Genomic DNA, 56,265 nt, shown 5'->3' with positions numbered 1-56,265 from the left:
CTCGGTCTTGCCGGGGGCGCTTTCGCATTTGGCCCCCTCATGCTTTAGTCGTGGATGGCAATATGTGATCCGGGGGCGCGGCCCTGCATGCTAGGATCATGCAGGGCGGGCTACTCTACGCGGGCGATTGTCGGCAGAGGTCCGGCCAGTTCTGACAGCGTTAGAGGAGGGTCTTATGTCAAGCCAATGTAGTGGTGGATGTGACCACATTCACACCAAGGCGGCGCATGCGCCGATTGATAATCACACCTGTCATTGTTCGGTCTGCAAGGCCGTGACAGGTCAGGACACCACCCATGTGGTGTTCTTCAGGCATGGCGATCTTGAGGTCGATAATGAGGCCGGTCTGAAACGCCAGCCGTTCAATGCCAAAAATCCCGATGGCCCACTGGAGCTTTGCACCTGCGGGGAATGCGGCGCGCCGATCATGCTGGATGACAGGCAAAGCCGCATCCGGGTGATCGTGCCAAACCTGATGGGCTATGGCGACCAGATCGAGCCGGCACCCTATCACGCCTTTTACGATCCGGCGAGCGGTGAGGCCAAACCATCCGATGGCCGCCCGGTCTATGAGGCTCTGCGCCCGGATTTCGTCTGGCCCGAGCCGTCGTAAGGCGTGGTGCGGCGCGTGGGTTGCACCCACCCTACGTGCAAAGTTTAGCCTTTGGGTCTGGCTGGGGTCAAAGCCGTGCCCCAGCCGATCAGCGGACAGCCAAGCGTTTCGCGCAAAGCGGCTGCAAGCTCGTCCACTGTTTCGGTCGAGACATACATGCCGCCGGTGGAATCGGCGAGGCATTTGGCGACAGTGTTGCCTTGGGTATAGCTGCCCGCCTCGGGGCTGTCCCAGCTGAAGAAATCGACCACCACGCGAAACCCGATCACATGCACGGTCAGGTCGCGCGCCTCTGCCGCCAATGCGCGGCCAAGCGCGCAGGGCCGCCCGCCGCAGGTTTCATTGCCATCGGTGACAAGCACCACAAGCCCCGGATGCTCGCGGTACTCAAGCACCTCTGCCGCCGCCCGGACCGAGGCCGCAAGCGGGGTAAGCCCGCCGGGGCGCAGCGCCTCTACCTCGGCCACGAGGGCGGCGGCGGCATCGGGCATTGGCGCAAAGCGCAGTTCGATATTGTCACAGGCATTGCCCGGCCCCGGCCCATAGGCGATCAGGCCAATGCGCCGATAGGGCGCGATCTGGGGCATGGCGCGGCGCATGGCATCGCGAGCCTCGGTGATGCGCGTTGCCGCCTGGGTGTCAAAGCCGATTTCGGACATCGAGGCAGAGCCGTCAAACACCAGCATCGCATCGGTGGCGCAGCCGGTCGCGGCATAGGGCACCGGAGCCATCGGCAAAAGGCCAAGGCAAGCGGCCCAAAAGGGCAGGGGGATCAGACGCGCAAACATGTCCGCAGTCTGACACCAGCAGGCGTTTGCGATCAATGCCCGTGTTGCGGCGGCGGTCGCGGCCAGTCACTCGATGCTTGATACCGGGCGCAATCCCGTCTATACGCCCGCGGGTGGCCCTGTTTTGCCACGACTCAACATTCAATATACGCCGCGTTTGGCCCAACCGTCGCTGGGGGTCACATCCGGCATAGGAGAAGCGACATGAAACTGCATGAACTGCAAGACAACCCCGGTGCAACCAAGCGCCGCAAACGCATTGGCCGTGGCCCGGGTTCGGGCATGGGCAAGACCGGTGGCCGTGGTATCAAAGGTCAGAAATCCCGTTCGGGTGTGGCGATCAAGGGCTTTGAGGGCGGCCAGATGCCGCTCTATCAACGTCTGCCCAAGCGTGGCTTTACCAAGCCGAACCGCAAATCCTATGCGGTGGTCAACCTGGGCCTGATCCAGAAATTCATCGACGAGAAGAAAATCGACGCCTCGGCCGCGATCACCGAAGACGTGCTTGTCGCTTCGGGTCTGGTGCGCCGCAAGCTGGACGGTATCCGCGTTCTGGCCAAGGGTGATATCTCGGCCAAAGTGACACTTGAGGTCACTGGCGCATCGCGTTCGGCGATCGAAACCGTCGAAAAAGCCGGTGGCTCACTGACGGTCACAACCGCGCAGGCCGCTGAATAAGAGGTTGTGAGTGGCGTTCGCGCCGCTTACATATGCCCCAAGTTTTCCTTTGACGCCGCCTGAGCTGGAAAACAGCTTTTGGCGGCGTTGTCATATGAAAGAGACCCGCGAATGGTATCTGCAGCAGAGCAAATGGCGGCCAACACAAGCTGGTCCGCGCTTGGTAAGGCCTCCGATCTTCGCAAACGCATCCTGTTCACGCTGGGGCTTTTGATCGTCTATCGTCTTGGCACCTATATCCCGGTGCCGGGCATTGACGGCGCGGCCCTGCGTGAATTCATGCAAGGCGCCCAGGCCAGCATTGGCGGCATGTTGTCGATGTTTACCGGCGGTGCGCTTGGCCGGATGGGGATTTTCGCCCTCGGGATCATGCCCTATATCTCGGCCTCGATCATCGTTCAGCTTCTGACCGCGATGGTGCCGCAGCTTGAACAGTTGAAGAAAGAGGGCGAACAGGGCCGCAAGAAGATCAACCAGTACACCCGCTATGGCACGGTTGGTCTTGCGACGCTGCAATCCTACGGTCTGGCCGTCAGCCTGCAATCGGGCGACATGGTCACCAATCCAGGTGGCTTTTTTATTGTCTCCTGCATGATCACGCTGATCGGGGGCACGATGTTCCTGATGTGGCTTGGCGAGCAGATCACCGCGCGCGGTATCGGTAATGGCATTTCGCTGATCATCTTTGTCGGCATCATCGCCGAAGTCCCCGCCGCCCTTGCACAGTTCTTCAGTCAGGGCCGCTCTGGTGCGATCAGCCCGGCGGTGATCATTGGCGTGATGTTGATGGTCGTGGTCGTGATCGGCTTTGTGGTCTTCATGGAGCGCTCGCTTCGCAAGATTCATATTCAATACCCGCGCCGTCAGGTCGGCATGAAGGTCTATGACGGGGGCTCTTCGCATCTTCCGATCAAGGTGAACCCGGCCGGCGTTATCCCGGCGATCTTTGCCAGTTCCCTGTTGCTTCTGCCCGCCACGATCACCACGTTTTCGGGCACCCAGACCAGCCCGGTGATGTCGACGATCATGGCCTATTTCGGCCCCGGCCAGCCGCTTTACCTGCTGTTCTTCACGCTGATGATCGTGTTTTTCACCTATTTCTATACCTTCAACGTGTCGTTCAAGACCGATGATGTGGCCGATAACCTCAAGAACCAGAACGGCTTTGTTCCCGGTATCCGTCCCGGCAAGAAAACCGCCGAATACCTGGATTACGTGGTCAACCGCGTGCTGGTCCTTGGGTCGGGTTATCTCGTGGCGGTGATGCTGCTGCCGGAAGTCCTGCGCAGTCAGTTCGCCATTCCGTTCTATTTCGGCGGCACCTCGGTTCTTATTGTGGTTTCGGTGACGATGGACACGATCCAGCAGGTGCAAAGCCATTTGCTTGCGCATCAATACGAAGGTCTGATTGAGAAATCACAGCTGAGCGGCAAAGGTAAGAAACGCTCGCGCAGGAAAGGGGCATCACGCCGATGAACATCATTCTTCTCGGGCCCCCGGGGGCAGGCAAGGGCACTCAGGCGCATCATCTTGTTGCCAGCCGCAACATGATCCAGCTATCGACCGGCGACATGCTGCGCGAGGCTAAGGATAGCGGCTCTGAGATGGGCAAGATCGTGGCCGATGTAATGGCCCGTGGCGACCTTGTGACCGATGAGATCGTGATCGGCCTGATCCGCGAAAAACTTGAGGGTGACAAACAGGGCGGTTTTATCTTTGACGGTTTCCCGCGCACCCTGGCCCAGGCCGACGCGCTTGGCGATCTGCTGGCGGAACAGGGGGAGGCGCTTGACTCCGTGATCGAGCTTCGGGTCGACGATGAGGCGCTTGTGCAGCGGATTACCGCACGCTCGACCTGTGGCGGCTGTGGAGAGGTCTATAACGACATCACCAAACCCTGGCCCGCCGACGGCAAATGCGCCAAATGCGGATCTTCGGATGTCAAACGCCGGGCGGATGACAATGAGGACAGCCTGCGCAACCGGTTGATGGAATACTACAAGAAAACCTCGCCGCTGCTTGGCTATTACTATGCCAAGGGCCTGCTGTCTTCGGTCGACGGTCTGGGGGAAATCGCGCAGGTTCAAGCGGCAATTTCATCTCAGCTTGACAAATAAGGGGGCAGGGCTTGACGCCCCCTTAATTTCCCCATAACCAGCCCTATCTCGCGAGAGAATTGATTCTGACCGGGTCGCCCCCGGCAGGGATCGTATCACCTGAATTCAGCTGCGGCCCGGAGCGAAAACGCCTCGGGCTTACGTTGTGAAAAAAGGTTCTGGAGCTACGGAACCGCAACGATAAAGGAACTTACATTTGGCACGTATCGCCGGCGTAAATATCCCGACCCACAAGCGGGTCCCGATCGCCCTTACATATATCACTGGTATTGGTCACACCTCGGCCAAGGCCATCTGTGAAGCCGTGAACATCGACGCATCGCGTCGCGTGAACGAACTTTCGGATGCCGAAGCTCTGGCCCTGCGCGAACATATCGACGCCAACTATACCGTCGAAGGTGATCTGCGTCGTGACACGCAGATGAACATCAAGCGTCTGATGGACCTTGGCTGCTACCGTGGCCTGCGTCACCGTCGCAACCTGCCGGTTCGTGGTCAGCGCACCCATACCAACGCACGCACCCGCAAAGGCCCCGCAAAGGCCATTGCCGGCAAGAAGAAATAAGGGAGGGCTGATCAATGGCACGCGATACCAAACGCACCAAAAAGAAGGTCTCCAAGAACATCGCCACCGGCGTTGCTCATGTGAACTCGTCTTTCAACAACACCAAGATCCTGATCTCGGACGTGCAAGGCAATGCTATCGCCTGGTCGTCGGCTGGCACCATGGGCTTCAAAGGCTCGCGGAAATCGACACCCTATGCCGCCCAGATGGCCGCAGAAGATGCCGGTAAAAAGGCCCAGGATCACGGCATGCGCACCCTTGAGGTCGAAGTTCAAGGCCCCGGTTCGGGCCGTGAATCGGCGCTGCGCGCTCTGGCCGCTGTTGGGTTCAACATCACCTCGATCCGTGATGTGACGCCGATGGCGCACAATGGCTGCCGCCCGCCGAAACGTCGTCGGGTCTGATCCAAGATACACCAGGCGGGGCCGCGCAAAATTGCGCGGTCCCCTTTTCGTCATTTTAATACCTCGGGCGTTCTGAACCTTTGGACATGGGAACGGAACTGGAATGGAGGGACGCATGATCCACAAAAATTGGGCTGAATTGATCAAGCCGACACAGCTTGACGTCAAGCCGGGCAATGACCCGCTTCGTCAGGCCGTTCTGATCGCTGAACCGCTTGAGCGCGGCTTTGGTCTTACACTCGGCAACGCACTGCGCCGGGTGCTGTTGTCGTCGCTGCAAGGGGCGGCCATCACCGCCGTGCAGATCGACAACGTCCTGCATGAGTTTTCAAGTGTTGCCGGTGTGCGCGAAGACGTCACCGACATCGTGCTGAACCTCAAGGGCGTGTCGCTTCGCATGGAAGTTGAAGGGCCCAAGCGTCTTTCGGTCAATGCCAAGGGTCCGGGTGTCGTGACCGCTGGCGACATTTCGGACAGTGCCGGCATCGAGATCCTGAACAAGGAACACGTGATTTGCCACCTCGACGAGGGCGCCGATCTGTTCATGGAATTGACCGTGAACCAGGGCAAAGGCTATGTCGCGGCCGACAAGAACAAACCCGAGGATGCGCCCATCGGCCTTATCCCGATCGACGCGATCTATTCGCCGATTTCCAAAGTCAGCTATGACGTTCAGCCCACCCGCGAGGGCCAGGTGCTGGATTATGACAAGCTGACCATGAAAATCGAAACCGACGGGTCGATCACGCCGGATGATGCCGTGGCCTACGCCGCACGCATCCTTCAGGATCAGCTTTCGATCTTCGTCAACTTTGACGAGCCAGAAGCCGCCGGTCGCCAGGACGAAGACGATGGCCTTGAGTTCAACCCGCTCCTGCTCAAGAAAGTGGACGAGTTGGAACTGTCGGTACGTTCGGCAAATTGCCTCAAGAACGACAACATCGTTTATATCGGCGATCTGATCCAGAAGACCGAAGCAGAGATGCTGCGCACGCCGAACTTTGGCCGCAAGTCGCTTAACGAGATCAAGGAAGTTCTCAGCGGCATGGGCCTGCACCTTGGCATGGACGTTGAGGATTGGCCGCCCGATAATATCGAGGATCTGGCCAAGAAATTCGAAGACGCGTTTTAAGATACGCGTGGGTTACACCCACCCTACGGGTTATCTCGTAGGGTGGGATCAATGCCCGGATCGCCGGGGAAAACATGGGCCACTGCCCCAAGGAGAGCGGCTGACACGCATCAGACCGCCGGACAAAGCAAAACACGCTAAGGAGACCAGAAAATGCGTCACGCAAGAGGCTACCGCCGCCTGAACCGGACCCATGAGCACCGCAAGGCGCTTTGGGCCAACATGGCCGGATCGCTCATCGAACATGAGCAAATCAAAACCACTCTGCCCAAGGCCAAAGAACTGCGCCGGATCATCGAAAAAATGATCACCCTGGGAAAACGCGGTGATCTGCACGCGCGCCGTCAGGCCGCAGCGCAGCTCAAGCAGGATCAGTATGTCGCGAAACTGTTCGACGTGCTTGGGCCCCGCTACAAGGACCGTCAGGGCGGCTATGTCCGTGTTCTCAAGGCGGGCTTTCGCTATGGCGACATGGCACCCATGGCCATCATCGAGTTCGTCGATCGCGATGTGAACGCCAAGGGCGCAGGCGACAAGGCCCGTGTTGCAGCGGCCGAAGCCGAGGCAGACGAGGCCTGATACCCGGCTTTTGAGACCAGAATTTGAACGCCGCTGACGGTTGGTCGGCGGCGTTTTCCGTTTGAGGGGCTGCGGCTGCGGCTTGCAATCCGGGCGCGGCCTTTGCATATCTGTGTGCGCCGCGTCACAGGGCGCGATAGGATGCACGCATGGCTGATCTCTTTCAAACACCGCCCGACACGCCGCCCGGCACCGCGCCGCGCCCTTTGGCCGACCGGCTGCGCCCGCGCAGGATCGCCGAGGTCATTGGACAGGATCAGGTGCTTGGCCCCGAGGCGCCGCTTGGGGTGATGCTGGCCTCTGGCAGCCTGACGTCGCTGGTCTTCTGGGGGCCGCCGGGTGTGGGCAAAACCACCATCGCGCGGCTTTTGGCGGATGAAACCGACCTTCATTTCGTTCAGATCAGCGCGATTTTCACCGGTGTGCCGGACCTGCGCAAGGTCTTTGAAGAGGCCAAGCACCGCCGCGCCAACGGCCAGGGCACCCTGTTGTTCGTGGACGAGATCCACCGCTTCAACAAGGCCCAGCAGGACGGATTTTTGCCGCATATGGAGGATGGCACGATCCTGTTGGTCGGCGCCACCACCGAAAACCCCAGTTTCGAGCTGCACGCCGCCCTGTTAAGTCGCGCGCAGGTTCTGGTTCTCGAACGGCTCGCGCTGTCTGATTTGGAACGGCTCGCGCAGCGCGCCGAGGCCGATATTGGTCGAGCCCTGCCGCTTGATGGCCCGGCGCGTGAGGCCCTTTTGGAAATGGCCGATGGTGATGGGCGCGCCCTGCTCAACCTGATCGAACAGGTGGCGGCGTGGAAGACCGAGACCAAGCTTGATAAAGCCGCGCTTGCCAGCCGCCTGATGAAGCGTGCGGCCAAATACGACAAGGGCGGCGACGAGCATTACAACCTGATCTCGGCGCTGCATAAATCGGTGCGCGGGTCCGACCCCGACGCGGCGCTTTACTGGTTCGCGCGCATGCTGACCGGGGGGGAGGACCCGCGTTACCTTGCGCGGCGCATCATCCGCATGGCAGTTGAGGATATCGGTCTTGCCGATCCGCAGGCGCAAACTGTTTGTCTTCACGCATGGGAAACCTATGAGCGTTTGGGCAGCCCCGAGGGCGAATTGGCGCTTGCGCAGGCGGTCACTTATCTCGCACTCGCGCCGAAATCGAATGCCGGTTATGTCGCCTATAAGGCGGCGATGCGCGAGGCCAAAAAAACCGGAAGCGAGCCACCGCCCAAGCACATCCTGAACGCGCCAACCAAGCTTATGGCGGAGCAGGGCTATGGCGCGGGCTATGCCTATGACCATGACGCGGAAGACGGGTTTTCAGGCCAGAATTACTTTCCCGAGACCATGAAACGCCCGGTCCTTTATCAGCCGGTCGAACGCGGATTTGAACGCGAGCTCAAAAAACGACTCGATTATTTTTCCAAGTTGCGCGCGCGACGCAGCTAGGCGCTTACGGCGAGAGGTGCGTGAAATCCATGACGTCTTTCAGATCAAAACTACGGCGGCTCGAAGATTAAAGGCTGGAAACGCGGCCAATTTCGTGTTTTGCTTGAGAAATGTCGTATTTAAGCATCCTTCAGCATCTTCGTAACAGGAAGCTTTTGGTGAGGGTCAGCAAAATGACCCCTCCAATGACAGCTCACACAGCAAACAGGGAAATCTTATGAAAAAGAACAAGGACCAGGTCCTTTTGGACAAGCTCGCCGATGCGGCCCGTACGGGAACTATCTCGCGCCGCTCGTTTATGAATTATGCGGCCGCAGCGGGCCTAACCGCGTCGGCGGCAACCGGTCTTTGGGGCACATCGGCCGCTGCCAACCCGACCAGCGGCGGTACGTTCCGTTGGGGGGTGCATGACGGCAATACCTCGGACACACATGATCCGGGCACCTATGTGACACGTCAGATGATCTTTCTGGCGCACACCCACCGCAGCTATCTGACGATGATCGAGGCGGACAACTCGCTTGGGCCGGACCTTGCGACCGGTTGGGAGGCCACGCCTGATGCCAAGCAATGGACATTCAAACTCAATCCCGATGCGTCTTTCCATAGTGGCAAGAAGGTGACATCACAGGATGTGATCGACAGCCTCAACCACCACCGTGGGGATGCGTCCACATCGGCGGCCAAGGCGCTTTTGACAGATGTGACCGACGTCACCGCAGATGGCGACAATGCGGTTGTGATCAGCCTCGCACGCGGCAATGCCGATCTGCCCTGGCTGATGACTGATTACCACTTTGCGATTTGTCCCTCTAATGGGGATGGCACGATTGATTGGAAATCCGGCGATGGCTCTGGCCCCTATAAAATCGACTCGGGTGAGTTTGGTATTCGCTGGGAACTGACACGTCATGACGGCTGGCATCTGGATGGCGCGTATTTCGACAAGGTAACCATGCTGGTCCTCAATGACCCCAACGCCCGCCAGACGGCGTTGGTAACGGGCGATGTGGATTGTATTTCGCTGATCGAACTCAAGACGCTGGCGCTGTTGGAGCGCAATCCCAATGTGTCAATCGACAACATTCCCTCGGGTGGCGCGATCACCATGCCAATGCATTGCGACACGGCACCGTTCGATGATGTGAACGTGCGCAACGCGCTGAAACTGGCGATGAACCGCGACGAGATCATCGAGAAGATCTCGTTCGGGGCGGCAACCAAGGGCAACGATTTCCATCTGTCGCCGGTGCAGCCCTATTGGCCGGACGATATCCCGCAACGCGACTACGACCCGGATCAGGCGAAATCGCTGCTCAAGAAGGCCGGGCAAGAGGGGCTTACGGTCAACCTGTCGGTGGCCGACAGTGTCTATACCGGGGCGGTCGACATGTGCGTGCTTTATGCCGAACAGGCCAAGGCGGCGGGCATCAACATCAAGGTCGTGCGCGAGCCAAATGATGGCTATTACTCCGACGTTTGGCTGAAAAAGCCGTTCTCGGCCGTGTCTTGGGGCGCGCGCCCGACGCCGGACGTGATGTTCACGCTGGCCTACAAGGACGACGCCGCCTGGAACGAGAGCCGCTGGCAGAACGAGCGTTTCAACGAGCTTCTGCTTCAGGCCAAGGGCGAACTTGACGACAGCCTGCGCGCTGAGATGTATCGCGAGATGTGCTTGCTGATGCGTGATGACGGCGGCACGATCATCCCGTTCTTCAACAACTGGGTCTATGCCCGCGGAAAGGGTGTGAAGCGTCATGAGAATGTCGCGGCCAGTTGGAGCTGTGACGGCGCCCGCGCCGCCAGCCGCTGGTGGTTCGAAGCGTAAGTTGAAAACAGAAACCCGGCGTCACTGGCGCCGGGTTTTCACTGCTGCGGCGCATCCGATTGATTTCCCAAACCGCGTCGGAGCCACAAGCCAGAGCCGGATCACATTAACACCCGGTCAGAGCAAAAAACGAATCTGCCAAAACGGCAACCTGTGTTCCTATGAACTAACGGATGCCAGAGCAGACAGCAGGAGGGACTGATGGGAGATATTCTAGGGCTCGTTGGAAAACGGCTTGGACTTGGATTGGGGATTTTGCTGATTATTTCGGCAATTATCTTCTTCATGGTCGAATTGCTGCCGGGTGACATTGCCGAGGCGGTTCTTGGACAGGGTGCAACACCGGAAAACCTTGCCGCTTTGCGCAAGGAAATGGGGTTGGATCAACCGGCACTTGTGCGATATTTTGGGTGGCTGGCCAACGCGGTCACGCTGGATTTTGGCAATTCCATCGTCACCGGCGAAAGCGTTGTCGATACGATCAGCTCGCGCCTTGCCAACACGCTTTTCCTGGCTACATATGCCGCCGTTATCGCGGTGCCGATCTCTATTGTTCTTGGTGTGTTGGTGGCGCTTTTGCGCAACTCGATCTTTGACCGGGTTGTCAATGTTCTCACCCTCACGTCGATTTCAAGCCCCGAATTCTTTCTCGGCTATATCCTTATCCTTTATCTGGCGGTCAAAACCGGCATGTTCCCGGCGATTGCCAGCCTGAGCAATGATATGACCTTTGGCGAGCTTTTGCACCGGACCTTCCTGCCGGCGCTGACGCTGGTGCTTGTGGTGACGGCGCATATGATGCGCATGACCCGAGCGGCGATCATCAATCTTCTGGCCTCGCCCTATATCGAGATGGCGCGCCTCAAGGGCACACCGCCCTGGAAGGTCATCGTGAAACACGCGCTGCCCAATGCCTGGGCGCCGATCATCAACGTTGTTGCCTTGAACCTTGCCTATCTCATTACCGGTGTGGTGCTTGTCGAGGTGGTCTTTGTCTATCCCGGTATCGGGCAGGCGCTTGTCGATGCGGTGTCAAAACGTGACTTCCCGGTGGTGCAGGCTTGCTGTCTGATCTTTGCGGCGACCTTTATCCTTCTTAACCTTGCGGCGGATGTGGGGGCTATCTTGACCAACCCGCGCCTGCGTCATCCGAAATAAGGGGGCAGAGACATGAATGTTTTCGTCATTATCTACTACACTCTGCTTCTAGGTGGCTCTTGCCTGGCGGCGTTTTACAACAAGCGCTCTGCGTTTCTTCTGCTGTTTTCGCTGACTTTGGTCTCGTTCATTCTGGGCATTGTCGGCGGGGTTGGCGCCTTGCGTCTGGTTGCGATCTGCGCCGGGCTTTTGGCGCTCTCGGCGATGGTGGCCTATGCCTTCCGCGAGTTTCTGGTGGCCATCGCGCCAACCAACCTTGCCAAGGAATTGCGCACCGCGCCGCTGACGGCTGGGTTTGGCATGTTCATCATCTTCACCTATGCCATTGCCGGTATCTTCGCGCCCTGGATCGCGCCATTCGGCGAGGCACAGATCATTTCATCGGCCTTTGCTCCGCCAGATGAAACCATGCTTCTGGGGGCGGATCAACTTGGCCGCGATATGTTCAGCCGGGTCATTTTTGGCGCGCGTAACACGGTTGCCCTTGCGCTGGCAGGGACGGTCATGGCCTTTCTTCTGGGCGCGCTTGCCGGGCTATTGGCGGCGACCACAGGGGGCTGGTTTGACCAGATCTTGGCGCGGACATCGGATGTGATCATGTCGATCCCCTCGCTGATCTTCGCGCTTTTGATGCTGTCGATCTTTGGCGGAGAGCTGGCCAACAACACCACGGCCTTTTATCTGCTGACCATCTTTGCCGGGGTCACCGGCCTGTTGGTGGTCACGGCTGTGTCTGAGCGAAGCGTCATGGGCTGGATCATTGGCCTTGCCGTTCTGGGCGGGGTTTCGGCGGCCTTTGCGCTTGGAATGCTGGTGATCTTCAACCCCTCCGAGATCATCCTGATCCTTGTGGTTGCGGTGATCTATAGCCCTCGGGTATTTCGCCTGACGCGGGCGGTTGCGGGCAACGTGGTGGTCATGGATTATATCGAGGCCGCCAAACTTCGCGGGGAACGCACCTGGTATCTTATCCGGCGTGAAATCCTGCCTAACTCTACCGCGCCTCTGGTGGCTGAATTCGGGTTGGAATTCTGTTTCGTGTTCCTTCTCATTGCCGGCCTAAGCTTCCTTGGACTTGGCATTCAGCCACCGACGGCGGATTGGGGATCAATGGTGCGCGAGAACGCGACGCTGATCTCGTTTGGTGATGTCACCCCGCTTATTCCTGCGGGCGCCATCGCCCTGTTGACGGTCGCAATCAACTTTGTGGTTGACTGGATGCTGCATCGTTCCTCTGGCCTGAAAGGGTAATCGGATATGGTAAAGAAAAAAGACGTTCTTCTGAAAATCAGGGACCTGAAAATTCAGGGCTATTCCGATGAAAGCTGGGTCGACATCATCAAGGGTGTCGATCTGACCCTCCACCGAGGTGAGGTCATGGGCCTGATTGGTGAATCCGGTGCCGGTAAATCCACGATCGGCGCGGCCTGTATGGGCTATGCGCGCGATGGCACGCGGATCTCGAATGGCTCGATCGAGTTTGACGGGATGGAGCTGACAACCGCCACCGAAAGCGAGCGGCGCGCGTTGCGTGGCTCGCGCATTGCCTATGTGGCGCAATCGGCGGCGGCCTCGTTCAACCCGGCCCATAAGATCATCGACCAGCACACCGAAGCGCCTCTGCAATACCGCCTGAAAAAGCGGCTTGAGGCGCAAGAGGATGCAATGGATCTTTATGAGCGATTGCGCCTGCCGAATCCGTCCGAGATCGGGTTTCGCTATCCTCACCAGGTCTCTGGTGGGCAGTTGCAGCGCGCGATGACGGCTATGGCGATGTCATGTCGCCCGGATCTGATCATCTTTGACGAGCCGACCACCGCGCTTGACGTGACCACCCAGATCGAGGTTCTGGCCGCGATCCGTGACATCGTCGAACAGTTCAATACCGCCGCAATCTATATTACCCACGATCTGGCGGTGGTGGCGCAAATGGCCGATACCATCAAGGTTCTGCTCAAGGGCGAAGAGGTCGAAGAGGCCTCGACCAAAGAGATGCTCGACAATCCGCAAGAGGAATACACCAAGTCCCTCTGGGCGGTGCGCAGCTTTGAAAGCCCGCAGAAATATCGGCCCAAGGATAGCGTGCCGCTGATCTCGGTCAAGAATGTCGATGCCTCTTATACCGGCGGCGACAAGGTTCTGGATGATGTCAGCTTTGACATTTACGAGGGCATGACCGTCGCCGTCGTGGGCGAATCCGGGTCGGGTAAATCGACCACGGCGCGCTGTATCACCGGGCTTTTGCCGCCCTCAAAGGGCGAGATACTGTTCAAGGGCGAGCCATTCCCACCCGACTATCGGGATCGCACCAAAGACCAGCTACGCCAGTGTCAGATGATCTATCAGATGGCCGATACGGCGCTGAATCCCAAGGTACGGATTTCGGAAATTATCGGTCGGCCAGCGGCGTTCTATTCGGGGCTCAAGGGCGCCAAGCTCAAGAACCGGGTGGATGAATTGCTCGATCTGATCGAGCTTGAGCCGTCGCAGTATTATAACCGTTATCCGCCTGAACTTTCCGGTGGCCAGAAACAACGGATCGGCATCGCCCGCGCGCTCGCGGCTGAGCCAAGCTTTATCGTCTGCGACGAGGTCACCTCGGCTCTCGATCAACTAGTGGCCGAAGGGATCCTGCGCCTTCTGGACCGGCTTCAGGGGGAATTGAACCTGGCCTATATGTTCATCACGCACGATCTTGCCACGGTCCGCTCTATCGCGGATGAGGTGGTGGTGATGCAGCATGGCAAGGTCGTGGAACAGGGGCCCAAGGATGACATGTTCACGCCACCGCATCACCCCTATACCGACCTGCTGCTAAGCTCGGTGCCCGAAATGGACCCCGAGTGGCTTACCACGCTTTTGGAAGAACGCGGGATCGACAATGTCGGTGATGCGGCGGCTGCGCGGATTGATCCGAAAGACAAAAAGGTCAGCGGCACCAACGTCTAAGAGCACGATGCGATGAAAACATGAAAGTGGCGGATGGGAAACCCACCGCCACTTTGCAGTTCAACAGTTTTAAAATAGCGCGCGGGTCGCGATCAGAGGATCGCCATTGCCGACAGGGCCATCGTGCCAACGATCATCCCATAGACGATCAGCACGGCAGGCCAACTTGCACTATGCATACGCAATTCGCGGTTAAGTTCGTCGCGGGTCATGGCTGGCCTCCATCCTGAGAAGTAAAACAAACGATATATCGTCTGTTTCAAGCACATATGCGAAATTTCACAACACGCAATAGGTAAATTGGATAAAATCAATGCAGTTGTCGCAACGCAGCTAGGCGCCCAAAGCATAGCGCCTGAATTCGCCGTTACGGTGTCAAAAACCGACCACTCTAGGGGTGACGCGCATCAAACGCGATGCGCGTCGGGGTGTTAACTGTTGCTGCCTTGCAGCGGCATCACCTTCAGTTCGCCTTCTTCGCGCGCCTTGATCGCCAAGGCAGCGGCATGCGATCCGGCGGCGGTCGTGAAATAGGGGATCTTGTCATAAAGCGCGACGGAGCGGATTTCGCGGCTGTCCTCAACCGCTTGAGTGCCTTCGGTGGTGTTCATCACAAGCGCGATCTGCCCGTCTTTCAGCATATCCACGATATTGGGGCGCCCCTCATAGACCTTGTTGATCACCTCGCAAGCGATGTCATGTCCTTTGAGGAAATCCGCCGTGCCGCGCGTGGCGACGACGGCAAAGCCAAGATCGACCAGCACCCTCGCAGCCTCAATCAACTGCGGCGTCTTGTCCGCGTCCTTGATCGAGATAAAGACATTGCCGCTATCCGGCAGGTCAACGCCTGCGCCCATTTGCGCCTTGAGGAAGGCACGCGGAAAGGACACATCCCAGCCCATTACCTCGCCGGTCGAACGCATCTCCGGGCCAAGGATCGTATCCACACCAGGAAAGCGCGCGAAGGGCAGAACCGCCTCTTTGACCGAAAACCACGGCATGTTGGGATCGGCCAACGTCATCTGATCGGCCATCGGCAGGGTGCCGGGCTTGGTGTCTTTGGGATAGGGGCCACGGAACGGGAATGCGGCCATTTTCTCGCCTGCCATCAACCGCGCGGCAATTGCGGCAATCGCCGAATCCGTCGCCTTGGCCACGAAGGGCACGGTGCGGCTGGCGCGCGGATTTACCTCGATCAGGTAGATTTCATCGTCTTTAACCGCGAATTGCACGTTCATCAGGCCAACCACGTTCAGCGCAATCGCCAGCGCCTCGGTCTGCGCCTTGATGCGCGCGATCATCTCGTCGCTGAGCGAATAGGGCGGCAGCGAACAGGCACTATCGCCCGAATGCACGCCGGCCTCTTCGATGTGCTGCATGATGCCCGCGACATGCACGGTTTCGCCATCGCAAAGCGCGTCGACATCGCATTCGATCGCGCCCGACAGATAGCTGTCAAGCAAGACCGGGCTATCGCCAGAGACCACAACCGCCTCGGCGATATAGCGTTCCAGATGGGCCATATCGCGCACGATCTCCATCGCCCGCCCGCCCAGAACGTAAGAGGGGCGAATGACCAGCGGAAAGCCGATATCCTCGGCGATGGCAAGCGCCTGTTCGTCGGTGCTGGCGATGCCGTTATGCGGCTGTTTAAGGTCAAGTTTGTTGACAAGCTCTTGAAAACGCTCGCGATCTTCGGCGAGGTCAATCGCGTCTGGCGTGGTGCCGAGGATCGGAATACCCTCGGCCTCCAGCGCGCGCGCAAGCTTGAGCGGGGTTTGACCGCCGAACTGAACAATGACGCCGTGCAGGCTACCGTTTTGTTGCTCGGTGGTCAGGATTTCCATCACATGCTCGAATGTCAGCGGCTCAAAATACAACCGGTCCGAGGTGTCGTAATCGGTCGAAACCGTCTCGGGGTTACAGTTGATCATGATCGTTTCATATCCCGCGCCGGTCAGCGCATAGCAAGCGTGACAGCAGCAGTAATCAAACTCGATCCCCTGACCGATCCGGTTGGGACCGCCGCCCAGAATGACCACTTTCTTGCGATCAGAGGGGCGCGATTCACACTCGACTTCGCCCATCATCGGCGACTCGTAGGTGGAATACATATAGGGGGTCTGGGCCTCGAATTCGGCGGCGCAGGTGTCGATCCGCTTGAACACGGCCCGCACCCCAAGATTGCGGCGCGCCCGGCGAACCTGACCTTCGTCACGCCCGGTCAGCTTGGCCAGCCGTGCATCGGTAAAGCCAAGCATCTTGAGCGCGCGCAGCCCGTGTTCGGTGAGCGGAAGACCATCGCGACGGATTTCCTCTTCGGTTTCGACGATTTCGCGGATGCGGGCAAGAAACCACGGGTCAAAGGCGGTCGCGGCGTTGATTTCATCATCCGAAAGTCCGTGGCGCATCGCCTGTGCGATGGTGCGCATCCGGTCTGGCGTGGCCTGGCTGATCGCCTTGATCACGGCAGCCTTGCCCGAGGTGGGATCAGTGGCGCCTTCGATCACCACCTCGTCAAACCCGCTAAGCCCGGTTTCCATGCTCGCCAGTGCCTTTTGAAGGCTTTCATGGATCGTGCGGCCAATCGCCATCGCCTCGCCGACCGATTTCATCGCGGTGGTCAGATGCGGCTTGGCGCCGGCGAATTTTTCAAAAGCAAAGCGCGGGATCTTGGTGACGACATAGTCGATCGTCGGCTCAAAACTCGCGGGGGTGACGCGGGTGATGTCGTTGTCCAGTTCATCAAGCGTATAGCCGACGGCCAGCTTTGCGGCGATCTTGGCAATCGGAAACCCGGTCGCCTTTGATGCCAGGGCGGATGAGCGCGACACCCGCGGGTTCATCTCGATCACGACCATGCGGCCATCGGCGGGGTTCACCGCCCATTGCACGTTCGAGCCACCGGTTTCGACGCCGATCTCGCGCAGCACGGCAATGCTCTGATTGCGCATGATCTGGTATTCCTTGTCGGTCAGCGTCAGGGCCGGGGCCACGGTGATGCTGTCGCCGGTATGCACGCCCATCGGATCGACGTTTTCGATGGCACAGACGATGATGGCATTGTCAGCCTTGTCGCGCACGACCTCCATCTCGAATTCTTTCCAGCCCAAGAGCGATTCGTCGATCAGGATCTGGTTCACGGGCGAGGCATCAAGCCCGGATTTGCAGTAATGTTCGTAATCGTCGCGGTTATAGGCCACGCCGCCGCCGGTGCCACCAAGGGTAAAGGCCGGACGGATGATCGCGGGCAGGCCGACGTAATCAATCGCCGCCATGCATTCCTCGATAGTGTTGGCAATCGTCGCCTTGGGGTTCTCGATGCCAAGCCGGTCCATCGCCTCGCGGAAAAGCTTGCGATCCTCGGCCATCTCGATTGCGGCGCGATTGGCGCCGATCAACTCGACACCGAATTTCTCAAGCACGCCCATATCGGCGACGGCCAGGGCGGTGTTCAATCCGGTTTGCCCGCCCATCGTCGGCAGCAAGGCATCGGGGCGCTCTTTCTCGATGATCCTGGCGATGATCTCGGGGGTGATCGGCTCGATATAGGTGGCATCGGCCAATTCCGGGTCGGTCATGATCGTGGCCGGGTTCGAGTTGACCAGAATGACGCGATAGCCTTCCTCGCGCAGCGCCTTGCAGGCCTGTGCGCCGGAATAGTCGAACTCGCAGGCTTGACCGATGATGATAGGCCCCGCTCCGATGATCATGATGGATGAAATATCGGTTCTTTTTGGCATGGGGCCCCCGGGCAGCTAAATGGGCGCAGGCAGAGGCCTGCACACGCAAATTGGAGCGGGTTATATCCATGATCCGGCGGGGTGCAAGGGCTGATCCGCGATCTGTCCGCCGATCCCTGCCAGTGGTCTAGCTTTTAAACGCGGATATCGGCGCCGCATCAGAGGTGTCTATCGCCTCGGGTGCGTCGTCAAGCACAACCTTGTCAAGCGCGCCCATGCCAAGCCTGTTGCGCTGTGGGTAAAGCACAAGCTGATCAAGCGCCACCCCGGCAAGCGCATTGGCGCGGAAGGTGACAAAACCGCCCTCTGCGGCACTTTGCGGCAGGGTGAATTTCTCGGTCCCGATCAGGACGTCACCGAAATATCCCTCGACCACGACACTTGGCTCGCCCTTTTCGGATTGCCAGTCGAGCGAGATGAATTGAAATGGCGCACCGGGGCGTTGAATCATCACGCCGCCGCGCATGTTCATCACGCTTTCGATCTCGTTCGCGCCATCGGTGCCATCGCCCGATTTGGCCGCCGAGGAGATCATCATGTTGCGCGTCGCGACCAAAAAACCATCCTCGGGCATCTCGGCCGGGGCAGGGCCGTCGCCCGGACCCTCGAACCCGATTGAGGCCCGTTCGGCCAATGCGGGCGTGGCCAGCACCCAAGAGGCGAGAATGGCGGCGGTCAATCCATGCGTCATCTGATACACTCCTGAAAATGGCTATGGGGTCAGCGTTCCTTGCAAAGGGGGGCCTGTCAAGCGCGTCGATAATCGCAAAACTCGCGTAAACAGACGCTTTTGAGGGTGTGTTTTGCGCCTTTGCGGCCTAAATACGCCAGCACCAGCCAAGGGATGCGCAGAGTGCAGATTCGTTTCGATCATGGGCCAAGCGGCACCGCCTGTCAGTTTGCACAGGCGCAGCGCCGGATTGTGGCCAATGATCCGGGCGAGGTGCCCGCCGCCCTTGCCGCCCTTGACCGGGCGCGCGCCGACGGGTTCTGGCTTGCGGGCTATGCCAGCTATGAACTTGGGTTTGCTCTTGAGCCGCGCCTTTTGCCGCTTTTGCCGCGTGAGCGCCGTTTGCCGCTTTTGCAGTTCGGGGTTTACGGCGCGCCGCAGGCGGTCGGAGAGTTGCCCCAGGGCCCGGCGGGGCTTGGCGATTTGCGCCCGCTCTGGGACCCTGCGCGCTATGCCCGCGCCTTTCAGAGGGTGCATAATTATATCTGCGCCGGCGATATCTATCAGGCCAACCTGACCTTTCCTATCCACATGACCGCGACCGGCGAGGCGCGCGCGCTTTACGCGGCCCTGCAAGGGGTACAGCCGGTGCGCTATGGCGCCTTGATCGAGGATGAGACCGGCCCCGCGATCCTGTGTCGCTCGCCAGAGCTTTTCTTTCGCACCCACGGCGATGGGCGGATTGAAACCCGCCCGATGAAAGGCACGCAACCCCGGAGCACGGATCCGGCCGAGGACACCCGCCGCCGGTTTTTCCTGCAAAGCGATGCCAAGAATCGCGCCGAGAACCTGATGATCGTGGATCTGTTGCGCAACGATATCTCACGGGTGAGTGTGCCCGGCACGGTATCTGTGCCCGAACTTTTCGCGGTCGAAAGCTTTGAGACCGTGCATCAGATGACATCGCTCATCACCGCGCAGATGATGCCCGACACCGGCCTGTCGGATATTTTCACGGCGCTGTTCCCCTGCGGGTCGATCACCGGCGCCCCGAAACTGCGCGCGATGCAGATTCTGGCCGATCTGGAGCAGGCCCCGCGCGAGATTTATTGTGGCTCTCTTGGCTGGGCCGCGCCGGATGGCCGGGCCGAATTCAACGTCGCGATTCGCACCCTGATGGTCGAGGACGGGCAGGCGGTTCTGAACGTCGGCGGCGGGGTGGTCTATGACAGTACGGCGACGGGCGAATATGAAGAAGCGCTCTGGAAAGCGCGCTTTGCCCGCGCCCTGACACCGGCCTTTGCCTGAGCGTCGCTATTCTGCGGCCTGTTGCGCGCCGTCCTTATCCTCTTGGTAAAGATAGTCGCGCGTGAGCGGAACCGACTCTTTCTCGGGCGATAGTTGAAACTGGAACACCACATGCTTGTTGGCGCGAAAGGTCAGCTCGCTTGTGATCAGATAATACCGCCACATCCGACAGAACCGTTCATCGTAAAGATCGCGCGCCTTGTCGATATTGGCCTCGAACCGTTTGGTCCAATGGCGCAGCGTATAGGCATAATGCAGGCGCCAGACCTCGACATCGGTGGTGATCAGGCGGCTTTTCTCGATTGCGGTCATGGCCTCTGACATGGCCGGGCAATAGCCGCCGGGAAAGATGTATTTGGTGATCCACGCGCTTGTGGCGCCGGGCATTCCGGCGCGCCCGATGGTATGCACAAGCGCCACGCCATCCGGGGTCAGCAGGCGCTTGAGCGTATTGAAATATTCGTCGTAATGGGGCACGCCGACATGTTCGAACATGCCCACAGACACGATGCGGTCAAATTTTCCGGTCACATGGCGGTAATCCATCAGCTTGAACTGTGCTTGCTCGGCAAGCCCGGCCTCTTTGGCGCGTGCATTGGCGATGCCGTGCTGTTCGCGCGACAGCGTGACGCCGGTTACCTCAGCGCCATAGTCGCGCGCCAGCGTCAGCCCCATCCCGCCCCAGCCACAGCCGATATCAAGCACACGCATGCCCGGTTTGATCAGCAGTTTGCGGGCGATATGGTGTTTTTTGGCCTCTTGCGCGGCCTCAAGCGTCATCTCCGGATCGCTGAAATAGGCGCAGGAATATTGCCTGTCCTCGTCAAGAAACAGATCATAAAGCTCGCCCGAGAGGTCATAATGATGCGCGACATTCTTCTGCGCGCGCTTGACCGGGTTGAACTGTTTAAAGCGCCGCATCATCCAGCGCCCGATCACCAGCGGGCGGCGAAACCACGGTTGACCCTGCGACGCCATGTTGCTCATCGCCAGCGACATGAAGCCATAGAGATCATCATTCGCGATCGTCAGCCGACCATCCATATAGGCCTCGCCTACGGCAAGGTCGGGCGACAGCACGATCTTGCGCGGCAGGTCCGGGTCATGAAACGTCAGCTCGGCCATCGGCGCATCCTCGCTGCCATAATGGCGCGTGGTGCCGTCGGCGAACGTCACAACCAGCCGACCGCGCCGTATCAGATGCGTCAGCAATCGGTCGAAAGCTTTGGTCCACATGTTTCACCTCATCTTTTGTCGCCAATCGTGGCGCAACAATACGGTGTAGCCAAATCTGTCCCTGAAACCGGCTTTCGCGGTTCACCCGCCTGTCGAATGCGTATTTTTATCCAAAAACCCTTTTATGTAAACGGTTTTGCAAGGCATGAGCGGGTCGCAGCCCTTGACTTTACCGCCCCGCCAAGGTGTATCGGCCCGGACCATGACAGATGCCCCCGCGGGGCCGAAAGAGGACGCCATGCACGCATATCGCAGCCATACTTGCGCCGACCTGACCAAATCCAACGTGGGCGACGCCGTTCGCCTCTCTGGTTGGGTGCATCGCATCCGTGATCATGGCGGCGTTTTGTTCATTGATTTGCGCGATCACTATGGCGTGACACAGCTTTTGTGCGACCCAGACAGCCCGGTTTTTGCGCAAGTGGAAAAGCTGCGCAGCGAATATTGCATCCGAATCGATGGATCGGTGAAGGCGCGCGATGACAGCCTGATCAACGCCAAGATACCGACTGGCGAGGTTGAGGTGTTCATTCGCGATCTCGAGGTTCTGGGACCGTCCGCCGAACTGCCGCTGATGGTGTTTGGCGATCAGGAATACCCCGAGGAAACCCGCCTGCGCTATCGTTACCTCGACCTGCGCCGCGAGGCGATGCAGCACAACATGACCCTGCGCTCCGATGTTGTGGCCTCGATGCGCCGTCGCATGTGGGACAAGGGCTTTCGCGAGTATCAGACGCCGATCATCACCGCCTCGTCGCCCGAGGGCGCGCGCGACTTTCTGGTGCCCTCGCGCCAGCATCCCGGCAAATTCTATGCCCTGCCGCAGGCGCCGCAGCAGTTCAAACAGTTGATCATGGTCAGTGGCTTTGACAAGTATTTCCAGATTGCGCCGTGTTTTCGCGATGAAGACCCGCGCGCCGACCGCTCGCCGACCGATTTCTATCAGCTTGACCTTGAGATGTCCTTTGTCGAGCAACAGGACGTGTTCGACACGATTCAGCCGGTTGTGCAGGGCATTTTCGAGGAATTCGGCCAGGGTGCGGCGGTCGATGCCCATTGGCCGCATATCTCGTATCGCGACGCCGCGCTCTGGTATGGCACCGACAAGCCCGACCTGCGCAACCCGATCAAGATGCAGGATGTGTCGGATCATTTCCGCGGCTCGGGCTTTGCGATTTTCGCCAAGCTGTTGGAACAGGACGGCACCGAAATCCGCGCCATCCCCGCGCCCACCGGCGGCAGCCGCAAGTTCTGCGACCGCATGAATGCCTTTGCCCAGAAAGAGGGCCTGCCGGGGATGGGCTATATCTTCTGGCGCGATGGTGAAAACGGTGTTGAGGCCGCAGGCCCGCTGGCCAAGAATATCGGCCCCGAGCGCACCGAGGCCATTCGCCTGCAACTTGGCCTTGGCAAGGGCGATGCGGCGTTCTTTCTTGGTGGCAAGCCATCGGTCTTTGAACGGGTGGCCGGCAAGGCGCGCACGGTGATTGGCGACGAGCTTGGCCTGACCGATCAGAACCGGTTTGCCTTTGCCTGGATCGTCGATTTCCCGATGTACGAGGCCGATGAGGAAAGCGGTAAGATCGACTTTAGCCATAACCCGTTCTCGATGCCGCAAGGCGGGCTTGAGGCGCTGAATGGTGATCCGCTCAATGTTCTGGGTTATCAATATGACCTGAGCTGTAACGGCTACGAGCTTATTTCGGGGGCCATTCGGAACCACAAGCTTGATATCATGATCAAGGCGTTCGAATTGGCGGGCTATGACGAGGCCGAGGTGCGCAAGCGCTTTGGCGGCATGGTCAACGCCTTTCAATATGGCGCGCCGCCCCACGGGGGCTGTGCGGCGGGGATTGACCGGATCGTGATGTTGCTGGCCGATACCGCCAACATTCGCGAGGTGATCATGTTCCCGATGAACCAACGCGCCGAAGACCTGATGATGAACGCGCCCTCTGATCCGACCAGCGATCAGCTGATGGAACTGGGCCTGCGGGTGATCCCGCAGGAATAGGCGGTAAACCGGGCCTTTCCTTTGGCGCGGCATGGGTGCATGCTCGGGCCAAAGGATTTATGTCAAAGGCTTTTTCATGCTGCAAGATCGTCCTGTCGGCCCAAAGCTGATCAACTGGAAGGAACCGCCCGCACCGGACGGCGCGGCGCTTGTCGGTCGCTATGCGGCGCTGGAGCGGCTTGATGCCGATCGCCATTCCTCTGATTTGCACCGCGCCAATAGCGCCAGTGACGCGATCTGGGATTATATGCCCTACGGCCCGTTTTCCTCGGCCGCGCAATATCACCGCTGGGCGCGTCAGGTCGCGGTCGGGCAGGACCCGTTGTTTTACGCGATCACCAATCTGGAAACCGGCCAGTTGGGCGGCGTCGCCAGTTATCTTCGGATCATGCCGCAATCGGGAAGCATCGAGGTCGGGCACATCAATCTTTCGCCATCCCTGCAACGCACCCGCGCCGCTACCGAGGCGATGTATCTGATGATGAAATGGGCGTTCGAGGCGGGCTATCGGCGCTATGAATGGAAATGCGACGCGCTCAACATGCCGTCGCGCCGCGCCGCAGAGCGGTTGGGTCTAAGCTATGAGGGTATTTTCCGTCAGGCCACCGTGGTCAAGGGACGCAATCGCGACACCGCCTGGTTTGCCGCGATTGATACGGAGTGGCCCGCCCTGCAAGAGGCCTTTCAAATCTGGCTGGCCCCGTCGAATTTCGACGAAGAGGGCCGACAACGCGAAAGCCTGAGTACCCTGACCCGCCTTGTGCGCGCCGCCAGCGATCCCGCGCAGGGTTAGGTCAGCGCCCGGCCTGAAATCGCCAGCCGGGTTTCGAGACGTTTTTCGATCAGCCCAACCATCGGCGCCACCGCCTCGGCGCCGTTATCTCTGGCAAGTTTTGTTGCCGCCTCTGCTAGGGCGCCATCAAAGGCCGATTGGGCCACGCCAGTCAGAAACTGCGAGATATAGGACAGCACCGGCGCGTCATGGCCACCGTCCAGCAGGTTCAGCACGTGTTCAAGATCATCGCGATAGGCAAGCGGATCGGGGCTTATCACCTCATCGGTGATTGCATAGGGGCCGTTCGGCCGCCGGTCGGCGGGCAAATGCCGCAGGATCTGTTGTTGAAAGGTGCTAAGGCTTTCCACCGGTTTCAGCAGGAACCCATCGGCCCCGGCCCTGAGCGCGGTGGCTTCGGCGCCCGCATCGCCACTTGTCGCGATGATAACCCCAACGCGCGGTGTGGCGCGATCCAGATCTTCAATAAGCTCGGCCCCGGAGCCGTCCGGCAGACCAAGGTCAATGATTGCCACCGAGGGGCGATAAACCTGCAAATGCCGCCGCGCAGAGCGCAGGCAATCCGCCCGCCTGATCCGCGCCCCGCTGCGCAGACACATAAGGCGCAGCGCCTCGCTGGCATAGCGGCTGTCCTCGACCGCAAGAACTGTCATGCCCAAAAGCGGGCGGCTGTTTGTGGGCGCGCGCTGGGGCGCAAGGCCATCGAGATCACTCATCGGGCTGATCCTTTGCTAAACTGGGTTCGGACAGGATTACGCAGGGATGGTGAATGCGAGGTTAATGCGCGGGTTGCGTCCCCCTGTCGCTTGTCAGCCGGCCTTTGCGGCCCCATAACACAGTCAAACCAGACGAAAGGAACCAGCCATGATCGGACGCCTCAATCATGTTGCAATCGCCGTGCCGGATCTGACCGCCGCCGCCGAGCAATACCGCACTGCGCTGGGGGCAAAGGTGGGCGCCCCGCAGGACGAACCTGACCACGGGGTCACTGTTATCTTTATCGAATTGCCCAATACCAAGATCGAATTGCTGTATCCTTTGGGGGAAAACAGCCCGATCAACGGGTTTTTGGAAAAGAACCCGGCGGGGGGCATTCATCACATCTGTTACGAGGTTGACGATATCCTGGCCGCCCGCGACCAGTTGCAGAAAACCGGCGCGCGGGTGCTTGGCACCGGCGAGCCCAAGATTGGCGCCCATGGCAAGCCGGTGCTGTTTTTGCACCCCAAGGATTTCAACGGCTGCCTTGTCGAGTTGGAGCAGGTCTGATGGGAATCACCTCTGGCATCGTGCTTTTCGCAGTGATCTGGTTCATGACCTTTCTGGTCGCGATCCCGATTCGGATACAGACACAGGGCGATCTGAACGAGGTCGTCCCCGGCACCCATGCCGGATCGCCCGAGCATCATCACCTGCGCAAAAAGGCCTGGATCACCACCGGGGTCAGCGTCATCCTCTGGGCGATCATCGGCGGCACCATCCTGTCGGGGAAGATCACCGTGCGCGATCTGGATATGTTCAACCGTTTGGGCCCCGAGCAGAGCGCGACGCAATAGCGTGAAAGATATGGGTAAAGGTGGCCGCGCCCAGAATGGGGATCACCAGATTGATAAGCGGCACCGATAGCGGCATCGCCATAAGCGTGCCCGCCGCCCATATCGTCAGCCGGTTCTTGCGCCGCATTTCCTTGGCGCGTGCGCGCCCGATCCGGCGCATCGCGGCTAGTTGGAAATACTCCATCCCCAGCAAATAGCCGTTCAGCGCCCAGAAAATGAAAAGCGCGAAGGGTGTGAAGATCGCATAGGCAATCAGCGCCAGAAGGTTGGCGCCGATCAAGACCCCAAGGAAATTCACCGTATCGCGCAGCGCCTCTCCAAAGGGCACTTTCGGCGCCGGACCCTGTCCGGGGTAATGCCGGTCCTCGACCGCCTGCGCCACCTCTTCGAGAAACATCGAGGTGATGGCCGAGGCCACCGGCACCATCAAAAACGCCGACAGGATCATCATCAGTAATAAGCTGCTCCAGCCCAACAGATCGTTAAGCCAAGTCACCTCGCCGATCAGCGGCAGGGTGCTTGTGTCGCCAACCGCCCATTGGATCAACCCGAGGAAAAGCGCATAGGCGGCAACCAAAAGCGCCAGCGTCAATCCGACACCAATCAGCAGAACGCGTTGAAAGCGGCGGTCGCCGATCTGTGACAGAGCTTTGAAAAAGCTGGAAAATATCATTGTGAAATCCAGGTGGTGATCTGGTCAAGATCTGGGCGCGGTCGCTCTGGCGGGGCGCTGCCTTCGGTGCCGATATGGATGAACCCGGCGATCCGTTCGGGTGAGGTAAGCCCAAGCGCCGCCTCGGCAAAATCGCGGTCGTGGCTTGCCCATCCGCTAAGCCAGTTCGCGCCCCAGCCCGCCGCAAGCGCGGCATTCAAAAGCGCAAGGCAGACACCGCCCGCCGCATAGGTCTGTTCAATCGCCGGAATTTTGTCAGAGGGTTTTTGCACCTCGATCACGGCCACCGCCAGATGTGCATTTGCAAACTGATCCTTTGCCTTGGCAATATCCTCGGGCGATTTGCCGAGCCGCGCGCCAACGCCCTCGATCAGCCCGGCAATCCGCAAAAGCGCGCCGCGTTCCAGCACGATAAAGCGCCAGGGTTCCAGTTTGCCATGATCCGGGCTTCGCGCGGCGGCGGTCAGGAGCGGGCGCAATTCGGCGCGCCCCGGCACCGGCAAAACAAGCGTCTTGGCCGGACGCGAGCGGCGGGTTTGCAAAAACTCAAGGGCGGCGGCGTTCGGAACGGGCATGGCAAGCTTTCATCTTATTCACGGCTTACATGTCGGCAAGCCGGGCGCCGGGGTCAAGGGGCAGCGCGGTTTAAAACCACTTGGATTGCCCGAAACCAGCGGCTAATCAGGGCCATGGATAGCCCCGACCTAAGCCACCTTAACCGCCCCGGCACCCGGATCGCCCTGCGCGTGACACCCAAAGCCTCGCGCAATCGCATCACCTTTGAGGCGGATCAGCTCCGGGTTTATGTCACCACCGTGCCCGAGGACGGCCGCGCCAATGCAGCCGTGCAAAAGCTGTTGGCCAAGGCACTCGGCCTGCCCAAAACGCGCCTGCGGCTTATCCGCGGACAAACGTCGCGCGACAAGGTTTTTGAGGTGGAATAGAGCAAGGCTTGATGCGCGCGCGCTCTCGAATGACGGCTCTAAGCCCAAGGTGACACGTTGAATGAGCAAGTATTCCATGAGTAGATGTCATCAAGACAAACATCGGAGAAAATTACCTTGGAATGTTTAGAAGCCGCGCCATGGCCTTTTGTCCTTTTTGTGTTCTTCGCGTTTATATCGGCCTACGTTGTTGCAAAACACAATGCATTTGCGTTGAAAGACACCCTTCTCGCCTTAGGCGGCATGAAGAAATTTGAGAAAAACTGGCTTATCAATCTCCTCATTGCGGCAACGCTGACGCTACCGTTAGGCGCTTCTTATTGGGTGATTGCCGCTTGTGGGGCTTAGCGGTTGAAGCGTGGGCTTTGTCTTGTGAGTTCAACGGGTGGTCGCAACACTTTAGTCTTTGAGCAAACCTGCCCTTTATAAAATGAACGACATCCCGCGTGTCCAGCTGCGGATCACGATGGTCAGGGGCTTTGCGATGTCACAGGATCGCCCCTAGGCGACGCCCGCGCGCAGGGCGTCGTGGATATGCACCAGGCCCTGCAATTGCCCGGTCTCATCGACCGCGAAAAGCGCGCTGATCTTGTGGGTGTTCATCACGCCAAGCGCCTCGGACAATAACGCATCGGGCGAAATGCTGCGCGGGTTGTAGGTGGCGATTTCGCCGGCCTTATGGCTCATCAAATGGTCAAGATTGCGCCGCAAATCGCCATCGGTAATCACCCCCTTGAGCATGCCGTTCTCAACCAGAGCCGCCACGCCAAAGCCCTTGGCGGTCATCTCAAGCAGGGTCTCGCCCATCTCCGTTTCTGCCGCAACCACCGGCAGGGCGTCGCCCCGGTGCATGACGGATGACACCTTGAGCAATTGCGCCCCAAGCGTGCCGCCGGGATGAAAGGCCATGAAATTCTCGCGCTCGAACCCGCGCATCCGCATCATCGCAACCGCCAGAGCATCGCCAAGCGCCAGCGTGCAGGTCGTGCTTGTGGTCGGCGCCATGCCGATCGCACAGGCCTCGGGCGCCTTGGGCAGTTCAAGCAGGTGATCGGCCTGCTGCGCAAGGGTGCTGTCGGCCTTTTTGGTGATCGCCACCAGTGGAATGGCAAACCGCCGGGTATGGGCGATGATATCGGCAAGCTCGCGGGTCTCACCGGAATTGGAAATAAGGATAACCGCATCCTGATCGGTGATCATGCCAAGATCGCCATGACTGGCCTCGCCGGGATGCACATATTGCGCAGGCGTGCCGGTGCTGGCCATGGTCGCGGCGATCTTGGCCGCAATATGCCCCGACTTGCCCATGCCCGATACGATCACGCGGCCCCGGACCTGCAACAGCTCGGTGATCACCCGATCAAAGCTGTCCGGGAGCGCGTCGCGCAGCGCGCTTACCGCCTCGGCCTCGATCCGCAGGACCTCACGGGCAATCTCGGTCGGGGTTTGGCTGGCAGGCATGGCAGGGCTCCTCTTTGGCAGACTGATAACGTGCCCCGGCCCCAAGGCCAAGCCCCTGCCGTGCGCGGTGTGTTTTGCGGCTGGTCAGGGCGCATGGCCCGGTCTAACGTCGCGCGCATGACCGCCGATATCCAAATCCTCGATAGCCGCTATGCCTGGACACGCCTTGCCGTGTCGCTGCTGATTGCCACGGTGGGCAATGTCGGCATGTGGTCGATCATCGTGGTGATGCCCGCGATGCAGGCCGAATTCGGGGTTGATCGCGCGGCAGCCTCGTTGCCCTATACGATGACCATGGTCGGCTTTGCGGTTGGCAATTTCGGCATTGGCCGGATCGTCGACCGCTTTGGCATCTCGACCGCACTTTGTGGCGCGGCGGTGTTGATTGCGGGGGCCACCGGATTGGCGGCACTTAGCCCGTCGGTGGGTGTTCTCTCGGGGCTGCAAATTCTGATCGGCTTTGGCACCGCCGCGAGCTTTGGCCCGCTGATCGCCGATGTCTCGCTCTGGTTCGTGCGCCGCCGTGGCATTGCCGTGGCGATCACCGCAAGCGGCAACTATCTTTCGGGCGCGATCTGGCCGGTGATCCTTGCCGGTATTCTGGCAAATCAGGGCTGGCGCGCGGTGTACCTCGTGTTGGCGGCGGTTACTGTCTTGACGGTCATTCCGCTGGCCCTGTTGCTGCGCCGCCGTGTGCCACTGGCGGCGCGTGCGCATGCCGACACGCTCTCAAGCGCGCGCGCCGGTGCCGTCGGTATTGCACCGCGCACCCTGATGCTTCTGCTCGGGCTGGCCGGGGTGGGGTGCTGTGTGGCGATGTCGATGCCGCAGGTCCATATCGTGAGCTATTGCGTCGATCTCGGCTATGGCCCGGCGGTGGGGTCGCAAATGCTGTCACTGATGCTTCTGGGCGGCGTGGTGTCACGACTGATCTCTGGGCTGATGGCCGACCGTTTGGGCGGGGTGCGCACGCTGCTGATCGGCTCGACCCTGCAATGTCTTGCGCTGTTCTTTTATCTGCCTTCGGGCGGGCTGACCTCGCTTTACGTGGTCAGCATGATTTTTGGCCTGGCCCAGGGCGGGATCGTGCCAAGCTATGCTGTGATCGTGCGCGAATACATGCCCAGCCAGGAGGCCGGTCGACGTGTGGGCTTTGTTTTGATGTCGACAATCGCGGGCATGGCGCTTGGCGGCTGGTTGTCAGGCTGGATCTATGACCTGACAGGCAGCTATCAGATGGCGTTTCTGAACGGCATTGCCTGGAATGCCCTCAACATCGGGATCATCGCGCTGATCCTAACGCGCACCCGAACCCGCCAGGCTCTGCTTGCCTGAAGAGGGCAATATTGAGTATTTTAGCCAAGAAGAAGCAGGGCGCACGCATCTTCTTCTTGGTCCAAATACTCAAATCCGAAATCGGCCAAATGCGCGAGGCAGATGGTCTTACTCTTCGTGGATCACCTTGATATGGCGCTCGCCGCGGGCTTGGGCCAGAGCCATCTGTTTTTGACGCTCGCGAAAGCGCGCCTTGTCCTCTGTGGTGGTCTCATGGGTACAGTGATGACAGGCGACGCCCTCTTCGTATTCGGGCCGCCTTGTGTCTTCGGGCAGGATCGGGCGACGGCAGGCATGACAGAGCCGGTGCGGTCCCTCGCTCAGGCCGTGACCCACGGACACGCGCGCATCGAAGACAAAGCATTCGCCCTGCCATGTGCTTTGCGCCTCGGGCACCTCTTCGAGATATTTCAGAATGCCACCCTTGAGGTGATAGACATCTTCCACGCCCTGACCAAGAAGGTAGTTGGTGGATTTCTCGCAACGGATGCCGCCGGTGCAGAACATTGCGATCCGTTTGTTGTGAAAGCGGTGCTTGTTTTCCTCCCACCAGGCCGGAAAGTCGCGAAAGCTGGCGGTTTCGGGGTCGATCGCGCCTTTGAAGGTGCCAATCGCCACCTCGTAATCGTTGCGCGTGTCGATCACGGCCACATCGGGGCTCTCGATCAGGGCGTTCCAATCGCCCGGATCGACATAATGCCCGACCTGTGCAAGCGGGTCGACATCGGGCTGGCCCATGGTCACGATCTCTTTCTTCAACCGCACCTTGAGGCGGCGGAAGGGTTGATCGGCGCTGCTGCTTTCCTTCCACTCCAGATCGCCACAGCCGGGCAGGGCGCGGATATGCGCGATGACGCGGGCAATCCCGGCCTCTGGGCCCGCAATCGTTCCATTGATCCCCTCGCGGGCGAGCAACAAGGACCCGCTTATCTTTTCGGCCTCGCAGAGCGCCAAAAGCGGGCCCTGAATCGTTGCGGGGTCATCAAAGCGGGTGAAATGATAGAGAGCTGCAATCTTGTACATGGCCCGCGATCTACCGATTTGGGCACGCCGGAACAAGAGGGCAAAGTGGCGCCATTGACGCAAGCCCTGCGCCTGCGTACCCCTAGAGGGCAAAAGGAGATGCCCCATGACCCACGCCCTGATCGTGATCGACCTGCAAAACGATTTCTGCCCCGGCGGCGCCCTGGCCGTGACCGGCGGCGATGAGATCGTGGCTGGCATCAACGCCCTGATGGCCGAGTTCGCGGTTGTGATCCTGACACAGGACTGGCACCCGGCGGGGCATTCGTCTTTTGCCTCGTCGCATGGCAACAAGGCGCCCTTCGAGAAGACCGAGATGCCCTATGGCCCGCAGGTGCTCTGGCCCGATCACTGTATTCAGGGCACGCCCGGTGCCGAATTTCACCAAGGGCTTACGACGACGCACGCCGATGCCATCATCCGCAAGGGCATGAATCCGGCGATCGACAGCTATTCGGCGTTTTTCGAGAATGACCACAAAACACCCACCGGGCTTGACGGCTATCTGCGCACGCGCGGGATAGACGCGCTGACGCTGGTCGGGCTGGCCACTGATTTCTGCGTCAATTTCTCGGCGGTGGATGCGGCGCGGTTGGGCTATTCGGTGAGCGTGCGGCGTGATCTCTGTCGTGCGATTGATCTTGATGGCTCTCTGGCTGCCGCAGAAACAGGCATGCACGAGGCCGGGGTCACCCTTAGATGACCCCGCGATGAACAGGCTTGGCGATCAAATCCGCGACTGCCGCCTTTGTGCCGCACGCTTTGCCGCCACCCAGACGCGTCACAGCCCGCGCCCTGTGGTCTGGTTTCGCCCCTCGGCGCGCCTTCTTATCGCAGGGCAGGCGCCGGGGATGCGAGTGCATCAATCGGGCAAGCCGTTTAACGACCCCTCGGGCGAGCGCTTGCGCGCGTGGCTTGGGCTGAGCGAGGCAGAGTTCTACGATCAATCCCGCGTCGCCATTGTGCCCATGGCGTTTTGTTTTCCGGGCTATAACGCCAAGGGTTCTGACCTGCCGCCGCCGCGCATTTGCGGCGAGACATGGCATGATCTTGTGATGCAAGAGCTTGGAAAGATTGACCTTACCATTCTTGTCGGCGGCTATGCGCATAAATATCACCTTGGTGTCAAAACCGGCGTGACCGACACGGTCAAGGCCTGGCGCGACCATGCACCGCGGCTTTTTGCCTTGCCGCACCCGTCCTGGCGCAATACCGCTTGGCTAAAGAAAAACCCGTGGTTCGCGGCAGAGGTTCTGCCCGAATTACGTGCGCAGGTTCAAAGGGTTATCAATGACTAAGCTTACCCGCCTTGACGCGGCCCATGCGGCGATGGAGGCCTCACCCGAGGACGCAGCCGCGCGCATGCGGTTTTATGAGACGCTCGCGGCAAGCGAGTTGTTCCTGCTGCTGAAATCCGAGGCAGCGGGTGAGGCGATTGACCCCGAAGTCTTTGATCTCTCCGATCATTCCTTTGTTCTGGTGTTTGATCAAGAGGCCCGGTTGAGCCGCTTTGCCAATCGCCCCGCACCCTATGCCGCGCTGAGCGGGCGCGCAATTGCCGCGATGTTGGCCGGGCAGGGTATCGGTCTTGGCGTCAATCTTGAGGTGGCGCCCTCGTCGATCCTGATCCCGCCCGAGGCGGTCGATTGGCTGGCCGAAACCCTGGGCACTGGCCCCGCCGAGATCGAGGCTCGGGTCGAGAGGTTTCATGCGCCCAAGGGCCTGCCGGAGAGCTTTGTGCTGGCGCTCGATGCGCGGTTGGCAAGTGCCACAGGGCTTGCCTCGCTGGCCTATCTCGTGGGCATTACCTATGACAACGGCGCGCAGGGGCATATGCTTGGCTTTGTCGATGCCGCAGTGGGCGCAGAGGCGGCCCTTGCACAGGCCGTGTCAGAGGTTCTCATCTTTTCCGGGCTTGAGGCCGCCGCGCTTGATGTGGCGTTTTTCGAGGCAAACGATCCGACGGCGGCACGGCTTTCGACCTGCGGGCTGCGGTTCGATCTGCCGCAGCATGAGGCGCCTGAGCCTCGGCGCGCGCCGGGCTCGGACCCGGAAAAACCCCCGATCCTCAAATAGCGCCAAACACCCCGAGGGGCGGCTTAGTACCCCAGATCGCGGTCTACCAGATGCAAAAAAGGCTCACCCGCCTCGCCGCGACGGATATTTTCCGCGATCACCTGCGAGGCCGATCTTGGCCGCGTTTCCGAGGCGATATGCGGGGTCACGGTTACCCGAGGATGCGCCCAATAGGGGTGCTCTGGCGGCAAAGGTTCCTGGCGGAACACGTCGAGCGTGGCATGCCCGACTTCGCCGCTCTCCAGTGCCGTCAGCAGGGCGTCATCGTCAATCAGCGGGCCGCGACCGGGGTTCACGATCACCGCGCCATGCGGCAGATAGGCCAGTGTTTCGCTGTTCAAAAGGTTCTCTGTGTCACCGGTCAGCGGCAGCAAAAGAACAAGGATATCCGCCGCTTGCAGGGCCGCCCGAAGCCCCTGATCGCCCGAGAGACAGGTCACGCCGTCAATCTCTTTCTGGCTGCGGCTCCAGCCGGTCATGGCAAAGCCAAGCCGCCCAAGCGCCGATGCGCAGGCCTGACCAAGCGCGCCAAGGCCAAGCATGGTCACGCGCCGGTCCTGCGCCAGCGGCGGGATGTCCTTGCGCCAGATCCCGTCCTGCCCAAGTATATGTGCATCCATCCCAAGGTGATGGCGCAGCACATGGCCGGTGACCCATTCCACCATGCCCTGCGTCAGTCCATGATCGACCATGCGCGCCAGCGGCAGGTGCAGGGTCGGATTGCGGACCACGTCCTCGACCCCGGCCCAGAGATTCAAAACCGCTTTGGCGCGCGTAAAGGGGGCGAAATCCTCGATCCCGCTATTGGGGGCATAGACGATATAGTCGACCTCATGCGCGGGCATGTCGGTGGCAAGGGTGGCTTCGACGCCGACCTCTGACAGGGCGGTTCTCAATGGGGTTTTGTAGGTTTCCCATTTCTCGGGGCGGGCGGCAAAAAGGATGTTTGCGGGCATGAAAGATTACCTTGGTTTGTGAATATGTGCGCTCTGGACAAGGCCGAATCCGACCATCAGCACAAGCATGGCAGAGCCGCCATAGCTGATCAGGGGCAAGGGCACGCCGACCACCGGCATCAGCCCCATGACCATTGCCATATTGACTGAGAAGAACAGGAAAAACGTCATCGCCACCCCAAGCGTCAGCAGCGAGGAATAGCGATCACGGTTGGAGAGCGCGGTCGAGATGCAAAACACCAGAATGAGCGTATAAAGCCCGAGAATCGAAATCGCCCCGACAAAGCCGAACTCCTCGGCCAGCGTCACAAAGATGAAATCGGTGTGCTTTTCCGGCAGGAAGTTAAGCCGCGATTGCGTGCCCTGCATGAACCCGCGCCCCGTCCAGCCGCCCGATCCAAGCGCGATCTTGGACTGGGTGATGTGATAGCCGGCGCCAAGCGGGTCATTGTCGGGATTGAGAAAGGTGTCGATCCGGCGATATTGATAGTTCTCAAGCATTTGCCAGGTGGTGCCCCGGCTTTCAAACACCGCAAAGACCAACCCCACAACGGCGGCGATCACCGTCGCGAAATAGGCCCAATGCACCCCGGCGATGAACATCATCACGCCCCCCGCCGCCAGCAACAGGATCGAGGTGCCCAAATCCGGCTGACGCAGAACAAGCGCGACGGGAAACAGGATCATCGCCACCGGCAGGGCCACCCAAACCGGGCGCGACACCCGCGACATCGGCAACCAGTCGTAATAGGCGGCCAAAAGCATCACCAGCGTGATTTTCACAAGCTCCGAGGGCTGCAACCGCATGAACCCGATATCAATCCAACGTTGCGCGCCTTTGCCCTCGATCCCGAACAGAGCCACCGCGATCAAAAGCGCGACCGAGATCAGATAGGCCAGCAGCGACATGTTGCGCCAGAACCAGATCGGCACCATTGCCACCATAAGCATGATGGCAAAGCCAAGCGCAAAACGTTTCATCTGCGGCTCGGCCCAGGGCGACAAAGACCCTCCGGCAACCGAATAGAGCATCAGAAACCCGACCCCCGCCACAGCCATCAACAAGACCACAAGCGGCCAGTTGAGGTGAAGCATCTTGCCCGGCCCCGTGGGGGTGGTCTTGACGGTATATTCAAGATAGCTCATGCGCGATCCTTGCCGTCAGGCCCGGTTTTGGGGCGCGCCCGGCGCAGCTTTTCCTGAAGGGTCTTGATGCGGCCGCGATCGGCGGCGGGATAGGCGTCAAGCGGCGGGTCCTCGCCGTAAAGCGCCTGAAGGGTGATGTCGCGGGCAATCGGCGCGGCGGCGGTTGATCCGCCACCACCATGTTCAACGACCACGGCGACGGCCACCTTTGGCGCGTCAAAGGGCGCAAAGTTGACGAACAACGCGTGATCGCGCCGCTCCCAGGGAAGGTCGCGGTTGTTGACCACGCCGCTGGCACGCTCGCCCGCGGTGATATTGCGCACCTGGCTGGTGCCGGTTTTGCCCGCCATGCGAAAGGCATCGTCGATGATCCGGCTGCGATAGGCGGTGCCGCGATTGCTGTTGGAGACTGCGAACATCGCCTTGCGCACTTCGCGCATCAGGTTTTCGTTCAGGCCAAGCGTGTCGCCATGCCCGGTAGGTTGTTCCACCCCGTCGATTGATTTGATCAGACGCGGCGTCACTGCCCGGCTTGTGGCGATCCGCGCGGTCATCACCGCCAGTTGCAAAGGCGAGGCCAGCACGAAGCCCTGACCGATGGCGGTGTTCACACTGTCGCCAATCATCCAGGGCTGGCCCCGGTTGGCCTGTTTCCACTCGCGCGTCGGTGCAAGGCCCTTGGCGACGCTGGTCATCGGCAAGTCAAATTGTACGCCAAGGCCAAGACGCTCGGCCATGGCGCTTATTTTCTCGATACCGGTGCGCAGGGCCATTTCATAATAGTAGATGTCACAGCTTTCGCGCAGTGAGCGATGCAGATCGACATTGCCATGCCCGCCCCGCTTCCAGCAGTGAAACCGGCGCCCGCTGATCTCCGCGTAGCCGGGACAATAGACCGTATCGTCAAGCGCGACCTGCCCGTCCTCAAGCGCCGCCAATGCCGTGACCATCTTGAAGGTTGAGCCGGGCGGATAGATCCCCTGCACCGCCTTATTGGGCAACGGGCGATAGGGATCGTCAAGCAGGGCCCGATAATCGGGTACGGAAATGCCGCGCACGAAAAGGTTGGGATCATAGCTTGGGGCCGAGGCGCAGGCCAGAAGATCGCCGGTGTCACAATCAATCACCACCGCCGCCGCGCTTTCCCCTTCAAGGCGCGCATTGGTATAGGATTGCAGGGCGTTATCCAGCGTCAGCTGCATATCGGCGCCGGGCTGGCCCTCCTGGCGGTCAAGTTCGCGCATCACCCGGCCTGCCGCGTTCACCTCGACGCGGCGGGTGCCGGCGCTGCCGCGCAACAGGTTTTCGCGCTTGGCTTCAAGCCCGATCTTGCCGATCTGGAACCGGGGCAGACGCAAGAGCTGTTCCGGCGCGTCGATCCGCTCAAGATCCTTGTCACTCACGGTGCCGACATAGCCGACCACATGCGCGTAATCACTGTTTGCCGGATAGCGCCGCGACAGGCCCACCTCAGGCAGCACACCGGGCAGGGCGGGGGCATTTACTGCAACACGGCTTATCGCGCCCCAGCTGACGCGGTCGGCGACGGTGACAGGGGTGTCGCCGCGCAACTCGCGCAGGTCGCGGCGCGCGCGCTCAAGCTCGTCAGGATCAAGCTCGACCAGCTTGGCAAGCCGGGCGATCACCGCATCCACATCGCCCGCCTGTTCGCGGGTCATGGTGATCCGGTAACTTGGGATGTTTTCGGCGATCACCGCGCCATTGCGGTCGAAGAGACGACCACGGGTGGGCGGAATGAGTTGAATATTGATGCGGTTTTCATCAGCCAGAAGGCGAAACTGATCGGCCTGTTCGACCTGCATATAGCGCATGCGCAGCGCCAGAACGCCCATCACCCCGGCCTGGAGCCCGCCAATCACAAGCCCGCGCCGGGTTATGCGCCGCTGGCTTTCAGCGGTATCGCGGCCCGGGCGTCTCATATCCGTTTGCCCATGGCATCAATGTCTCCGCGTGTCAGCTTGCGCACGCCCATGACCGTATGCGACAGGAAGGCGACCACGGGATAGATCATCAGCGTGAACACCAGCTGCATCAGGCTCAGGCCAAGCGGGGCCTGATCAACCATCAGCACCGCCAGCACCAGACGATAGGCCAGGGTGATCCCCACCAGGGTGCTTGCGACCGAGGCCCATTCGGCGGCAAAGCTGAGGTCGCGCAGCATCGGCGCGCGGTTGCGCAGGGTCTCGGCGCCTATGACGACAAAAGCCGCCCAAAGCCCCGGCGGACGCTGGAACAGCAGATCCATCGCAAGCGCCACCAGCGCGATCAGCAGGATTGGCACATAATCGGGACGCCGCAGAACCCAGGCAAAGGTGATCGCCAGAATGAGGTCAGGCCCGGCCCAATTCGATGGCTGTATGTTCATCGGCAAAAGATGCATGAATATCAAAAAGGTACACAGGATGAGGTAGAGCGCGCGCATCAACCAGTAGCGCTGAATGAAACGATCAGCCATTGCTTGCCTCGGTCGCTTGCGGGGCATCGGGGGCCTGTTCGTCCGGCAACAGAACCGGCGCAATCAGCTGACCGGGATCGGTCAGGTCCTCGTGCCCGTAACTGCGCAGCACACGCAGAAATTCCAGCCGCTCGTAATCGGCGGCAATGCGCACACGCATCCGGCCGCCGGGGTATTCGGCCAGCTGGCCAATCAACAGACCGGCGGGAAATACCCCGCCATCGCCCGATGTCAAAATCCGGTCACCGGGGCGCACCTGATCGGGATCCTCGATAAAGTCGATCGGCGGGGCCGCGCTGTTGTCACCGATCAAAAGCGCCTGTTGCCCCGAGGGCTGGATCGTGACCGGAACGCGGCTTGAGGTATCGCTGAGCAGGATCACCCGCGCGGTGTTGTTGCCCACGCCCGAGATGCGCCCGACAAGGCCAAGCCCGTCCATCGCCGCCCAGCCATCCATGATGCCATCGCGCGCGCCGACATTGATCAGCACCGATTGGCGAAACGGCGAGCCGCTATCGGCCATCACGACGCCGGTGATAAAGGTCATGCGCGGATCAAGCTGCACGTTGTTGAGATCAAGCAGCCGGGCATTTTCCTGTTCAAGCTGAAGCGCGGCCTCTTTCCATGCCTTCATTTGCTGCAACTCGCGACGCAGCTCCTGATTTTGCTGGTACATGCGCTGATAGCTTTGGAAATCGCGCAGGATATTGACCGTCCCCGTGACCGGCGCCATCGCCCAGTCAAAGCTGGGCACGACCCGATCCACCACCTGCGCGCGAAACCGCTCGACCCGCGGGCTGTCGATCCGCCAGACAAGGAAAAGCCCGAGAAGACACAGCAAGACAACCCCCAAAAGCAAACGCTTGAGCGGGCCGGTGTAGTCGTCGCCTTGTCCTCGGTCTTTTGCCAAAGAATCCCCCTTTGAGGTAAAAGGTGGGCGTCCTAGCTGTCGTAGTCAATCGCGTGGCGCAATTGCTTTTCGAACTCCAGCGCCTTGCCGGTGCCAAGGGCCACGCAATTCAGGCTGTCATCGGCAATCGACACCGCCAGCCCGGTCTGCTCGCGCAGCGCCAGATCAAGATCACCCAAAAGCGCACCGCCCCCGGTCAGCATGACGCCGCGATCGACGATATCGGCGGCCAGATCGGGCGGGGTCGCTTCAAGCGCGGTCATCACCGCCTCGCAGATTTGCTGTACCGGCTCGGCAAGCGCCTCGGCGACCTGTGCCTGGCTGATTTCGGTTTCCTTTGGCACACCATTCAAAAGATCGCGCCCGCGCACCTGAATCGACGTGCCGCGGCCATCGTCGGGCATGCGCGCGGTGCCGATGCTGGTCTTGATCCGCTCGGCGGTGGATTCGCCGACCAGCAGGTTCTGTTGACGGCGCAGATAGTTGATGATCGCCTCGTCCATGCGGTCGCCCCCCACCCGCACCGAGCGCGCATAGACGATATCGCCAAGCGACAGAACCGCCACTTCGGTGGTGCCGCCACCGATATCGACAACCATGTTGCCGGTCGGATCGGTGATTGGCATGCCGGCGCCAATCGCCGCCGCAATCGGCTCGGCGATCAGACCCGCCCGCCGCGCCCCGGCCGACAGCACCGATTGACGAATCGCGCGTTTTTCAACCGGCGTGGCGCCATGGGGTACACAGACGATGATCTTGGGTTTGGAAAAGGTCGAGCGTTTGTGAACCTTGCGGATAAAGTGTTTGATCATCGCCTCGGCGGTGTCAAAGTCGGCAATCACGCCTTCGCGCATCGGGCGGATCGCCTCGATGCTGCCGGGGGTGCGCCCCAGCATGAGCTTGGCATCTTCGCCCACGGCAAGCACTTTGCGCACGCCGTCCTTGACGTGATAGGCCACGACCGACGGCTCTGACAGGATGATGCCACGGCCCTTGACATAGACCAGCGTATTCGCCGTCCCCAGATCAATTGCCATATCCGCAGCAAACAGACTGGGAATTTTGTGAAAAATCGACATGTGTGCCTAGCGTCCCGTCGTAAAAATAGAATAATCGCACCGCGACTCGGGGTCGGGTGCCGGTGGCACTTATAGGGGGCGGGTGGTTCGGGCGAAAGGGCCTGTTTGAGTGCGGTAAGCGTCAACCTGCCGCCGAATTGCTTGGTACAGCATGGTCCGGGCCCCGAGCACGCCGGTTTCGCCCCTCCTAACCGTTGAGATGATCGAGCCGCGCGCGCACTGACAGGCCATGCGCTTCAAGGCTTTCGCTGATCGCCAGCGTTTCGGCCGCCGGGCCAATCGCGCGCAGCGCCTCGGGCGTCATTTTGGCAAGCGTGGTGCGTTTGACGAAATCCATCACCGACAGACCGCTGGAAAACCGCGCCGAGCGCGCGGTGGGCAGCACGTGATTGGGCCCACCGACATAATCGCCAATCGCCTCGGGCGTCCAGGCCCCGAGGAAAATCGCCCCGGCATGGGTAATCTTGTCGCACAGGGTGTCGGGGTCGGTTACGCAAAGCTCAAGGTGCTCGGGTGCGATCCGGTTGCTGAGCGCGGCGGCATGATCGAGATCGGGCACAAGGATGATCGCGCCGAAATCGCGCCAGCTTGCCCCGGCGATGGTGCGCCGCTCCAGCGTTTCAAGGTGGCGCTCGATTGCCGCACTCACCGCCTTGGCAAGAGCGGCGTCATCGGTGATCAGGATGGATTGCGCGCTTTCGTCATGCTCGGCCTGGCTCAGCATATCAAGCGCGATCCAGTCGGGGTTCTGGTCGCCATCCGCAATCACCAGAATCTCTGACGGCCCGGCGATCATGTCGATCCCGACCTTGCCGAACACCCGACGTTTGGCGGCGGCGACAAAGGCGTTGCCGGGGCCGGTGATCTTGTCGACCGGGGCGATGGTTTCGGTGCCATAGGCAAGGGCCGCAATCGCCTGTGCGCCGCCGATGCGATAAATCTCGTCAACCCCGGCGATCTGCGCGGCCAGCAGGACAAGCGGATTGGCCAGACCATCCGGCGTCGGCACCACGATCGCAAGCCGCCCGACCCCCGCCACCTTGGCGGGAATGGCGTTCATCAGCACCGAGGACGGATATGAGGCAAGCCCGCCCGGCACATAGAGCCCCGCCGCGCTGACCGGGGTCCAGCGCCAGCCGAGTGTGGCGCCGTTCGGCTCAACCCAGCTTTGATCTTCAGGCATCTGACGGGCGTGATAGGCGCGAATGCGCTCTGCCGCCAATTCCAGCGCAGCGCGTTCATGATCCGGCACCTGCGCAATCAGATCGGCCATCTCTTGTGGTGAAAACCGCAGGGTTTCAGGCGTCAGATCAAGGCGGTCAAATTTCGAGGTCAGCTCGATCACCGCCGCGTCGCCGCGCGCGCGCACATCCCTTATGATGCCCGCCACGATGTCATCCACATCGGGGCTGTCCTCGCGCTTGGCGCTGAGCAGGGTCTGAAACCCGGTTTCGAAACCGGGATCGGTGGCGTTCAAGAATACGGGCATGTCGGGTCTCCTGTCAGGCGTGACATAGCCCGAGTGCTGTGGAGGCTCAAGGCGGATCAGGTCTCTGGGCGGCCTGTATATCAGTCGTGGGCCGGGGCCTTGCCCGAAGGCGCGCGGTAGGGGCGGGTGACATCCTTGAGCGTCACTTCAAGCGCCTCGATCTCAAGCCGGATCGCGCCGTCGCCCGCAAGCGTCAAAAGAACATGGCCCGCACCTTCTTCGCCGGGTTCGAAGGTGATCGACAGCAGCGACAGAATGGTATCGCGGTCGGTGCGGTCGATGCCCTGACTGGCAATGCGCAACACATTGTCGATCACCAAAAGCGATTGCACCCGTTCGGGGGCATGGCGATCCTGGCCCGGATCTTCCCAGCGGAACCGGTTCACCAGAAGCGCAAAGCGCCGCTCGCCGGCGCGCCAGGTCATCTCGGTGATCGGAAACACCGCATCCTGGGCCAGCGTTGAAATCACCTTGAGGTCATCAAGGTCAAACGCCCCGAGGTTCAGCGGCGCCTCGCGGCCATCCTCGAATTTTGCGTCCTCGGTCATCGGTCCGACACCCGTTCGATCTTGGCTCCGACGCCTTCGAGCTTGCTCACGACATGCTCATAGCCGCGATCAAGATGGTAAACGCGGCTTACGATGGTTTCGCCTTCCGCCGCGAGCCCCGCCAGAATAAGCGAAACGCTGGCGCGCAGGTCGGTCGCCATCACCGGGGCGCCCTTGAGGCGGTCAACGCCGGTTACCGTAGCCGTGCCGCCATGCACCTCGATATTGGCCCCCATCCGGATCAATTCCGGCGCATGCATGAAGCGGTTCTCGAAAATCTTTTCCTCCAGAACCGATGTGCCCTCGGCGGTACACATCAGTGCCATCATCTGTGCCTGAAGGTCGGTGGGAAAGCCGGGGAAGGGTTCGGTCACCACATCGACCGCCTTCACCCGGCCGTTCTTGTGGCTGACCTTGAGGCCCTTTGCGGTTTCTTCAACGCTGACACCGGCTGCGTCCAGCTTTTCGCAGAACGCGCCAACAAGGTCGATCCGCCCGCCCAAAAGTTCGACCTCGCCACCACAAATGGCGGGTGCCAGCATATAGGTGCCAAGTTCGATCCGGTCGGTCACAACCGGATGAGTGGCGCCACCAAGGCGATCAACGCCCTGGATGGTGATGGTGTGGGTGCCTTCGCCCTCGATCTGCGCCCCCATGCGGCGCAGGCATTGCGCAAGGTCAACGATCTCGGGTTCGCGGGCGGCATTCTTGAGCACGGTCGTGCCCTTGGCCAGCGTCGCCGCCATGAGCGCGTTTTCGGTGGCCCCGACCGACACGATCGGGAAATCCACCACGCCACCGCGCAAGCCGCCGGGCGCGCGCGCATGCACATAGCCGTCTTTCAACTCAAGCTCCGCCCCCATCGCCTCAAGCGCCTTGAGGTGAAGATCGACAGGGCGCGCGCCAATCGCACAGCCCCCCGGCAGCGACACAACCGCATGCCCGTCGCGCGCAAGCATCGGCCCCAGCACAAGGATCGAGGCGCGCATCTTGCGCACGATGTCATAATCGGCGACGTGATTGTCCAGGGCATGGCTCGACATCACAAGAACCTGCCCCCCCTGCAATTGTGACACCTCGGCGCCAAGCGATTGCAAAAGGGTCGTCATCGTCTTGATGTCCGACAGGCGCGGCGCATTGGTCAGGGTCAACGGCTCTTCGCTCAAAAGCGTGGCAGGCATCAGCGTCAGACAGGCATTCTTGGCCCCTGCGATGGCGATCTGTCCCTTGAGCGGGCCATTGCCCGTAACGATAATCGAATCCATCTGCTCTACCCTTTGTCCTCATTCCCGGTCACCCGATCGCCCGGCGTATCATCCGTGCGGGCGCGCATCTGGGCCTTACGCCGGGCAAGATTGGCCTTCAATGCCGATTTTAGCCTGTCTTCACGGGTCTGGGCTTGTTTGGTGTCGGTTTTTTGGGATTGTTTTTTGCTCATACCGCTTCTTTACAGCAGCAATGAAAAACCGTCCAGTTACCCCTTGCGCCACACGCAATTAGGGGCTAATCAGCCCGCCACAGTGTGCTGCTGTAGCTCAGTGGTAGAGCGCGTCATTGGTAATGGGTGGGTCCATTCCAAATTGGTGTGTTTGAACATTGAGTTAGCAGGACGCGGAAATTATTAGTAGGGTATTAGTAGGGCGTATGTTCTTAAGCCCTGGGTTTTATAGGCTGTGGTAGCTCAGTGGTAGAGCGCGTCATTGGTAATGACGAGGTCGGGAGTTCAATCCTCCCTCACAGCACCATTTCCCCCAATCAGACAGATATGACGTCAGTCCGACGGTCATCGTGCTCAGGCACCTTTGAAATTGACCCGCCCTTCAAGTTCAAGCGCGTCGTCTACGTCGATTTCCTCGGCGGCGCGGCGTTCTGCTTTCTGGCGGCGCAGGCGGCCGAATTGTCCGATGGCGATGCCAAGCAGGATAATCGCGCCACCGGGGACAAGGCCGGGGCCGGGGTCTTCGCCCAGCATTACCATGGCGATCACAAGGGCGGCCACGGGTGAAAACGAGGTCGCCAGCGATATGTCGCCAGAACGCGCGTACTTCAGGCCAAGTGTCCATGAAAACTGACCGATGATGATCACGATGACCGCATAGACCCACACCCATTTCCAGACGATCGAGGCGAAAATATCCTGAAAATGCAGGGCGCCATAAAGGTACATCGCCAGAAAGTAATAGATGATCGTGCCCACCACGGTGCGATAGATCGAGAAAATGCCAAGTGGAATGCCGGTCAGGCCGACCCGGCTTACAATCGTCGAGGCGATGAAAGATAAGGTGGCAAAGACGGTCGCGATCTCCCCGCGGCCAAATTCGAACGACATGCCCTCGCTATTCAGCACCAGCATGACAAGCGCGCCACAGAGCGCAATAAGCCCGGCGCCAAAGGCCCATGGGTCAAGCTTTTCGCCAAGCACGAAAAACGCCGTGAGCAGGAAAAGCGGCGGCTCTATCCGCCCGATCAGCACCACATTGGTTACCGTCGTATAATCCAGCGCGATAAAGAAAAGCGCCGGTGTCACCGCCGAGGATAACAGCGCCGACAAGGACAACACGCCCCAATCCCGGCGCGTCAGCTTGCGCAGGTTCTCTCGGGTCCAGTCCTTATAGAACATCAATCCCATCGGAATGAGCGACAGTAACGAGCCAAGAAAAAGCAGGTTGCACAGGGTGATGGCATTGCGCCCCATGACGGGGTGCTCGCGTCCGATATCGGCCAGAAGCGACACGATGGAATTCGCCGAGGCATAGACGATCACCGCAAGCCAGACGAGCATCGCGCCCAACACTGCCTTTGACATGCCTCCGACCGGATCGGTGTTGACGCTGCTCATGGTATTGGTCCTGACAAGGGGAAAGGGATTGGTTGGTAAATCGCACGAAGGGAAACAAAAACAAGCAAGGGGCCAGACACGGTGCGTCACGATTTGGTCAGCGACGCAAAAGCAATGGTACAATCCTATGCGATAAATGGCGCATCAACAAATGAATGATACCTTTCGCCTCTTTGCGTCTGCCGTGCGGGTCTGTACCCTGACCCATGAAACTCAGGAGGCTCTTGATGCTTGACGTGAACCCGGAAAGGTTTCTGGCCGATCTGCACCGCCTGCGCGAATTTGGCGCGGCGGGGGTGGGCAAGGGCGTGGTGCGCCCGGCCTTTGGCGCGCCCGATATTGCCGCGCGCGATTGGCTGGCCGCGCAGATGCAGGCCGCCGGGTTGGTGCCGCGGTTTGATCCGGTGGGCAACCTCTTTGGGCTTGCGGCGGGGCCATCGCTGTTGATCGGCTCGCACAGCGACAGCCAACCCGAGGGCGGCTGGCTTGATGGTGCTTTGGGCGTGATTGCCGGGCTTGAAATTGCCCGCGCCGCGCAAGAGGCGGGCGGTCCTGCGATCTCGGTGGTGTCGTTTCAGGATGAAGAGGGCCGCTTTGGCGTCACCACCGGAAGCGCGATCTGGGGCGGCAACCTTGCGCTTGATGTGGCGGATCAACAGACCGACGCGCAGGGCATCACCTTTGCCGAGGCGCGTGCCGCGATGGCCCATCTGGCGGGTGATTTTGTCGATCCCGGCCAGTTCACCGGCTTTCTCGAGATGCATATCGAGCAGGGCCCCTGGTTGTTCGAGGCGCAAGAGGCGGTTGGTGTGGTCAGTGATATCGTCGGCATCCGCGACATGCGGGTCACCTTTGAAGGCGAGCAAAACCACGCCGGCACCACCCCGATGCACCGCCGCCGCGACGCCTTTCAGGCGCTTGCGCGGTTCAACGGTTTGATCAACGACCGATTTCGCAATGTGGTCACACCGCAGACGGTCTGGACCATCGGCCATGTGCGCCTGCACCCGGATGCGCATTCGATCGTGCCGGGGCGGGCGGTGTTTTCCATGCAATGGCGCGATGGCGACAGTGAGCGTTTGCGCCGCATGGAAGAGATCATCCAGAGCACGGCCGCGCAGGTCGCTCAGGAAATGGAGATGACGGTTACATTCGGCCCGATGCTTGGGCTGGAGCCGGTGGCGATGGATGCGCGGCTTCAGGCGGCGTTGCGCGAAAGCGCCGAGGCCGAGGTGCCCGGTCGCTGGCGCGCCATGCCATCGGGGGCGCTGCACGACGCCACCAATCTGGCGCGGCTTATGCCGGTTGCGATGTTGTTCGTGCCCTCGATCAACGGCATCAGCCATGCCTTTGGCGAGGATACCGACGAGGCCGACCTTGTGGCCGGCCTCAGGGTGCTGGCGGGTGCGGCGGCGCGGGCGGCCTAGACGCGCCGCTTGTCAGCCGTGCTGTCGAGAACGTTGGGGCTTCGCTGATCGAAGCGACGCTGCCGTCATAGATGGCAAGTGCCGCGACGACCTTTTCGCGGTAGGCGGCAAGGGACTCGAGGTTGATGATGATCAAGGCAACATAAGCATAGATAATTTTCTGGCCTAAAACATGAATTCTCAAACTAAGCTCGCTATCACCTCCAGCTGCAATTACGCGCGTCAATCGCTTTTCTAAGATGCTTGGTAGTTTCAACACTCTCTTCAGATGCCACATTCGCGTAAAGATAGATGAAACCAAAGAAAATAGCCGAAAGGTGCTTATCTAGGCGCGAAAATGCATGTGAAAGATGTCTTTTGGGAGGCGTCTCGTCATGGACGATGGCGTTGCGACATAAATAAGCTCCCCTCACAGAGTGATAGATCTTAACTCTCTGCCCCAAGTCGCGGGCCGCAGAAAAGCTGGCGCATCGGTTTCCCAGAGCCTTCCATTTAGTTTTTCCGGTTATGCCTGAAAGCTTTTCCAGCGCCGAAACGATACGGACGAGCTTCATGTCAAGGTGTGGCTCGGAATATGCTTGTGCAATCAGTGCATTTGCTTGGCGCAATCTGGTGCGGACAGGACTATTCATCGGCTCGGCTGAAAGCAGGAAGCTTAGATAACTGGCAAAAAAGCCTCTCTTTTCATTCAATTCACTGCAAAAACGCGCAACATGGGCGTCGTCAATATTTGCCCCTGCCCAGTCACGAGAAAGAGAAATTTCTAATCCCTCGGATTCAGATAAAATCAGACTGGCCCCATTTAACTGCTTAATGTTACCATCTGCTGCTTTAATTTCGTGGCTATGGTAGAAACCATAAAAAATGCGAACCAGATTAAGGAAAGCTTCTGCAAGATCGCGTGCGGCGCGCCACGCCATATCTTTTTCAAAGCCCTCAATTTCAATCAACAGGACATGGTCGAACGAAGAAATGTGGTCCCAGCATTCGTTGGCGGCATAATGCCAGCCGTCATTTGATTGGGACAAAAATTTAGACTTGCGGCTTTTGTAGTTTTCCGAAAACACAACGGTTGATTGGAAGCGGATTGGACCAACTGAAAAGTTTGTATTCTTCGCAGCGGGAGAAAAGGTGATGGGAATACAGAATGTTTTGCATTGGAATTTTTTTGAACGAAGATCGCTTAGAAATGCCTTCTCGACAGCTTCCTCGTCAAATTGGCCAGTTTTGCGCGCGTTTTCAATTTCATTGCGAAAAGCCACTAGCAGGCATTTGTAAGCTGTATCGAGTTCTATCTTCTCATTTAGCTGAGTTTGTTCGAGCCCAGCGTGCATCGCCTCTATAAGTTCGTTTTTGCCTTTTGGTGTAATTAAGTCGTGCGGAATTTTTGTTGGCAAAAACTCCAATGATGCCAACTTGCCTGATTGAACGAAGTGCATCGTTTTGCGTGAATCTTTGGGGGCGTATGTGACGGCCTTGACCCATTCAGCGAATGCTATGCCTATTCGCTTTTCTATTGTGGTACTTTTCATTTTCATCCCCAGGCCACATCGCCCAGAAAGATATAGCCCGCGCCATAGATCGTCTTGATCAGCCTCGGGTTTCTGGGGTCTTCGCGCAGCTTGGTGCGCAGCCGCGATATCCGCACATCCATCGCCCGGTCAAAGCTTTCGCTCGCTGCCCCGCCGAGCGCCTCTTGCATCGCCTGCCGGGAAATCAACCGCTTGGGGCGTTCGAGAAACAGCCGCAGCACCTCACCCTCGGCATGCGAAAACGGTGTCTCGGTTGCGGTTTCATCCTCAAGGACATAGCGATCGAAATGCGCCACCCAGCCGTTGAAGCGCGCCACCTCGCCGCTTTGCGGGCTGGGCGTGCTCCGGCGCAGGCGGGCGCGGATGCGGGCCACCACCTCGGCGGGTTCGAACGGTTTGATGATATAGTCGTCGGCCCCGAGTTCCAGCCCGGTCACTCGGTCCTGCACCTGCGCGCGCCCTGAGATGATGATCACCGTGGCGCCCTGTTCAAGCGCGAGGCGATGCACAAGCGTGAGCCCGTCGCGGTCCGGCAGCGACAGATCGACAAGACAGACATCCGGCGTTGTTGATCGCAGCGCCGCCTCGAATTCGGTCGCGCGGCCAAAGGCCATGGTGCGAAACCCGGCCTCGTTCAGGGCATCGGCCAGCATGGTGCGGATGGCAGGTTCGTCATCCAGAATGGTCACAAGCGGCGCGGTCATGGCGTCTCTCCGGTGTTGAGGGCCGCGTCAAGCTGGGTCGCGGTGAAGGGTTTGCGCAGGACGGGGGCCGCGCTTGCGGCCGCACGGTGCAGCGGATCGTCGGGCGGCAAAGAGGTCATGAGGACAAGCGGGCAAGTCGCGCGGCGCGGCAGGGCGGCAAGATCAAGCCCGGTCTTATCCCCCTCAAGCACGATATCACAGAGCACCGCGGAAATCTCGGACAGTTCGGTCATAAGCGCGGCGGCCTCATCCACGCTTGTGGCCTCGATCACGCTATGGCCGGCGCTGCGCAGCATGTCGCGCAGGGTGCTGCGCAAATCGGGGCTGTCCTCGACCAATAGCACAAGACCCGGCGGACGTGCCGCCCCGGCGGGGCGCAGTGGCAGGCTTAGCGCGACCCGCCCGCCCGTATCGGTGTTGCCAAGGGTGATGCGCCCGCCGGCAAGCTTGGTCATGTCATAAACCATCGGAAGCCCCAGCCCCGAGCCTTCGCCGCCCTTGGTGGTAAAGAACGGATCAAGCGCATGCACAAGCGCCTCGGGGGTAAAGCCGGGGCCGGTATCGGTGACCGCAAATTCAAGCCATGTGTCCTGCAACGGCGCTGCGGTCAGGGTGATCGCGCCACGGCTGCCGCAGGCATCGCGCGCATTGAGCAACAGGTTCAACAGCGAATCCTGCAACATTCCGGCATCCAGAAGATAGCGGTCGCTGGCCCCCTGATTGTCGATCTCAAGCGTGATACCCGCAGGCAATGCCGAGCGCGCCAGCGTTTCCAGATCCCCCAGAAAGGCCGTCAGGTCGGTCGGCACCGGTTCGTGGTCGCGGCGCCCGGTCATATCGGCGATCCGGTTCAAAAGCCCGCCACCGCGGCGCGCCGCCGCCAGCGTGGCATTGATCAGCTCATCCGCCTGCGCCGGTAGGCCCATCCGCCCAAGCCGCGATTGCATGCCAAGGATAATCGTCAGCAGGTTCGAGAAATCATGCGCAAGCCCGCGAGTCAGCTGCGCCGCCATTTCGCGTCGCCGGGTTTGTTGCAACGCGGCGCGGGTCTGAGTTTCCTCGGTGATATCCATTGAAAGGATATAAACCCCGCCGGTACTTTGATCGGGCGTCAGGGCGACCCGAATGCGGCGCGAACTTGGCTCGTGGGTGAATTCGAACACCGACGGCGTGCCTGCATAGGCCTTGTCAAGCTGCGGCCCGATCACCGACCAGGGCTGTGTCCCGAGAACCTCGGCGGCATGCATGCCGATGATCTCGGGTTTTGATCCGGGCATCACCGAGGTCAGGCGGCGGTTGGAATAGGTATAACAGCGGTCCGGGTCGACATGCGCGATATGGGCCGGCATCATCTCGGCGGTGAGGCGCGCGCGCGCCTCGGCCTCGGTGATCTGGCGCTTGGCCTCCTCAAGCGCGGTCACTGTCGCCTCCAGCTGGCGGTTGGTGGCGGCCAGTTCTTCGGAATAGGTCAAAAGCTGATCCGACAATTCCTCTGAGCGCCCGCGCAACAGCGCCTCTTGCTGTTTGGCGCGGCTGATATCGGTATAGACAGTCACCCACCCGCCCTGTGGCAGGGGCGAGCCTTCGACACTGATAGTGCGGCCATTGGCGCGGGTGCGTTCCATATAGTGGGGCTCAAACGCGCTTGCCTGTTCGACGCGGGTTTTCACAAAGTTGTCCAGATCATCGACATCGCCATAATCGCCGCGCCTGGCCAGATATCGGATCGTGTCGGCAAAATCGGCCCCCGGCGTGACAAGCGCCTGTGGCAGGTCGAACATTTCCTGAAACCGCCGGTTACAGACCGCCAGCCGCAGATCGCGGTCATAGATCGTAAGAGCCTGCTGAATAAGGTTCAGCCCGGCGCTTGTCATTTCCTGGGTTTGGCCGCCGTTTGGCTGCATCTAATTGTGCCTTTGTTGTCTGGCGTTTGATCTAAGCACGCCGGGCGGCTCAGTCCAAGACCTGTTGAGGCCGGTCATCGCCCGACCTTGATGCCAGCGCGAACAGGTCACGTCTCCGGCGCAGGTCGCGGCATGTCAAGCGGAACGGAACGCTTGTTACAATTCGTAGGATTTGGGAAATGTTCAGGAAAAAGTTGACGCAGACCATGAAACAAGCACCCTTTGGCAGAGGAAAGAATCGCCCCAAGGCGGTCGTTCGTTCGAAGAGCGGACATATGGGAGGATAGAATTTGGCACAGTCGGCTCAGGCGACCGGCGGAATGGATTCCATTCCGGCGCTGTTGCAGCGTAACGCGACTCAATATGGCGACAAGCCCGCCTATCGGGAAAAGGAATACGGCATCTGGCAAAGCTGGACGTGGTCCGAAACCGAAAAAGAGATCGAGGCGCTTGCGCTCGGGCTGATCAATCTTGGCGTCAATGAGGGCGATTTTATTGCCGTGATCGGCCGCAACCGCCCGTATTTCTATTGGGCCATGGTTGCCGCACAATCGATTGGCGCCATTCCCGTACCGCTTTATCAGGACGCCGCCGCCGACGAGATGGCCTATGTGATGGAACATTGCGGCGCGCGCTTTGCCATCGTTCAGGATCAGGAGCAGGTGGATAAGCTGATCGAGGTGCAGGCCGGTCTGGAGCACCTCGAACATATGATCTATGTCGATCCGCGCGGATTGCGCAAATACGACCACCACAAGCTGCACCGGTTCATCGACATTCAGGAACAGGGCCGCGCGGCCTATTACGAATTCATCGAGGATCTCAAGGCGCGGCGCGAGAAGCTGAATTACGACAGCATCTGCGTGATGCTTTACACCTCGGGGACGACCGGCAAGCCCAAGGGCGTGGTTCTCAGCAACCGCAATATCATCGAGGCGTCACGCTCGTCCTCGGATTTCGATCACCTCGGCGCGGGCGAAGAGGTTCTGGCCTATCTGCCGATGGCCTGGGTCGGCGATTTCATCTTTTCCATTGGTCAGGCCTATTGGTGCGCCTTCTGCGTCAATTGCCCTGAAAGCGCCGAAACCATGCAGACCGACCTGCGCGAGATCGGTCCGACCTACTACTTCGCTCCGCCGCGGGTGTTTGAAACCCAGCTCACCAATGTGATGATCCGCATGGAAGACGCCAGCCGCATGAAAAAGTGGCTGTTTGACATCTTCATGGCGCATGCCCGCAAGGTTGGCCCGGATATTCTTGATGGCAAGGAAGTAAGCGCCTGGGACCGTCTGAAGTACAAGCTTGGCAATCTGTTTATCTATGGGCCGCTCAAGGACACGCTTGGCCTTGGCCGGGTGCGCGTCGGCTATACCGCCGGTGAGGCGATTGGCCCGGAAATCTTTGATTTTTATCGTTCTTTGGGGATCAACCTGAAACAGCTTTACGGTCAGACCGAGGCCTCGGTGTTCATCACGCTGCAACCCGATGGAGAGGTGCGAAGCGATACCGTTGGTGTGCCGGCACCCGGCGTTGAAATCCGCATCGCCGACAATGGCGAGGTATTCTATCGCAGTCCAGGCACCTTTGAATATTACTACAAGAACGCCAAAAGCACCGCCGACACGAAGGACCCCGAGGGTTGGGTCGCCACCGGCGATGCCGGCTTTTTTGACAAGGACAACGGCCACCTTCGCATCATCGACCGCGCCAAGGATGTGGGCAAGATGGCCGATGGCCGCCTGTTCGCGCCGAAATACGTCGAGAACAAGCTCAAGTTCTACCCCAACATCCTTGAGGCGGTGGTCTTTGGCAATGAGCGCGAGGCCTGCACGGCCTTTATCAACATCGACCTGTCGGCCGTGGGCAACTGGGCCGAGCGCAACAATATCGGCTATGCCTCTTATCAGGAACTGGCCGGGCATCCGATGGTGCTTGATACCATTCAGGCGCATGTGGAAGAGGTCAACCGCTCTCTGGCGGATGATCCGATGCTGTCGCATTGTCAGGTCAATCGTTTTTTGATCCTGCACAAGGAATTGGATGCCGATGACGGCGAAATGACCCGCACCCGCAAGGTGCGCCGCCGCGTCGTCGAAGAGAAATTCAAGGATCTGATCGACGCGCTTTATGACGGATCGGCCGACATCTACACCGAAACCGAAGTGACCTATGAAGATGGGCGCAAAGGCTCGATCAGCGCGACGCTGATGATCCGCGACGCGGCGGTTGTCGATGTAGCAGACGTAAAGGTGGCAGCAGAATGAATGATATGACACCAGAGGATTACACCACCGCAGACGGGCGCAAGATCGGCGGCGTGGTGATGGAAATGAAAAACATCACCCTTCGCTTTGGCGGTGTTGTGGCGATCAAGGACATCAGCTTTGACATCCGTCAGGGCGAAATCCGCGCCATCATCGGCCCCAATGGCGCCGGAAAATCCAGCATGCTCAACGTGATCTCGGGCTTTTACAATCCGCAAGAGGGCGAAGTCTGGTACAAGGGCACCCGCCGCCCGCCGATGAAACCGTTTCAAGTGGCGCAACAGGGCATCGCGCGGACCTTTCAGAACATCGCGCTGTTCGAGGGCATGACCGTTCTCGACAACGTCATGACAGGCCGCATTCGCGAGATGAAAGCCGGGCTTTTCTCGCAGGCGATCTGGAAGGGCAAGGCCGAGCGCGAAGAGGTTGAAAACCGCGCCGTTGTGGAAAAGGTCATCGACTTTCTTGAAATTCAACACATCCGCAAAACCCCGGTCGGGCGTCTGCCCTATGGCTTGAAAAAGCGGGTCGAGCTGGCGCGTGCGCTTGCGGCAGAGCCGTCGATTCTTTTGCTGGACGAGCCGATGGCGGGCATGAACGTCGAGGAAAAAGAGGACATGAGCCGCTTTATTCTGGATGTGAACGATGAATTCGGCACCACCATCGCCTTGATCGAGCATGACATGGGTGTCGTGATGGATCTGAGCGACCGCGTTGTGGTGATGGATTACGGCAAGAAGATCGGCGACGGCACCCCCGACGAGGTGCGCAACAATCAGGCGGTGATCGACGCCTATCTCGGGGTTGCACATGACTAAGGTGCTGACAGAGGCCGGGATTTTCCCCCGGCCCGCCGCCCACCCACCCACCCCGGCGCGCCGGGGGAAAATTGTATTGAACGGAGGCACAACACCATGCCTGAGCAGCTGATATGGGGAATGGAGGTCTTTCTGAACGGCCTCATGTCGGGGGTGCTTTATGCGCTTGTGGCACTTGGTTTTGTTCTGATCTTCAAGGCGAGCGGCATTTTCAACTATGCCCAAGGGGTCATGGCGCTGTTCGCGGCGCTGACGCTTGTGGGGATCATGGAAGGACAGGTGCCGTTCAGCCATCTGATCAACGCGATCTTTGGCACCGAGGTTCATCATTTCGGATGGCACGTGCCGGCGCTGCTGGCGATCTTGTTGACCATGGTTGTGATGGTGGCGATGGCCTGGGTCGTCAATCAGCTGATCTTTCGCCATCTGGTCAATCAGGAACCGATCATCCTGTTCATGGCGACCATCGGCCTTGCCTATTTCCTGGAAGGGTTTGGCGACATGATGTGGGGCAGCGACATCAAGAAGCTTGATGTCGGCCTGCCGCAGGGTCTTAACCCGTTCATCGACGAGGTCACCTATAACATCTTCGGGTACGGCTTTTTCATCGACAACCTTGATATCGTGGCCACCGTGGTGGCGGCGCTTCTGGTGGTCGTGCTGGTGATCTTCGCGCAATATTCCAAACAGGGCCGCGCCATGCGCGCGGTGGCCGATGACCATCAGGCGGCGCTGTCTGTCGGCATCAGCCTCAACTTTATCTGGGTCATGGTCTGGTCGCTCGCCGGGTTCGTGGCGCTTGTTGCCGGCATCATGTGGGGCACAAAATCGGGCGTGCAGTTCTCGCTGTCACTGATCGCGCTCAAGGCGCTTCCGGTGCTGATGCTTGGCGGGTTCACCTCGATCCCCGGCGCCATTGTCGGCGGTCTGATCATCGGCGTCGGTGAAAAGGTGTTCGAGTTTGCCATTGGCGCGCCCTATCTTGGTGGCGCGACCGAAATCTGGTTTGCCTATGTCCTGGCGTTGATTTTCCTCGTGTTCCGGCCCCAGGGTCTGTTCGGCGAAAAAATCATCGAGCGGGTGTGACGCCATGCAAAAGCTGATTGCCATCGTCAATGTCATCGCATGGAGCGGGTTCTGGGCCTTTGGCTATCTCGCGCTGTCCTCTGATACCAATGCCACCGGCCAGATGGTCACCGCCGCCATTCTTGCGGCCATGGGCGGCGGATTGGGCATGATCGCGTTCCTCTGGCTGGTGCGTCATTCCGAACAGACCGGCTATGCCAAACGGCCCAACCGCGCGACCAAGCGTGACGACGACGAGATTTACGGAGAGGTACTATAGATGTTCTATCGTGAAGCAGGTGACTTCAAGACGTCCTACACCGAGGACAATCAGACCTTTCCGATCAAGTTTGACCGCTATCGCTATTATGCGGTGCTGGTGTTTGCCTTTGCCGTGGTACCGTTTGTCATCAATGACTACTGGGTGAATGCGGTTTTCCTGCCGTTCCTGATCTATGCGATTGCCGCGATCGGGTTGAATATCCTTGTGGGCTATTGCGGGCAGGTCAGCCTTGGCACTGGCGGCTTCATGGCGGTGGGCGCCTATGCGGTTTATAAATTGATGACGGCATTCCCCGATGTCAGCATGTTCATCCACGTCATTCTGGCGGGGGTGATCACGGCCGGGGTTGGGGTTCTCTTTGGCCTGCCATCGCTGCGCATCAAGGGCTTTTATCTCGCGGTGGCGACACTGGCGGCACAGTTCTTTCTGGTCTGGTTGTTCAACCGGGTGCCGTGGTTTTACAATTATTCGGCCTCGGGTCAGATTTCGTCGCCCGAGCGTACCGTTCTCGGCGTGCCGATCACCGGCGCGGAAACCGCACCCTGGGCGGCCTATCTGTTCTGCCTTGTCTTCGTGACGCTCAGCGCGCTTGTCGCACGCAACCTGACGCGTGGCATGGCAGGGCGCAAATGGATGGCCATTCGTGATATGGATATCGCCGCCGAGATCATCGGGGTGAACCCGCTCAAGGCCAAGCTGACCGCCTTTGCCGTAAGCTCTTTCTTTGTGGGCATTTCGGGCGCGTTGTTCTTTTCCGTCTATCTTGGCGCGGTCGAAGTGGGCGAGGCCTTTGGCATCAATAAATCGTTCTTGGTACTGTTCATGGTGATCATCGGCGGGCTTGGCTCGATTTTTGGCAGCTTTGCAGGTGCGGCGTTTCTTGTGCTCTTGCCGGTGTTGCTGAAAAACGCGCTAGTGGGTGGCATGGGATGGCCCACCGATCTTGCTGCGCATCTGGAATTCATCATCGTGGGCGGGCTGATCATCATCTTCTTAATCGCAGAACCACACGGCCTCGCGCAATTGTGGCGGGTCACCAAGGAAAAACTAAGACTTTGGCCTTTCCCACACTAGGGCAGGGACAGGCGCGCGGCGGGCAACTTCCCGCCCTGCGACACCATCGGACAAAAACCAAGGGAGGATAAAACCGATGAAACTTAAATTAGCAGCGCTGGCATTGGGCGCAGTCATGGCTGCGGGGCCGGCAATGGCGGATCTTGTTTTTCCGTCGCTGAGCTATCGCACCGGGCCCTATGCCCCCGGCGGCATTCCATTCGCCGACGGCTATGCGGACTACTTTACCCTTCTAAATGAGCGCGACGGCGGTATCGGCGGCGAAAAGATCCAGATGCCGGAATGCGAAACCGCCTACAACACCGAAAAAGGTGTGGAATGCTACGAGTCGACCAAAGGCTCGGGCGCGCTTGTCTATCAGCCGCTGTCGACCGGTATCACCTACCAGCTGATTCCCAAGGTGGCGGCGGATGGCATTCCCATGCTGACCTCTGGTCTGGGCCGGACATCGGCGAAGAACGGCGCCGTGTTCCCTTGGGTTTTCAACTTTCCGGCCAACTACTGGGATGGGGCCTCAATCGCGATCAAGCATATGCTTGATCTCAATGGCGGCGATATCAGCGACAAGAAAATCGCGCTGGTCTATCATAACTCTGCTTATGGCAAAGAGCCGATCCGCACATTGGAAGAGCTTGCCACGAAGCACGGCTA

At 59.8% G+C, this 56,265-nt stretch carries 54 protein-coding genes and 1 tRNA gene (1 of these 55 only partly in view); 32 read left to right on the top strand and 23 right to left on the bottom strand.

All coding sequences use genetic code 11. The features are described 5' to 3' along the window. Window positions 1-175 precede the first annotated feature (175 nt). Window positions 176-613 (top strand): GFA family protein, encoded by a 438-nt coding sequence (locus BMZ91_RS14550; RefSeq protein WP_092840453.1) that lies wholly within the window; start codon window positions 176-178, stop codon window positions 611-613. A gap of 44 nt (window positions 614-657) precedes the next feature. On the opposite strand, the gene BMZ91_RS14545 is transcribed toward BMZ91_RS14550, so the two are convergent. Beyond that, window positions 658-1,401 carry a vWA domain-containing protein gene (locus BMZ91_RS14545; RefSeq protein ID WP_245736398.1) on the bottom strand — a complete coding sequence of 248 codons (744 nt, stop codon included), beginning with the start codon at window positions 1,399-1,401 and terminating at the stop codon, window positions 658-660. Window positions 1,402-1,605: 204 nt separating this feature from the next. On the opposite strand from BMZ91_RS14545, the gene rplO reads away from it, so the two are divergent. The 12 genes from rplO (at window position 1,606) to BMZ91_RS14485 (ending at window position 14,268) form a co-directional block, all read left to right on the top strand. Beyond that, window positions 1,606-2,079 carry a 50S ribosomal protein L15 gene (rplO, locus tag BMZ91_RS14540; RefSeq protein WP_092840450.1) on the top strand — a complete coding sequence of 158 codons (474 nt, stop codon included), beginning with the start codon at window positions 1,606-1,608 and terminating at the stop codon, window positions 2,077-2,079. 111 nt (window positions 2,080-2,190) lie between these two features. Next, on the top strand, window positions 2,191-3,555 hold the full coding sequence (secY, locus tag BMZ91_RS14535) for a preprotein translocase subunit SecY (RefSeq protein WP_092840447.1): 1,365 nt from the start codon (window positions 2,191-2,193) through the stop codon (window positions 3,553-3,555). Continuing rightward, window positions 3,552-4,196: an adenylate kinase gene (locus BMZ91_RS14530; RefSeq protein WP_092840444.1), complete on the top strand. Its 645-nt coding sequence runs from the start codon at window positions 3,552-3,554 to the stop codon at window positions 4,194-4,196. Before secY ends, BMZ91_RS14530 begins: the two co-directional genes overlap by 4 nt. Before the next feature lie 196 nt (window positions 4,197-4,392). Further along, complete coding sequence (rpsM, locus tag BMZ91_RS14525; RefSeq protein ID WP_073199668.1) at window positions 4,393-4,761, top strand: 30S ribosomal protein S13; 369 nt, start codon at window positions 4,393-4,395, stop codon at window positions 4,759-4,761. A gap of 14 nt (window positions 4,762-4,775) precedes the next feature. Next, the gene (gene rpsK / locus BMZ91_RS14520) at window positions 4,776-5,165 is read left to right on the top strand and encodes a 30S ribosomal protein S11 (protein ID WP_092840441.1); all 390 of its coding nucleotides are present in this window, start codon (window positions 4,776-4,778) and stop codon (window positions 5,163-5,165) included. 115 nt (window positions 5,166-5,280) lie between these two features. After that, complete coding sequence (locus BMZ91_RS14515; protein ID WP_092840531.1) at window positions 5,281-6,297, top strand: DNA-directed RNA polymerase subunit alpha; 1,017 nt, start codon at window positions 5,281-5,283, stop codon at window positions 6,295-6,297. A gap of 153 nt (window positions 6,298-6,450) precedes the next feature. Next, window positions 6,451-6,876, top strand: a complete 426-nt coding sequence (rplQ, locus tag BMZ91_RS14510; RefSeq protein ID WP_092840439.1) for a 50S ribosomal protein L17 — start codon at window positions 6,451-6,453, stop codon at window positions 6,874-6,876. A gap of 149 nt (window positions 6,877-7,025) precedes the next feature. Then, a complete protein-coding gene (locus BMZ91_RS14505; protein ID WP_092840436.1) occupies window positions 7,026-8,333 on the top strand; it encodes a replication-associated recombination protein A in 1,308 nt (435 codons plus the stop codon). A gap of 217 nt (window positions 8,334-8,550) precedes the next feature. Next, window positions 8,551-10,161, top strand: a complete 1,611-nt coding sequence (locus BMZ91_RS14500; protein WP_092840433.1) for an ABC transporter substrate-binding protein — start codon at window positions 8,551-8,553, stop codon at window positions 10,159-10,161. 201 nt (window positions 10,162-10,362) lie between these two features. Then, window positions 10,363-11,319, top strand: coding sequence for an ABC transporter permease (locus BMZ91_RS14495; RefSeq protein ID WP_092840430.1), 957 nt, complete (start codon window positions 10,363-10,365; stop codon window positions 11,317-11,319). 12 nt (window positions 11,320-11,331) lie between these two features. Next, window positions 11,332-12,570 carry an ABC transporter permease gene (locus BMZ91_RS14490; RefSeq protein WP_092840427.1) on the top strand — a complete coding sequence of 413 codons (1,239 nt, stop codon included), beginning with the start codon at window positions 11,332-11,334 and terminating at the stop codon, window positions 12,568-12,570. Window positions 12,571-12,576: 6 nt separating this feature from the next. Continuing rightward, window positions 12,577-14,268 (top strand): ABC transporter ATP-binding protein, encoded by a 1,692-nt coding sequence (locus tag BMZ91_RS14485; RefSeq protein WP_092840424.1) that lies wholly within the window; start codon window positions 12,577-12,579, stop codon window positions 14,266-14,268. A 431-nt stretch (window positions 14,269-14,699) separates the two neighbouring features. Here BMZ91_RS14485 and carB read toward each other — a convergent pair whose 3' ends face one another. Next, the gene (gene carB, locus BMZ91_RS14480; RefSeq protein ID WP_092840422.1) at window positions 14,700-18,011 is read right to left on the bottom strand and encodes a carbamoyl-phosphate synthase large subunit; all 3,312 of its coding nucleotides are present in this window, start codon (window positions 18,009-18,011) and stop codon (window positions 14,700-14,702) included. 127 nt (window positions 18,012-18,138) lie between these two features. Next, entirely contained in the window at window positions 18,139-18,702 is a 564-nt protein-coding gene (locus tag BMZ91_RS14475) for a hypothetical protein (protein WP_092840419.1), read from the bottom strand. Window positions 18,703-18,864: 162 nt separating this feature from the next. On the opposite strand from BMZ91_RS14475, the gene BMZ91_RS14470 reads away from it, so the two are divergent. Beyond that, window positions 18,865-19,989, top strand: a complete 1,125-nt coding sequence (locus BMZ91_RS14470) for an aminodeoxychorismate synthase component I (RefSeq protein ID WP_092840528.1) — start codon at window positions 18,865-18,867, stop codon at window positions 19,987-19,989. 6 nt (window positions 19,990-19,995) lie between these two features. On the opposite strand, the gene BMZ91_RS14465 is transcribed toward BMZ91_RS14470, so the two are convergent. After that, entirely contained in the window at window positions 19,996-21,225 is a 1,230-nt protein-coding gene (locus BMZ91_RS14465) for an SAM-dependent methyltransferase (RefSeq protein WP_092840417.1), read from the bottom strand. Between the two features lie 238 nt (window positions 21,226-21,463). Between BMZ91_RS14465 and aspS the strand changes: the two genes are divergently transcribed. Next, window positions 21,464-23,239: an aspartate--tRNA ligase gene (aspS, locus tag BMZ91_RS14460; protein WP_092840525.1), complete on the top strand. Its 1,776-nt coding sequence runs from the start codon at window positions 21,464-21,466 to the stop codon at window positions 23,237-23,239. A gap of 76 nt (window positions 23,240-23,315) precedes the next feature. Then, window positions 23,316-24,032, top strand: coding sequence for a GNAT family N-acetyltransferase (locus BMZ91_RS14455; protein WP_092840522.1), 717 nt, complete (start codon window positions 23,316-23,318; stop codon window positions 24,030-24,032). Here BMZ91_RS14455 and BMZ91_RS14450 read toward each other — a convergent pair. Continuing rightward, the gene (locus BMZ91_RS14450) at window positions 24,029-24,748 is read right to left on the bottom strand and encodes a response regulator (RefSeq protein WP_092840414.1); all 720 of its coding nucleotides are present in this window, start codon (window positions 24,746-24,748) and stop codon (window positions 24,029-24,031) included. The two genes, BMZ91_RS14455 and BMZ91_RS14450, sit on opposite strands and share 4 nt — an antisense overlap. A gap of 148 nt (window positions 24,749-24,896) precedes the next feature. Here BMZ91_RS14450 and mce point away from each other — a divergent pair, with 148 nt between their 5' ends. Then, window positions 24,897-25,301 carry a methylmalonyl-CoA epimerase gene (mce, locus tag BMZ91_RS14445; protein ID WP_092840411.1) on the top strand — a complete coding sequence of 135 codons (405 nt, stop codon included), beginning with the start codon at window positions 24,897-24,899 and terminating at the stop codon, window positions 25,299-25,301. Continuing rightward, window positions 25,301-25,588, top strand: coding sequence for a DUF1467 family protein (locus BMZ91_RS14440; RefSeq protein ID WP_092840408.1), 288 nt, complete (start codon window positions 25,301-25,303; stop codon window positions 25,586-25,588). The genes mce and BMZ91_RS14440 overlap by 1 nt, the downstream gene beginning before the upstream one ends. Here BMZ91_RS14440 and BMZ91_RS14435 read toward each other — a convergent pair. Together BMZ91_RS14435 and BMZ91_RS14430 are read right to left on the bottom strand one after the other, a co-directional pair. Beyond that, a complete protein-coding gene (locus BMZ91_RS14435) occupies window positions 25,551-26,261 on the bottom strand; it encodes an EI24 domain-containing protein (RefSeq protein WP_092840405.1) in 711 nt (236 codons plus the stop codon). The genes BMZ91_RS14440 and BMZ91_RS14435 overlap by 38 nt on opposite strands. Next, on the bottom strand, window positions 26,258-26,836 hold the full coding sequence (locus BMZ91_RS14430) for a nitroreductase family protein (protein ID WP_092840403.1): 579 nt from the start codon (window positions 26,834-26,836) through the stop codon (window positions 26,258-26,260). The genes BMZ91_RS14435 and BMZ91_RS14430 overlap by 4 nt, the downstream gene beginning before the upstream one ends. Before the next feature lie 114 nt (window positions 26,837-26,950). On the opposite strand from BMZ91_RS14430, the gene BMZ91_RS14425 reads away from it, so the two are divergent. Beyond that, window positions 26,951-27,205 (top strand): DUF167 domain-containing protein, encoded by a 255-nt coding sequence (locus BMZ91_RS14425; protein WP_092840400.1) that lies wholly within the window; start codon window positions 26,951-26,953, stop codon window positions 27,203-27,205. 84 nt (window positions 27,206-27,289) lie between these two features. After that, window positions 27,290-27,553 carry a hypothetical protein gene (locus tag BMZ91_RS14420; RefSeq protein WP_092840397.1) on the top strand — a complete coding sequence of 88 codons (264 nt, stop codon included), beginning with the start codon at window positions 27,290-27,292 and terminating at the stop codon, window positions 27,551-27,553. A gap of 153 nt (window positions 27,554-27,706) precedes the next feature. Here BMZ91_RS14420 and BMZ91_RS14415 read toward each other — a convergent pair whose 3' ends face one another. Further along, window positions 27,707-28,666: a KpsF/GutQ family sugar-phosphate isomerase gene (locus tag BMZ91_RS14415; RefSeq protein WP_092840394.1), complete on the bottom strand. Its 960-nt coding sequence runs from the start codon at window positions 28,664-28,666 to the stop codon at window positions 27,707-27,709. Window positions 28,667-28,783: 117 nt separating this feature from the next. On the opposite strand from BMZ91_RS14415, the gene BMZ91_RS14410 reads away from it, so the two are divergent. Then, on the top strand, window positions 28,784-30,001 hold the full coding sequence (locus BMZ91_RS14410; RefSeq protein WP_092840391.1) for an MFS transporter: 1,218 nt from the start codon (window positions 28,784-28,786) through the stop codon (window positions 29,999-30,001). Window positions 30,002-30,109: 108 nt separating this feature from the next. On the opposite strand, the gene trhO is transcribed toward BMZ91_RS14410, so the two are convergent. Next, window positions 30,110-31,024 (bottom strand): oxygen-dependent tRNA uridine(34) hydroxylase TrhO, encoded by a 915-nt coding sequence (gene trhO / locus BMZ91_RS14405; protein ID WP_092840388.1) that lies wholly within the window; start codon window positions 31,022-31,024, stop codon window positions 30,110-30,112. A 106-nt stretch (window positions 31,025-31,130) separates the two neighbouring features. Between trhO and pncA the strand changes: the two genes are divergently transcribed. From pncA to BMZ91_RS14390, 3 genes are read left to right on the top strand one after another with little or no spacing between them, the layout of a single operon-like run. Continuing rightward, complete coding sequence (gene pncA / locus BMZ91_RS14400) at window positions 31,131-31,727, top strand: bifunctional nicotinamidase/pyrazinamidase (protein ID WP_092840385.1); 597 nt, start codon at window positions 31,131-31,133, stop codon at window positions 31,725-31,727. Between the two features lie 7 nt (window positions 31,728-31,734). Next, the gene (locus BMZ91_RS14395; protein WP_092840382.1) at window positions 31,735-32,322 is read left to right on the top strand and encodes a uracil-DNA glycosylase family protein; all 588 of its coding nucleotides are present in this window, start codon (window positions 31,735-31,737) and stop codon (window positions 32,320-32,322) included. Next, the gene (locus BMZ91_RS14390) at window positions 32,315-33,100 is read left to right on the top strand and encodes an SseB family protein (protein ID WP_092840379.1); all 786 of its coding nucleotides are present in this window, start codon (window positions 32,315-32,317) and stop codon (window positions 33,098-33,100) included. Before BMZ91_RS14395 ends, BMZ91_RS14390 begins: the two co-directional genes overlap by 8 nt. A gap of 23 nt (window positions 33,101-33,123) precedes the next feature. Here the strand turns inward: BMZ91_RS14390 and BMZ91_RS14385 are convergent, their stop codons facing one another. From BMZ91_RS14385 to BMZ91_RS21490, 10 genes are all read right to left on the bottom strand, one after another. Beyond that, entirely contained in the window at window positions 33,124-34,056 is a 933-nt protein-coding gene (locus BMZ91_RS14385; protein WP_092840376.1) for a 2-hydroxyacid dehydrogenase, read from the bottom strand. 6 nt (window positions 34,057-34,062) lie between these two features. Then, a complete protein-coding gene (gene rodA / locus BMZ91_RS14380; RefSeq protein WP_092840373.1) occupies window positions 34,063-35,202 on the bottom strand; it encodes a rod shape-determining protein RodA in 1,140 nt (379 codons plus the stop codon). Then, a complete protein-coding gene (mrdA, locus tag BMZ91_RS14375) occupies window positions 35,199-37,142 on the bottom strand; it encodes a penicillin-binding protein 2 (protein ID WP_092840370.1) in 1,944 nt (647 codons plus the stop codon). The genes rodA and mrdA overlap by 4 nt, the downstream gene beginning before the upstream one ends. Next, window positions 37,139-37,678 carry a rod shape-determining protein MreD gene (locus BMZ91_RS14370; protein ID WP_092840367.1) on the bottom strand — a complete coding sequence of 180 codons (540 nt, stop codon included), beginning with the start codon at window positions 37,676-37,678 and terminating at the stop codon, window positions 37,139-37,141. Before BMZ91_RS14370 ends, mrdA begins: the two co-directional genes overlap by 4 nt. Further along, window positions 37,671-38,588 carry a rod shape-determining protein MreC gene (gene mreC, locus BMZ91_RS14365; RefSeq protein ID WP_092840365.1) on the bottom strand — a complete coding sequence of 306 codons (918 nt, stop codon included), beginning with the start codon at window positions 38,586-38,588 and terminating at the stop codon, window positions 37,671-37,673. Before mreC ends, BMZ91_RS14370 begins: the two co-directional genes overlap by 8 nt. 32 nt (window positions 38,589-38,620) lie before the next feature. After that, window positions 38,621-39,667, bottom strand: coding sequence for a rod shape-determining protein (locus BMZ91_RS14360; RefSeq protein ID WP_092840362.1), 1,047 nt, complete (start codon window positions 39,665-39,667; stop codon window positions 38,621-38,623). A 187-nt stretch (window positions 39,668-39,854) separates the two neighbouring features. Next, entirely contained in the window at window positions 39,855-41,156 is a 1,302-nt protein-coding gene (gene hisD / locus BMZ91_RS14355; RefSeq protein ID WP_092840359.1) for a histidinol dehydrogenase, read from the bottom strand. Window positions 41,157-41,236: 80 nt separating this feature from the next. Continuing rightward, entirely contained in the window at window positions 41,237-41,704 is a 468-nt protein-coding gene (locus BMZ91_RS14350; protein ID WP_092840356.1) for a DUF2948 family protein, read from the bottom strand. Beyond that, the gene (murA, locus tag BMZ91_RS14345; RefSeq protein ID WP_092840353.1) at window positions 41,701-42,969 is read right to left on the bottom strand and encodes a UDP-N-acetylglucosamine 1-carboxyvinyltransferase; all 1,269 of its coding nucleotides are present in this window, start codon (window positions 42,967-42,969) and stop codon (window positions 41,701-41,703) included. The genes BMZ91_RS14350 and murA overlap by 4 nt, the downstream gene beginning before the upstream one ends. Window positions 42,970-42,974: 5 nt before the next feature. Continuing rightward, window positions 42,975-43,142: a hypothetical protein gene (locus tag BMZ91_RS21490; protein ID WP_177193876.1), complete on the bottom strand. Its 168-nt coding sequence runs from the start codon at window positions 43,140-43,142 to the stop codon at window positions 42,975-42,977. Window positions 43,143-43,374: 232 nt separating this feature from the next. Between BMZ91_RS21490 and BMZ91_RS14340 the strand changes: the two genes are divergently transcribed. Continuing rightward, window positions 43,375-43,449, top strand: a tRNA-Thr gene (locus BMZ91_RS14340). Window positions 43,450-43,496: 47 nt separating this feature from the next. Here BMZ91_RS14340 and BMZ91_RS14335 read toward each other — a convergent pair. Further along, a complete protein-coding gene (locus BMZ91_RS14335) occupies window positions 43,497-44,543 on the bottom strand; it encodes a DMT family transporter (RefSeq protein ID WP_092840350.1) in 1,047 nt (348 codons plus the stop codon). A gap of 227 nt (window positions 44,544-44,770) precedes the next feature. On the opposite strand from BMZ91_RS14335, the gene BMZ91_RS14330 reads away from it, so the two are divergent. Beyond that, window positions 44,771-45,970, top strand: coding sequence for a hydantoinase/carbamoylase family amidase (locus BMZ91_RS14330; protein WP_092840347.1), 1,200 nt, complete (start codon window positions 44,771-44,773; stop codon window positions 45,968-45,970). Window positions 45,971-46,167: 197 nt separating this feature from the next. Here the strand turns inward: BMZ91_RS14330 and BMZ91_RS14320 are convergent, their stop codons facing one another. The 3 genes from BMZ91_RS14320 to BMZ91_RS14310 are packed head-to-tail and all read right to left on the bottom strand — an operon-like array spanning window position 46,168 to window position 50,110. Next, complete coding sequence (locus BMZ91_RS14320) at window positions 46,168-47,502, bottom strand: hypothetical protein (protein WP_143076353.1); 1,335 nt, start codon at window positions 47,500-47,502, stop codon at window positions 46,168-46,170. Between the two features lie 2 nt (window positions 47,503-47,504). Beyond that, window positions 47,505-48,206, bottom strand: a complete 702-nt coding sequence (locus BMZ91_RS14315) for a response regulator transcription factor (RefSeq protein ID WP_092840338.1) — start codon at window positions 48,204-48,206, stop codon at window positions 47,505-47,507. Then, window positions 48,203-50,110: a hybrid sensor histidine kinase/response regulator gene (locus BMZ91_RS14310; protein ID WP_092840335.1), complete on the bottom strand. Its 1,908-nt coding sequence runs from the start codon at window positions 50,108-50,110 to the stop codon at window positions 48,203-48,205. Before BMZ91_RS14310 ends, BMZ91_RS14315 begins: the two co-directional genes overlap by 4 nt. A 320-nt stretch (window positions 50,111-50,430) precedes the next feature. Between BMZ91_RS14310 and BMZ91_RS14305 the strand changes: the two genes are divergently transcribed. From BMZ91_RS14305 to BMZ91_RS14280, 6 genes are all read left to right on the top strand, one after another. After that, window positions 50,431-52,374 carry an AMP-binding protein gene (locus BMZ91_RS14305; protein WP_092840332.1) on the top strand — a complete coding sequence of 648 codons (1,944 nt, stop codon included), beginning with the start codon at window positions 50,431-50,433 and terminating at the stop codon, window positions 52,372-52,374. Beyond that, on the top strand, window positions 52,371-53,192 hold the full coding sequence (locus BMZ91_RS14300) for an ABC transporter ATP-binding protein (protein WP_092840329.1): 822 nt from the start codon (window positions 52,371-52,373) through the stop codon (window positions 53,190-53,192). The genes BMZ91_RS14305 and BMZ91_RS14300 overlap by 4 nt, the downstream gene beginning before the upstream one ends. A 96-nt stretch (window positions 53,193-53,288) precedes the next feature. Next, window positions 53,289-54,278, top strand: coding sequence for a branched-chain amino acid ABC transporter permease (locus BMZ91_RS14295; protein WP_092840326.1), 990 nt, complete (start codon window positions 53,289-53,291; stop codon window positions 54,276-54,278). A gap of 4 nt (window positions 54,279-54,282) precedes the next feature. Continuing rightward, the gene (locus BMZ91_RS14290; RefSeq protein ID WP_092840323.1) at window positions 54,283-54,537 is read left to right on the top strand and encodes a hypothetical protein; all 255 of its coding nucleotides are present in this window, start codon (window positions 54,283-54,285) and stop codon (window positions 54,535-54,537) included. Next, window positions 54,538-55,614 carry a branched-chain amino acid ABC transporter permease gene (locus BMZ91_RS14285; protein WP_092840320.1) on the top strand — a complete coding sequence of 359 codons (1,077 nt, stop codon included), beginning with the start codon at window positions 54,538-54,540 and terminating at the stop codon, window positions 55,612-55,614. Between the two features lie 76 nt (window positions 55,615-55,690). Beyond that, window positions 55,691-56,265 carry the beginning of an ABC transporter substrate-binding protein gene (locus tag BMZ91_RS14280; protein ID WP_092840317.1) on the top strand. 706 nt of this gene lie beyond the right edge of the window, so 575 of the gene's 1,281 nt are visible here — the first part of the coding sequence; the start codon lies at window positions 55,691-55,693; its stop codon lies off the right edge, out of view.

Origin of the sequence: Roseovarius lutimaris, assembly GCF_900115165.1 — a bacterium.
Taxonomy (GTDB): domain Bacteria; phylum Pseudomonadota; class Alphaproteobacteria; order Rhodobacterales; family Rhodobacteraceae; genus Roseovarius; species Roseovarius lutimaris.
Note: the sequence above shows the minus strand (reverse complement) of the source record. Positions and strands in the feature narration are given on the sequence as shown.

Coding starts and splice junctions, on each gene's coding strand:
- BMZ91_RS14450 (WP_092840414.1), bottom strand. CDS start 24,748: ATGAGTGATCTCGATGGCCTTGCGCCCCAGCGCGCGCCCACAAACAGC.
- BMZ91_RS14315 (WP_092840338.1), bottom strand. CDS start 48,206: ATGACCGCGCCGCTTGTGACCATTCTGGATGACGAACCTGCCATCCGC.
- rplO (WP_092840450.1), top strand. CDS start 1,606: ATGAAACTGCATGAACTGCAAGACAACCCCGGTGCAACCAAGCGCCGC.
- BMZ91_RS14515 (WP_092840531.1), top strand. CDS start 5,281: ATGATCCACAAAAATTGGGCTGAATTGATCAAGCCGACACAGCTTGAC.
- rodA (WP_092840373.1), bottom strand. CDS start 35,202: ATGAGCTATCTTGAATATACCGTCAAGACCACCCCCACGGGGCCGGGC.
- BMZ91_RS14530 (WP_092840444.1), top strand. CDS start 3,552: ATGAACATCATTCTTCTCGGGCCCCCGGGGGCAGGCAAGGGCACTCAG.
- secY (WP_092840447.1), top strand. CDS start 2,191: ATGGTATCTGCAGCAGAGCAAATGGCGGCCAACACAAGCTGGTCCGCG.
- carB (WP_092840422.1), bottom strand. CDS start 18,011: ATGCCAAAAAGAACCGATATTTCATCCATCATGATCATCGGAGCGGGG.
- rplQ (WP_092840439.1), top strand. CDS start 6,451: ATGCGTCACGCAAGAGGCTACCGCCGCCTGAACCGGACCCATGAGCAC.
- BMZ91_RS14335 (WP_092840350.1), bottom strand. CDS start 44,543: ATGAGCAGCGTCAACACCGATCCGGTCGGAGGCATGTCAAAGGCAGTG.
- BMZ91_RS14455 (WP_092840522.1), top strand. CDS start 23,316: ATGCTGCAAGATCGTCCTGTCGGCCCAAAGCTGATCAACTGGAAGGAA.
- aspS (WP_092840525.1), top strand. CDS start 21,464: ATGCACGCATATCGCAGCCATACTTGCGCCGACCTGACCAAATCCAAC.
- BMZ91_RS14410 (WP_092840391.1), top strand. CDS start 28,784: ATGACCGCCGATATCCAAATCCTCGATAGCCGCTATGCCTGGACACGC.
- BMZ91_RS14385 (WP_092840376.1), bottom strand. CDS start 34,056: ATGCCCGCAAACATCCTTTTTGCCGCCCGCCCCGAGAAATGGGAAACC.
- BMZ91_RS14425 (WP_092840400.1), top strand. CDS start 26,951: ATGGATAGCCCCGACCTAAGCCACCTTAACCGCCCCGGCACCCGGATC.
- BMZ91_RS14505 (WP_092840436.1), top strand. CDS start 7,026: ATGGCTGATCTCTTTCAAACACCGCCCGACACGCCGCCCGGCACCGCG.
- BMZ91_RS14295 (WP_092840326.1), top strand. CDS start 53,289: ATGCCTGAGCAGCTGATATGGGGAATGGAGGTCTTTCTGAACGGCCTC.
- BMZ91_RS14390 (WP_092840379.1), top strand. CDS start 32,315: ATGACTAAGCTTACCCGCCTTGACGCGGCCCATGCGGCGATGGAGGCC.
- BMZ91_RS14350 (WP_092840356.1), bottom strand. CDS start 41,704: ATGACCGAGGACGCAAAATTCGAGGATGGCCGCGAGGCGCCGCTGAAC.
- BMZ91_RS21490 (WP_177193876.1), bottom strand. CDS start 43,142: ATGAGCAAAAAACAATCCCAAAAAACCGACACCAAACAAGCCCAGACC.
- BMZ91_RS14495 (WP_092840430.1), top strand. CDS start 10,363: ATGGGAGATATTCTAGGGCTCGTTGGAAAACGGCTTGGACTTGGATTG.
- BMZ91_RS14395 (WP_092840382.1), top strand. CDS start 31,735: ATGAACAGGCTTGGCGATCAAATCCGCGACTGCCGCCTTTGTGCCGCA.
- trhO (WP_092840388.1), bottom strand. CDS start 31,024: ATGTACAAGATTGCAGCTCTCTATCATTTCACCCGCTTTGATGACCCC.
- mce (WP_092840411.1), top strand. CDS start 24,897: ATGATCGGACGCCTCAATCATGTTGCAATCGCCGTGCCGGATCTGACC.
- BMZ91_RS14360 (WP_092840362.1), bottom strand. CDS start 39,667: ATGTCGATTTTTCACAAAATTCCCAGTCTGTTTGCTGCGGATATGGCA.
- mrdA (WP_092840370.1), bottom strand. CDS start 37,142: ATGAGACGCCCGGGCCGCGATACCGCTGAAAGCCAGCGGCGCATAACC.
- BMZ91_RS14420 (WP_092840397.1), top strand. CDS start 27,290: ATGTCATCAAGACAAACATCGGAGAAAATTACCTTGGAATGTTTAGAA.
- BMZ91_RS14440 (WP_092840408.1), top strand. CDS start 25,301: ATGGGAATCACCTCTGGCATCGTGCTTTTCGCAGTGATCTGGTTCATG.
- rpsK (WP_092840441.1), top strand. CDS start 4,776: ATGGCACGCGATACCAAACGCACCAAAAAGAAGGTCTCCAAGAACATC.
- BMZ91_RS14435 (WP_092840405.1), bottom strand. CDS start 26,261: ATGATATTTTCCAGCTTTTTCAAAGCTCTGTCACAGATCGGCGACCGC.
- BMZ91_RS14300 (WP_092840329.1), top strand. CDS start 52,371: ATGAATGATATGACACCAGAGGATTACACCACCGCAGACGGGCGCAAG.
- murA (WP_092840353.1), bottom strand. CDS start 42,969: ATGGATTCGATTATCGTTACGGGCAATGGCCCGCTCAAGGGACAGATC.
- BMZ91_RS14465 (WP_092840417.1), bottom strand. CDS start 21,225: ATGTGGACCAAAGCTTTCGACCGATTGCTGACGCATCTGATACGGCGC.
- BMZ91_RS14430 (WP_092840403.1), bottom strand. CDS start 26,836: ATGCCCGTTCCGAACGCCGCCGCCCTTGAGTTTTTGCAAACCCGCCGC.
- BMZ91_RS14285 (WP_092840320.1), top strand. CDS start 54,538: ATGTTCTATCGTGAAGCAGGTGACTTCAAGACGTCCTACACCGAGGAC.
- BMZ91_RS14320 (WP_143076353.1), bottom strand. CDS start 47,502: ATGAAAAGTACCACAATAGAAAAGCGAATAGGCATAGCATTCGCTGAA.
- BMZ91_RS14370 (WP_092840367.1), bottom strand. CDS start 37,678: ATGGCTGATCGTTTCATTCAGCGCTACTGGTTGATGCGCGCGCTCTAC.
- BMZ91_RS14545 (WP_245736398.1), bottom strand. CDS start 1,401: ATGTTTGCGCGTCTGATCCCCCTGCCCTTTTGGGCCGCTTGCCTTGGC.
- BMZ91_RS14500 (WP_092840433.1), top strand. CDS start 8,551: ATGAAAAAGAACAAGGACCAGGTCCTTTTGGACAAGCTCGCCGATGCG.
- BMZ91_RS14310 (WP_092840335.1), bottom strand. CDS start 50,110: ATGCAGCCAAACGGCGGCCAAACCCAGGAAATGACAAGCGCCGGGCTG.
- BMZ91_RS14305 (WP_092840332.1), top strand. CDS start 50,431: ATGGATTCCATTCCGGCGCTGTTGCAGCGTAACGCGACTCAATATGGC.
- BMZ91_RS14490 (WP_092840427.1), top strand. CDS start 11,332: ATGAATGTTTTCGTCATTATCTACTACACTCTGCTTCTAGGTGGCTCT.
- BMZ91_RS14485 (WP_092840424.1), top strand. CDS start 12,577: ATGGTAAAGAAAAAAGACGTTCTTCTGAAAATCAGGGACCTGAAAATT.
- BMZ91_RS14330 (WP_092840347.1), top strand. CDS start 44,771: ATGCTTGACGTGAACCCGGAAAGGTTTCTGGCCGATCTGCACCGCCTG.
- BMZ91_RS14550 (WP_092840453.1), top strand. CDS start 176: ATGTCAAGCCAATGTAGTGGTGGATGTGACCACATTCACACCAAGGCG.
- hisD (WP_092840359.1), bottom strand. CDS start 41,156: ATGCCCGTATTCTTGAACGCCACCGATCCCGGTTTCGAAACCGGGTTT.
- pncA (WP_092840385.1), top strand. CDS start 31,131: ATGACCCACGCCCTGATCGTGATCGACCTGCAAAACGATTTCTGCCCC.
- BMZ91_RS14475 (WP_092840419.1), bottom strand. CDS start 18,702: ATGACGCATGGATTGACCGCCGCCATTCTCGCCTCTTGGGTGCTGGCC.
- BMZ91_RS14290 (WP_092840323.1), top strand. CDS start 54,283: ATGCAAAAGCTGATTGCCATCGTCAATGTCATCGCATGGAGCGGGTTC.
- BMZ91_RS14415 (WP_092840394.1), bottom strand. CDS start 28,666: ATGCCTGCCAGCCAAACCCCGACCGAGATTGCCCGTGAGGTCCTGCGG.